Annotated in this window: 54 protein-coding genes and 3 pseudogenes (1 of these 57 only partly in view); 40 read left to right on the top strand and 17 right to left on the bottom strand. The window is 64.3% G+C overall.

The window, feature by feature from the left end:
- The 7 genes from IP89_RS19235 to IP89_RS19205 form a co-directional block, all read left to right on the top strand.
- A protein-coding gene (locus IP89_RS19235; protein WP_043311333.1) for a Bax inhibitor-1/YccA family protein crosses the window boundary here: on the top strand, positions 1 to 356 show its 3' portion. The gene continues 313 nt to the left of window position 1, outside the view; 356 of the gene's 669 nt are visible here — the last part of the coding sequence; its start codon lies beyond the left edge, outside the window; the stop codon is at positions 354 to 356.
- A gap of 90 nt (positions 357 to 446) precedes the next feature.
- The gene (gene tusD / locus IP89_RS19230; RefSeq protein WP_043311332.1) at positions 447 to 842 is read left to right on the top strand and encodes a sulfurtransferase complex subunit TusD; all 396 of its coding nucleotides are present in this window, start codon (positions 447 to 449) and stop codon (positions 840 to 842) included.
- Entirely contained in the window at positions 839 to 1,195 is a 357-nt protein-coding gene (gene tusC, locus IP89_RS19225) for a sulfurtransferase complex subunit TusC (RefSeq protein ID WP_043311331.1), read from the top strand. The genes tusD and tusC overlap by 4 nt, the downstream gene beginning before the upstream one ends.
- Positions 1,195 to 1,494, top strand: a complete 300-nt coding sequence (tusB, locus tag IP89_RS19220; RefSeq protein ID WP_043311330.1) for a sulfurtransferase complex subunit TusB — start codon at positions 1,195 to 1,197, stop codon at positions 1,492 to 1,494. The genes tusC and tusB overlap by 1 nt, the downstream gene beginning before the upstream one ends.
- A complete protein-coding gene (locus IP89_RS19215; RefSeq protein ID WP_043311329.1) occupies positions 1,491 to 1,826 on the top strand; it encodes a TusE/DsrC/DsvC family sulfur relay protein in 336 nt (111 codons plus the stop codon). The genes tusB and IP89_RS19215 overlap by 4 nt, the downstream gene beginning before the upstream one ends.
- The gene (locus tag IP89_RS19210; protein WP_043311328.1) at positions 1,823 to 2,806 is read left to right on the top strand and encodes a glycosyl transferase family protein; all 984 of its coding nucleotides are present in this window, start codon (positions 1,823 to 1,825) and stop codon (positions 2,804 to 2,806) included. The genes IP89_RS19215 and IP89_RS19210 overlap by 4 nt, the downstream gene beginning before the upstream one ends.
- Before the next feature lie 89 nt (positions 2,807 to 2,895).
- Positions 2,896 to 3,900 (top strand): glutathione S-transferase family protein, encoded by a 1,005-nt coding sequence (locus IP89_RS19205; RefSeq protein ID WP_043311327.1) that lies wholly within the window; start codon positions 2,896 to 2,898, stop codon positions 3,898 to 3,900.
- Positions 3,901 to 3,903: 3 nt separating this feature from the next.
- Here IP89_RS19205 and cysG read toward each other — a convergent pair whose 3' ends face one another.
- The 6 genes from cysG to ftsK form a co-directional block, all read right to left on the bottom strand.
- The gene (cysG, locus tag IP89_RS19200; protein ID WP_043311325.1) at positions 3,904 to 5,280 is read right to left on the bottom strand and encodes a siroheme synthase CysG; all 1,377 of its coding nucleotides are present in this window, start codon (positions 5,278 to 5,280) and stop codon (positions 3,904 to 3,906) included.
- A 71-nt stretch (positions 5,281 to 5,351) separates the two neighbouring features.
- Complete coding sequence (gene serS, locus IP89_RS19195; RefSeq protein ID WP_043311324.1) at positions 5,352 to 6,632, bottom strand: serine--tRNA ligase; 1,281 nt, start codon at positions 6,630 to 6,632, stop codon at positions 5,352 to 5,354.
- Between the two features lie 13 nt (positions 6,633 to 6,645).
- Positions 6,646 to 7,020 carry a fluoride efflux transporter CrcB gene (gene crcB / locus IP89_RS19190; RefSeq protein WP_043311323.1) on the bottom strand — a complete coding sequence of 125 codons (375 nt, stop codon included), beginning with the start codon at positions 7,018 to 7,020 and terminating at the stop codon, positions 6,646 to 6,648.
- Positions 7,017 to 8,342, bottom strand: coding sequence for a replication-associated recombination protein A (locus tag IP89_RS19185; protein WP_043311322.1), 1,326 nt, complete (start codon positions 8,340 to 8,342; stop codon positions 7,017 to 7,019). The genes crcB and IP89_RS19185 overlap by 4 nt, the downstream gene beginning before the upstream one ends.
- A 9-nt stretch (positions 8,343 to 8,351) precedes the next feature.
- Entirely contained in the window at positions 8,352 to 8,978 is a 627-nt protein-coding gene (lolA, locus tag IP89_RS19180; RefSeq protein ID WP_043311321.1) for an outer membrane lipoprotein chaperone LolA, read from the bottom strand.
- Positions 8,979 to 8,992: 14 nt separating this feature from the next.
- Entirely contained in the window at positions 8,993 to 11,404 is a 2,412-nt protein-coding gene (gene ftsK, locus IP89_RS19175) for a DNA translocase FtsK (protein ID WP_177326905.1), read from the bottom strand.
- Positions 11,405 to 11,608: 204 nt separating this feature from the next.
- Between ftsK and trxB the strand changes: the two genes are divergently transcribed.
- From trxB to infA, 4 genes are all read left to right on the top strand, one after another.
- Positions 11,609 to 12,556 (top strand): thioredoxin-disulfide reductase, encoded by a 948-nt coding sequence (gene trxB, locus IP89_RS19170; RefSeq protein ID WP_043311320.1) that lies wholly within the window; start codon positions 11,609 to 11,611, stop codon positions 12,554 to 12,556.
- Positions 12,557 to 12,600: 44 nt separating this feature from the next.
- Entirely contained in the window at positions 12,601 to 13,281 is a 681-nt protein-coding gene (aat, locus tag IP89_RS19165; protein WP_043311319.1) for a leucyl/phenylalanyl-tRNA--protein transferase, read from the top strand.
- 64 nt (positions 13,282 to 13,345) lie between these two features.
- Positions 13,346 to 14,053, top strand: a complete 708-nt coding sequence (locus IP89_RS19160) for an arginyltransferase (protein WP_043311318.1) — start codon at positions 13,346 to 13,348, stop codon at positions 14,051 to 14,053.
- Between the two features lie 123 nt (positions 14,054 to 14,176).
- A complete protein-coding gene (gene infA / locus IP89_RS19155) occupies positions 14,177 to 14,395 on the top strand; it encodes a translation initiation factor IF-1 (protein ID WP_002553999.1) in 219 nt (72 codons plus the stop codon).
- 69 nt (positions 14,396 to 14,464) lie between these two features.
- On the opposite strand, the gene clpA is transcribed toward infA, so the two are convergent.
- Together clpA and clpS are read right to left on the bottom strand one after the other, a co-directional pair.
- The gene (gene clpA, locus IP89_RS19150) at positions 14,465 to 16,735 is read right to left on the bottom strand and encodes an ATP-dependent Clp protease ATP-binding subunit ClpA (protein ID WP_043311317.1); all 2,271 of its coding nucleotides are present in this window, start codon (positions 16,733 to 16,735) and stop codon (positions 14,465 to 14,467) included.
- Positions 16,736 to 16,765: 30 nt separating this feature from the next.
- Positions 16,766 to 17,128: an ATP-dependent Clp protease adapter ClpS gene (gene clpS / locus IP89_RS19145; protein ID WP_043311316.1), complete on the bottom strand. Its 363-nt coding sequence runs from the start codon at positions 17,126 to 17,128 to the stop codon at positions 16,766 to 16,768.
- A 229-nt stretch (positions 17,129 to 17,357) separates the two neighbouring features.
- Here clpS and cspD point away from each other — a divergent pair, with 229 nt between their 5' ends.
- A complete protein-coding gene (gene cspD, locus IP89_RS19140; protein WP_043311314.1) occupies positions 17,358 to 17,621 on the top strand; it encodes a cold shock domain-containing protein CspD in 264 nt (87 codons plus the stop codon).
- A 61-nt stretch (positions 17,622 to 17,682) separates the two neighbouring features.
- Here cspD and icd read toward each other — a convergent pair whose 3' ends face one another.
- On the bottom strand, positions 17,683 to 18,939 hold the full coding sequence (gene icd, locus IP89_RS19135) for an NADP-dependent isocitrate dehydrogenase (protein ID WP_043311313.1): 1,257 nt from the start codon (positions 18,937 to 18,939) through the stop codon (positions 17,683 to 17,685).
- A 317-nt stretch (positions 18,940 to 19,256) separates the two neighbouring features.
- On the opposite strand from icd, the gene IP89_RS19130 reads away from it, so the two are divergent.
- The 23 genes from IP89_RS19130 to nuoN all read left to right on the top strand — a co-directional run bounded on the left by IP89_RS19130 (position 19,257) and on the right by nuoN (position 44,365).
- Positions 19,257 to 19,742: an NUDIX hydrolase gene (locus IP89_RS19130; protein ID WP_043311311.1), complete on the top strand. Its 486-nt coding sequence runs from the start codon at positions 19,257 to 19,259 to the stop codon at positions 19,740 to 19,742.
- A gap of 41 nt (positions 19,743 to 19,783) precedes the next feature.
- Positions 19,784 to 20,902 carry a tRNA 2-thiouridine(34) synthase MnmA gene (gene mnmA / locus IP89_RS22835; RefSeq protein WP_052081140.1) on the top strand — a complete coding sequence of 373 codons (1,119 nt, stop codon included), beginning with the start codon at positions 19,784 to 19,786 and terminating at the stop codon, positions 20,900 to 20,902.
- Positions 20,899 to 21,519 carry a high frequency lysogenization protein HflD gene (hflD, locus tag IP89_RS19120; RefSeq protein ID WP_043311310.1) on the top strand — a complete coding sequence of 207 codons (621 nt, stop codon included), beginning with the start codon at positions 20,899 to 20,901 and terminating at the stop codon, positions 21,517 to 21,519. The genes mnmA and hflD overlap by 4 nt, the downstream gene beginning before the upstream one ends.
- A 1-nt stretch (position 21,520) precedes the next feature.
- Positions 21,521 to 22,390: a DMT family transporter gene (locus tag IP89_RS19115; RefSeq protein ID WP_043311308.1), complete on the top strand. Its 870-nt coding sequence runs from the start codon at positions 21,521 to 21,523 to the stop codon at positions 22,388 to 22,390.
- Between the two features lie 75 nt (positions 22,391 to 22,465).
- On the top strand, positions 22,466 to 23,836 hold the full coding sequence (gene purB / locus IP89_RS19110; RefSeq protein WP_043311338.1) for an adenylosuccinate lyase: 1,371 nt from the start codon (positions 22,466 to 22,468) through the stop codon (positions 23,834 to 23,836).
- A 78-nt stretch (positions 23,837 to 23,914) separates the two neighbouring features.
- Positions 23,915 to 25,081, top strand: coding sequence for a cupin domain-containing protein (locus IP89_RS19105; RefSeq protein WP_043311306.1), 1,167 nt, complete (start codon positions 23,915 to 23,917; stop codon positions 25,079 to 25,081).
- The gene (locus IP89_RS19100; protein ID WP_043311305.1) at positions 25,074 to 25,499 is read left to right on the top strand and encodes a GNAT family N-acetyltransferase; all 426 of its coding nucleotides are present in this window, start codon (positions 25,074 to 25,076) and stop codon (positions 25,497 to 25,499) included. Before IP89_RS19105 ends, IP89_RS19100 begins: the two co-directional genes overlap by 8 nt.
- A gap of 9 nt (positions 25,500 to 25,508) precedes the next feature.
- Positions 25,509 to 26,141: a hypothetical protein gene (locus IP89_RS19095; RefSeq protein ID WP_043311303.1), complete on the top strand. Its 633-nt coding sequence runs from the start codon at positions 25,509 to 25,511 to the stop codon at positions 26,139 to 26,141.
- A complete protein-coding gene (locus IP89_RS19090; RefSeq protein ID WP_043311302.1) occupies positions 26,138 to 26,947 on the top strand; it encodes a secretin N-terminal domain-containing protein in 810 nt (269 codons plus the stop codon). Before IP89_RS19095 ends, IP89_RS19090 begins: the two co-directional genes overlap by 4 nt.
- Positions 26,948 to 27,423: 476 nt before the next feature.
- Positions 27,424 to 29,019 carry an isocitrate lyase gene (locus IP89_RS19085; RefSeq protein WP_043311300.1) on the top strand — a complete coding sequence of 532 codons (1,596 nt, stop codon included), beginning with the start codon at positions 27,424 to 27,426 and terminating at the stop codon, positions 29,017 to 29,019.
- A 506-nt stretch (positions 29,020 to 29,525) separates the two neighbouring features.
- The gene (locus IP89_RS19080; protein WP_021700254.1) at positions 29,526 to 29,939 is read left to right on the top strand and encodes an NADH-quinone oxidoreductase subunit A; all 414 of its coding nucleotides are present in this window, start codon (positions 29,526 to 29,528) and stop codon (positions 29,937 to 29,939) included.
- Positions 29,940 to 29,949: 10 nt separating this feature from the next.
- On the top strand, positions 29,950 to 30,627 hold the full coding sequence (locus tag IP89_RS19075) for an NADH-quinone oxidoreductase subunit B family protein (protein WP_043311298.1): 678 nt from the start codon (positions 29,950 to 29,952) through the stop codon (positions 30,625 to 30,627).
- A gap of 54 nt (positions 30,628 to 30,681) precedes the next feature.
- Positions 30,682 to 32,460 carry an NADH-quinone oxidoreductase subunit C/D gene (nuoC, locus tag IP89_RS19070; protein WP_043311297.1) on the top strand — a complete coding sequence of 593 codons (1,779 nt, stop codon included), beginning with the start codon at positions 30,682 to 30,684 and terminating at the stop codon, positions 32,458 to 32,460.
- Between the two features lie 4 nt (positions 32,461 to 32,464).
- Positions 32,465 to 32,965, top strand: coding sequence for an NADH-quinone oxidoreductase subunit NuoE (nuoE, locus tag IP89_RS19065; RefSeq protein WP_043311295.1), 501 nt, complete (start codon positions 32,465 to 32,467; stop codon positions 32,963 to 32,965).
- Positions 32,962 to 34,314, top strand: coding sequence for an NADH-quinone oxidoreductase subunit NuoF (nuoF, locus tag IP89_RS19060; protein WP_043311294.1), 1,353 nt, complete (start codon positions 32,962 to 32,964; stop codon positions 34,312 to 34,314). The genes nuoE and nuoF overlap by 4 nt, the downstream gene beginning before the upstream one ends.
- Before the next feature lie 86 nt (positions 34,315 to 34,400).
- Complete coding sequence (gene nuoG, locus IP89_RS19055) at positions 34,401 to 37,109, top strand: NADH-quinone oxidoreductase subunit NuoG (RefSeq protein WP_043311292.1); 2,709 nt, start codon at positions 34,401 to 34,403, stop codon at positions 37,107 to 37,109.
- Complete coding sequence (gene nuoH / locus IP89_RS19050) at positions 37,106 to 38,098, top strand: NADH-quinone oxidoreductase subunit NuoH (RefSeq protein WP_043311291.1); 993 nt, start codon at positions 37,106 to 37,108, stop codon at positions 38,096 to 38,098. The genes nuoG and nuoH overlap by 4 nt, the downstream gene beginning before the upstream one ends.
- A 13-nt stretch (positions 38,099 to 38,111) precedes the next feature.
- Positions 38,112 to 38,660, top strand: coding sequence for an NADH-quinone oxidoreductase subunit NuoI (gene nuoI / locus IP89_RS19045; RefSeq protein ID WP_043311290.1), 549 nt, complete (start codon positions 38,112 to 38,114; stop codon positions 38,658 to 38,660).
- Positions 38,661 to 38,670: 10 nt separating this feature from the next.
- A complete protein-coding gene (gene nuoJ / locus IP89_RS19040) occupies positions 38,671 to 39,180 on the top strand; it encodes an NADH-quinone oxidoreductase subunit J (protein WP_043311288.1) in 510 nt (169 codons plus the stop codon).
- On the top strand, positions 39,177 to 39,485 hold the full coding sequence (nuoK, locus tag IP89_RS19035; protein ID WP_043311287.1) for an NADH-quinone oxidoreductase subunit NuoK: 309 nt from the start codon (positions 39,177 to 39,179) through the stop codon (positions 39,483 to 39,485). Before nuoJ ends, nuoK begins: the two co-directional genes overlap by 4 nt.
- Positions 39,482 to 41,332 carry an NADH-quinone oxidoreductase subunit L gene (gene nuoL, locus IP89_RS19030; RefSeq protein ID WP_043311285.1) on the top strand — a complete coding sequence of 617 codons (1,851 nt, stop codon included), beginning with the start codon at positions 39,482 to 39,484 and terminating at the stop codon, positions 41,330 to 41,332. The genes nuoK and nuoL overlap by 4 nt, the downstream gene beginning before the upstream one ends.
- 15 nt (positions 41,333 to 41,347) lie before the next feature.
- Positions 41,348 to 42,877, top strand: coding sequence for an NADH-quinone oxidoreductase subunit M (nuoM, locus tag IP89_RS19025; protein WP_043311283.1), 1,530 nt, complete (start codon positions 41,348 to 41,350; stop codon positions 42,875 to 42,877).
- Between the two features lie 9 nt (positions 42,878 to 42,886).
- A complete protein-coding gene (gene nuoN / locus IP89_RS19020; RefSeq protein ID WP_043311281.1) occupies positions 42,887 to 44,365 on the top strand; it encodes an NADH-quinone oxidoreductase subunit NuoN in 1,479 nt (492 codons plus the stop codon).
- Positions 44,366 to 44,440: 75 nt separating this feature from the next.
- Here the strand turns inward: nuoN and IP89_RS19015 are convergent, their stop codons facing one another.
- From IP89_RS19015 to IP89_RS19005, 4 genes and pseudogenes are all read right to left on the bottom strand, one after another.
- Positions 44,441 to 45,502, bottom strand: coding sequence for an AI-2E family transporter (locus tag IP89_RS19015; protein ID WP_043311279.1), 1,062 nt, complete (start codon positions 45,500 to 45,502; stop codon positions 44,441 to 44,443).
- A 115-nt stretch (positions 45,503 to 45,617) separates the two neighbouring features.
- Positions 45,618 to 46,112, bottom strand: a pseudogene (locus IP89_RS23995) (methyl-accepting chemotaxis protein); the annotation flags it as partial.
- 411 nt (positions 46,113 to 46,523) lie between these two features.
- Positions 46,524 to 47,300 (bottom strand): annotated as a pseudogene (locus tag IP89_RS23990) (cache domain-containing protein); the annotation flags it as partial.
- A 90-nt stretch (positions 47,301 to 47,390) separates the two neighbouring features.
- Complete coding sequence (locus tag IP89_RS19005) at positions 47,391 to 48,710, bottom strand: Na+/H+ antiporter family protein (RefSeq protein WP_043311276.1); 1,320 nt, start codon at positions 48,708 to 48,710, stop codon at positions 47,391 to 47,393.
- A 206-nt stretch (positions 48,711 to 48,916) separates the two neighbouring features.
- Between IP89_RS19005 and IP89_RS23985 the strand changes: the two are divergent.
- The 3 genes and pseudogenes from IP89_RS23985 to IP89_RS18995 form a co-directional block, all read left to right on the top strand.
- Positions 48,917 to 50,224, top strand: a pseudogene (locus IP89_RS23985) (HAMP domain-containing protein); the annotation flags it as partial.
- A 102-nt stretch (positions 50,225 to 50,326) separates the two neighbouring features.
- Positions 50,327 to 51,082, top strand: a complete 756-nt coding sequence (locus IP89_RS23980) for a methyl-accepting chemotaxis protein (RefSeq protein WP_371261966.1) — start codon at positions 50,327 to 50,329, stop codon at positions 51,080 to 51,082.
- A 125-nt stretch (positions 51,083 to 51,207) separates the two neighbouring features.
- Entirely contained in the window at positions 51,208 to 51,804 is a 597-nt protein-coding gene (locus tag IP89_RS18995) for an NADPH-dependent FMN reductase (protein WP_043311273.1), read from the top strand.
- On the opposite strand, the gene IP89_RS18990 is transcribed toward IP89_RS18995, so the two are convergent.
- Genes IP89_RS18990 through IP89_RS18975 form a run of 4 tightly spaced genes read right to left on the bottom strand, consistent with a single transcriptional unit; the run spans position 51,805 to position 54,408 of the window.
- Positions 51,805 to 53,121, bottom strand: a complete 1,317-nt coding sequence (locus IP89_RS18990) for a sensor histidine kinase (protein ID WP_043311271.1) — start codon at positions 53,119 to 53,121, stop codon at positions 51,805 to 51,807. It lies immediately after the preceding gene.
- Complete coding sequence (locus tag IP89_RS18985) at positions 53,118 to 53,786, bottom strand: response regulator transcription factor (RefSeq protein ID WP_043311270.1); 669 nt, start codon at positions 53,784 to 53,786, stop codon at positions 53,118 to 53,120. Before IP89_RS18985 ends, IP89_RS18990 begins: the two co-directional genes overlap by 4 nt.
- Positions 53,786 to 54,100, bottom strand: a complete 315-nt coding sequence (locus IP89_RS18980; protein ID WP_043311268.1) for a PepSY domain-containing protein — start codon at positions 54,098 to 54,100, stop codon at positions 53,786 to 53,788. The genes IP89_RS18985 and IP89_RS18980 overlap by 1 nt, the downstream gene beginning before the upstream one ends.
- The gene (locus IP89_RS18975; protein WP_043311266.1) at positions 54,100 to 54,408 is read right to left on the bottom strand and encodes a PepSY domain-containing protein; all 309 of its coding nucleotides are present in this window, start codon (positions 54,406 to 54,408) and stop codon (positions 54,100 to 54,102) included. The genes IP89_RS18980 and IP89_RS18975 overlap by 1 nt, the downstream gene beginning before the upstream one ends.
- 171 nt (positions 54,409 to 54,579) lie before the next feature.
- On the opposite strand from IP89_RS18975, the gene IP89_RS18970 reads away from it, so the two are divergent.
- Together IP89_RS18970 and queD are read left to right on the top strand one after the other, a co-directional pair.
- Entirely contained in the window at positions 54,580 to 55,659 is a 1,080-nt protein-coding gene (locus tag IP89_RS18970) for a patatin-like phospholipase family protein (RefSeq protein ID WP_043311264.1), read from the top strand.
- 99 nt (positions 55,660 to 55,758) lie between these two features.
- Positions 55,759 to 56,115: a 6-carboxytetrahydropterin synthase QueD gene (gene queD / locus IP89_RS18965; RefSeq protein ID WP_081963315.1), complete on the top strand. Its 357-nt coding sequence runs from the start codon at positions 55,759 to 55,761 to the stop codon at positions 56,113 to 56,115.
- Positions 56,116 to 56,316 lie beyond the last annotated feature (201 nt).

Raw genomic sequence — 56,316 nt, 5'->3', positions numbered from 1 at the left:
GCGAGCTGATCGCCAGCGCTCTGGGCATGACCGCACTAGTGTTCTTCGGCCTGTCCGCCTACGTGCTGACTACCCGCAAGGACATGAGCTTCCTCGGCGGCTTCATCACTGCCGGCTTCTTCGTCCTACTGGGCGCCATGATCGCGGGCTTCTTCTTCCAGATCAGCGGCCTGCAACTGGCTATCAGCGCCGGCTTCGTGCTGTTCTCGTCGGCCTGCATCCTGTTCCAGACCAGCGCCATCATCCATGGCGGCGAACGCAACTACGTGATGGCCACCATCAGCCTGTACGTATCGATCTACAACCTGTTCATCAGCCTGCTGCAGATCTTCGGCATCATGGGCAGCGACGACTGATTCGCCGCACCGTTGAACGAGCCCGCTTCGGCGGGCTTTTTCATGCCTCGACGTTTATCATGGCGGCATTGCAACGGCCGCAGACCCGCCATGAAGTTCGCCATCGCCCTGTTCGCTCCCGCCCACGCCCCCTCTTCGCGCCGCGCCCTGCGCTTCGCTCAGGCAGCGCTGGATGGCGGCCACGAAATCGTTCGCCTGTTCTTCTATCAGGACGGTGTGCACAGCGCCTCCAGCAATGCGGTGAGCCCACAGGACGAACTGGACCTGGCCGGCGAATGGCGCGGCTTCGTCCAGCAGCACGGCCTGGATGCCGTGGTCTGTATCGCCGCTGCGCTGCGCCGTGGCGTGCTCAATAGCGAAGAAGCGCAGCGCTACGGCAAACCGGCCGCCAACCTGGATAAACCCTGGGAACTGTCCGGCCTCGGCCAGCTGCATGAGGCAGCGCAGATGGCGGACCGCCTGGTCTGTTTCGGAGGCCAGTCATGAAGTCGATGCTGATCATCAGCCGCCAGGCACCCTGGGCCGGCCCCGGCGCCCGTGAAGCGCTGGATATCGTCCTGGCCGGTGGCGCCTTCGATCTGCCGCTGGGCTTGCTGTTTCTCGACGATGGCGTGTTCCAGCTGGTCGCAGGCCAGCAGGCCAGCGCACTGCAGCAGAAGGACCTGACCGCCAACCTGCAGGCCCTGCCACTGTTCGGTGTGGAGGAGCTGTTCGTCTCTGCCCGCAGCCTGGCCGAGCGCGGCCTGGGCGACTCCCAGCTGGCCCTGCCTGCCGAGAAGCTCGACGATGCCGCCCTCACCCAGCTTCTCGACCGCTTCGATCAGGTGGTAACTATCTGATGGCCACACTGCACCTGCTCTCCCACTCGCCCTTCAGTGACAGCCGTCTGGCCAGCTGCCTGCGCCTGCTCGGTCCCGACGACGGCGTACTGCTGAGCGGCGACGCGGTCTACGCCCTGCAGCCCGGCACCGCCCAGCTGCAGGCCCTGGAGCTGATGCCCGCCGGCATCGCCCTGTATGCCCTCGACGAGGACCTACAGGCCCGCGCCCTGAACGCACCAGCCCGCGCCCAGACCATCGACTATCCAGCCTTCGTTGAGCTCTGCGGCCGCTACGCCAAGGTCAACAGCTGGCTATGAGTACGCTGTCGATCGACGGGCGCGAGATCGCCCTGGACAAGGACGGCTTCCTCGTCGAGCTGAGCGATTGGTCGCCAGCCACCGCCGAAGCCCTGGCCGCCCGCGAGAAGCTGCAGCTGTCCGCCGAACACTGGGAAATCCTCGAGCTGCTACGCGCCTTCTACGCCGAATTCCAGCTGTCGCCGGCCACCCGCCCGCTGATCAAGTACATGGCCCTCAAGCTGGGCCCGGACAAAGGCAACAGCCTGCACCTCAACCGCCTGTTCAAGGGCACCCCCGCCAAACTCGCCGCCAAGCTGGCCGGCCTGCCCAAGCCTACGAATTGCCTATGAACCTCGTCGCCCCACCGGAACACCCCTTCGCCCAGTTCGTGCGCATCCTCGGCAAGGGCAAGCGCGGCGCGCGCAGCATGACCCGCGAGGAGGCGCGTGAGGCCATGGGCATGCTGCTCGACGGCAAGGTCGAAGACACCCAGCTGGGTGCCTTCCTCATGCTGCTACGGCACAAGGAAGAGAGCGCCGAGGAGCTGGCCGGCTTCACCGAGGCCATCCGCGCATGCCTGGATGCACCGCAGATCGCCGTGGACATCGACTGGCCGACCTACGCCGGCAAGAAGCGCCACCTACCCTGGTTCCTGCTGGCGATCAAGGCGCTGGCCAACAGTGGCCTGCGCATCCTGATCCACGGCGGCGGCGCTCATACCGCCGGGCGCCTGTACAGCGAACAGCTGCTGCAGACACTGGAGATCCCGCTGTGCGCCGACTGGAACGAAGTCGGCGCAGCGCTGGATCGCCACAACCTGGCCTTCACCCCGCTGGGCGCCTGGGCGCCGCAGCTGCAACGGATGATCGACCTGCGCAACACCCTGGGCCTGCGCTCGCCGATCCACTCGCTGGCGCGCATCCTCAACCCGCTGGGCGCACGAGTCGGCCTGCAGAGCATCTTCCACCCCGGCTACCAGGCGGTGCACCGCGAGGCCAGCCAGCTGCTCGGCGACCACGCCATCGTGGTCAAGGGCGAAGGCGGCGAGATCGAGGTCAACCCGGACGGCACCTGCCACCTGTACGGCACCGAGAATGGAGAGAACTGGGACGAAGAGTGGCCCGCCCTCTCCGCCCAACGCCACGTCAAGCCGGAGAGACTGGAACCGCAACAGCTGCTGGCCTTCTGGCGCGGTGAACATAGCGAGAGCTACGGCGAGCTCGCGGTGCTCAGCAGCATGGCCCTGGCCCTGCGTGGGCTGGGTCTGAACCGCGAGACAGCCTTCGCCGAGGCCCGTCAACGCTGGGATGCGCGCCACCAATCGATCTGATCGATAGTTGCAACCCTGATTTTGCGCTTTTTCATCGAACACAAATCCATAGACTGGGCTCCAACAGTTATCTGCAAAGGGAGCCCGCCATGGGACAGCTCATCGAAGGCCGCTGGCACGACCAGTGGTACGACACCAGCAAGGACGGCCGCTTCCAGCGTGAGAACGCCCAGCGCCGCAACTGGATCACCGCCGACGGCAGCCCAGGCCCGAGCGGCGAAGGCGGCTTCCGCGCCAAAGCCGGCCGTTACCACCTCTACGTTTCCCTGGCCTGCCCCTGGGCCCACCGCACGCTGATCTACCGCCAGCTCAAGGGCCTGGACGGGCTGATCGACGTCTCGGTGGTCAGCTGGCTGATGCGCGAACAGGGCTGGACCTTCGATGCCGAGACCGGCTCCAGCGGCGATGCCCTGGACGGCCTGCACTTCCTGCACCAGCGCTACACTCTCGACGATCCACGTTACACCGGCCGGGTTACCGTGCCGCTGCTGTGGGACAAGCAGCAACAGCGCATCGTCAGCAACGAGTCGGCGGAGATCATCCGCATGTTCAACTCGGCCTTCGACGGCATCACCGGCAACGATCTGGACCTCTATCCAGAAGCGCTGCGCGGCGAGATCGACGCACTCAACGCACGCATCTACCCGGCGGTGAACAACGGCGTGTACCGCGCCGGCTTCGCCACCACCCAGGAAGCCTATGCAGAGGCCTTCGGCACGCTGTTCGATGAGCTGGATCAGCTGGAGCAGCTACTGAGTAAGCGACGCTACCTGGCCGGCGAGCACCTGACCGAAGCCGATATCCGCCTGTTCACCACGCTGATTCGCTTCGACGCGGTCTACCACGGGCACTTCAAGTGCAACCTGCGGCGCCTGGCGGACTACCCCAACCTGAGCGGCTGGCTGCGCGAGCTGTACCAACTGCCGGGCGTGGCGCAGACCGTGGACTTCCAGCACATCAAGCACCACTACTACGCCAGCCACCGCACAATCAACCCGACCGGTGTCGTACCGCTGGGCCCGCAGCAGAGCTTCGCCGGCGCCCACGACCGCGAACACCTGAGCGGCCAGGGCATCGCCCGAAAAGCGCGCTGAGACTCAGACCTGGTCGAACCAGGCCAGCTTCTCGCGCAGGGTGACCACTTCGCCGACGATCACCAGGGTCGGCGCGTGCACCTCGTGCTCCGCCACCAGCTGCGGCAGATTGGCCAGGGTGCCAGTGAACACCCGCTGGTTCTGCGTGGTGCCTTGCTGCACCAGGGCCGCCGGCGTGTCGGCGGACCGGCCATGGGCGATCAGCTCCTGGCAGATGCTCGGCAGGCCCACCAGGCCCATGTAGAACACCAGGGTCTGGCCCGGCGCTACCAGATCGGTCCAGGGCAGATCGGTGCTGCCATCCTTGAGGTGGCCGGTGACGAAGCGCACTGACTGGGCATGGTCGCGGTGGGTCAACGGGATACCGGCATAGGCCGCGCAACCCGAAGCCGCGGTGATGCCCGGCACCACCTGGAACTGGATACCCTCGGCCGCCAGTTGCTCGATCTCCTCGCCGCCACGACCGAAGATGAACGGGTCACCGCCTTTCAGGCGCAGCACACGCTTGCCCTGCTTGGCCAGGTCGACCAGTAGCTGGTTGATCTCGTCCTGCGGCACCGCGTGCTCCGAGCGGCGCTTGCCGACGTAAACGCGCTCGGCGTCGCGACGGCACAGCTCGATGATCGCCGGCGCCACCAGGCGGTCATAGAGCACCACATCGGCCTGCTGCATCAGGCGCAGGGCGCGGAAGGTCAGCAGGTCGGGATCACCCGGACCGGCACCGACCAGGTAGACCTCGCCCAGGGCGCGCGGTGCAGCGCCGGCGACCTTCTCTTCCAGCAGGCGATCGGCCTCGGCCAGCTTGCCGGCGAACACGCTCTCGGCGATCTGCCCCTGGAATACGTCTTCCCAGAACACTCGGCGTTGCTGCACATCGGGGAACAGCTGCTTGACCCGATCGCGGAATTTCTTCGCCAGGCTGGCCAGTTGGCCGTAGGTGGCGGGAATCCAGGTCTCGATCTTGGCGCGGATCAGCCGCGCCAGCACCGGCGCATCGCCACCGCTGGTCACCGCCACGATCAGCGGCGAACGGTCGACGATGGCCGGGAAGATCACGCTGCACAGCGCCGGGGCGTCCACCACGTTGACTGGAATGCCCAGCGCCTGGGCCTCGGCCGAGATGCGCGCATTGAGAGGCTCGTCGTCGGTGGCGGCGATTACCAGGACCACGCCCTGCAGGTCCGCCGACGCGTAGCCGCGCAGGAACACGCCCTCCTCGCCAGCCAGCTCACGCAGCTCGCCACGCACCTCCGGCGCCACCACGCGCAGCCGCCCACCGGCATCGCTGAGCAGGCGTGCCTTGCGCAGCGCCACCTCGCCGCCGCCGACGACCAGCACGGTGCGACCCTGAAGTTTGTGGAACAGCGGAAGGAAATCCATGACTCAATCTCACCAGAGGTAAAAAAACGGGGTGGCCATCGCCACCCCGCTATTGTGCGCTTGCTATCGACTCAGCCGATAACTTCGATGCCGCCCATGTAGGGTTTCAGCACTTCCGGCACGCGGATGCTGCCATCGGCCTGCTGGTAGTTCTCCAGTACCGCCACCAGGGTGCGACCTACCGCCAGGCCGGAGCCGTTGAGGGTGTGCACCAGCTCCGGCTTGCCGGTTTCCGGGTTGCGGAAACGCGCCTGCATGCGGCGGGCCTGGAAGTCGCCGCAGTTGGAGCAGGAGGAAATCTCGCGATACTTGTCCTGGCTCGGCACCCAGACTTCCAGGTCGTAGGTCTTCACGGCGCTGAAGCCCATGTCGCCGGTGCACAGGGCCAGCTTGCGGTACGGCAGTTCGAGCAGCTGCAACACGCGCTCGGCGTTGCCGGTCATGCCTTCCAGAGCCTCGAAGGAGGTGGCCGGATCGACGATCTGCACCATCTCGACCTTGTCGAACTGGTGCTGGCGGATCATGCCGCGGGTGTCGCGACCGGAGGCGCCGGCTTCGCTGCGGAAGCACGGGGTGTGGGCGACGAACTTCAGCGGCAACTGCTTGGCGTCGAGGATCTCGCCGGAGACGATGTTGGTCAGGGAGACCTCGGCGGTCGGGATCAGGTAGAAGTCCGCCTCGCCTTCGCGGGTGATCTTGAACAGGTCGTCCTCGAACTTCGGCAGCTGACCAGTGCCCTGCAGGGCCGGGGCCTGCACCAGATACGGGGTGTAGGCCTCCTCGTAGCCGTGCTCGCCGGTGTGCAGGTTGATCATGAACTGGGCCAGGGCGCGGTGCAGGCGGGCGATGGGGCCGCGCAGCAGAGCGAAACGCGCACCGGACAGCTTGGCGGCAGTCTCGAAGTCCAGCCAGCCGTGCTGTTCGCCGAGGGCGACGTGGTCCTTGATCTCGAAATCGAAGCTACGCGGGGTGCCCCAGCGCGCTACCTCGACGTTGCCGTCTTCGTCGGCACCGACCGGCACGGACTCGTGCGGCAGGTTGGGGATGTTCAGCAGCAGGTTGTCCAGCTCGGTCTGGATGGTGTCCAGCTCGCGCTTGCCCTCTTCCAGGTCGCTGCCCATCTTGTCGACTTCCGCCAGCAGCGGCGCGATGTCCTCGCCACGCGCCTTGGCCTGGCCGATGGACTTGGAACGGGCATTACGCTCGGCCTGCAGCTGTTCAGTGCGGGTCTGCACCGACTTGCGCTGGGACTCGAGCGCTTCGAAGCGCGCCACGTCCAGTTGGAAGCCACGGGTTGCCAGGCGATCCGCAATTTCCTGCAGTTGGGTACGGACCAGTTTGGAGTCGAGCATGGGAGGTTCTCGTTCAGAGCTTGGTTAATGTCAGGCCGGCCCAGGTGGCGAGCAGGCCGCCCAATACGCTGGCGGCTGCATAGCCGATGGCCATGGGTGCCTGGCCGTTTTCCAGCAGGCGCAGCGTGTCGAGCGAAAAGGATGAAAAGGTGGTCAGGCCGCCGAGGAAGCCGACCATCAACCCGGCGCGCAGCGCTTCCGGCACTTCCGGGCGCATCACGAACAGGCCATACAGATAGCCGATCAGCAGGCAACCGACCAGATTGACCGCCAGGGTAGCGCCGTAGAAATGCTGGGGAAAGTGGCTGGTGACCCAGTTGCCAGTGGCATAGCGCACCAGGGTACCGATCATGCCGCCCAGGGCGACGGCGAATACCACACCGATCATGGCTTGCGTCTCCGTCGCGGGCTGGCGGCATCCAGGCTGGCCAGATGGGCCAGCTTGTCGCGAATCTTCAACTCGAGGCCACGCGGCACCGGCTCGTAGTAACGGCGCGGCTCCAGTTCCTCGGGGAAATAGTCCTCGCCAGCGGCGTAGGCATCCGGCTCATCGTGGGCGTAGCGGTATTCCTCGCCATAGCCCAGCTGCTTCATCAGCTTGGTCGGCGCGTTGCGCAGGTGCAGCGGCACCTCCAGCGAACCGAACTCGGCTGCCTCGCGCAGGGCTGCCTTGAAGCCCATGTACACCGCGTTGCTCTTCGGCGCGCAGGCCAGGTAAACGATGGCCTGGGCCACCGCCAACTCACCCTCGGGGCTGCCGAGACGCTCCTGCACATCCCAGGCGTTGAGGCACAGGGTCAGGGCGCGCGGGTCGGCGTTGCCGATGTCCTCGCTGGCCATGCGCACCACGCGCCGCGCCAGGTACAGCGGGTCGCAACCGCCATCGATCATGCGTGCATACCAGTACAGCGCAGCGTCCGGGTTGGAGCCACGCACCGACTTGTGCAGCGCGGAAATCTGGTCGTAGAAGGCCTCGCCACCCTTGTCGAAGCGGCGACGGCTATCACCCAGCAGGTTGTGCAGCAGCTCCGGGCCCATCTCGCCACCGTCCTCGGCTAGGTCAGCGGCGTTCTCCAGCAGGTTGAGCAGGCGCCGGCCATCACCGTCGGCAGCGGCCAGCAGGATCTGGAAGCTCTCCTCGGGCAGCGACAGGTTGCGCTTGCCAAGGCCCTTGTCCTCACCCAGCGCGCGCTCCACCAGCTTGCGCATGGCCGCCTCGTCCAGGCTCTTCAGCACATAGACGCGGGCGCGCGACAGCAGCGCGTTGTTCAGCTCGAAAGAAGGATTTTCCGTCGTCGCGCCGATAAAAATCAGCGTGCCGTCTTCGACATAGGGCAGGAAGGCGTCCTGCTGACTCTTGTTGAAGCGGTGCACCTCGTCGACGAAGAGGATGGTGCGACGGCCGTATTGGGCGGCCTGCTGCTTGGCCACCTCCACCGACTGGCGGATTTCCTTCACGCCGGAGAGCACAGCGGAAATCGTCTCGAAGTGCGCCTCGGAGACCTGGGCCAGCAGCTTGGCCAGGGTGGTCTTGCCGACCCCGGGCGGCCCCCAGAAGATCATTGAGTGCAGTGCACCCTGCTCCAGCGCCTCGCGCAGCGGTTTGCCCTGCCCCAGTACGTGCTCCTGGCCGACGTATTCGTCCAGGCTGGTGGCGCGCAGACGCGCAGCCAGAGGCTGGGCGACGGGCACGGCACGGAACAGGTCCACCGAAACTCCTTATTCCTGGATGACGTCGGCGCCTTCCGGCACCTGGAAGTCGAACTGCGCGGCATCCAGCTTCTCGTTCAGCTTCACGCCGAGGAACAGGATGTTGGTGCGCTGGCCGATGCTGTCGATCAGCTGCATGTCGTTGATCACGCCCTTGCGGAACGACAGACGCAGGTTGTCGAACAGACTGTCCTTGGCCTTCGGCTTGAGGATGAAGTCGACCACGTCGCCGCCTTCCTTGTAGGTGATCTCGAAGTTCTCGCGGATCTTCGACACGTCACCGGACAGCAGCAGCGCCGGGGTGTGAGTCAGGCGCTGGTCGAGGGTCTGGATGGTCACCTGCATCAGGTCCGGGTCGTACAGCCAGACCTTCTGGCCGTTGGACACCAGCAGCTGCTCCTGCGGCGCATCGGTGTGCCAGCGGAACAGGCCCGGGCGCTTGAGCGCCATCTGCCCGGAGGTTTCCTGCAGCTGGGTACCGGAACCATCGAGGGTCAGCTGGGAGAAGCGCCCGGTCAGGGTCTGGGCCTGGTCGAGCAGGCCGGTCAGGCGCTTGACCGCGGCCTCGTCGTCGGCATGGGCAAGAACGGAACTGCAGGCCAGCGCGGCCAGCAGCAACATGCGAATCAGGCGCATGGAAATCCTCTTTGTCAGTCTCGGGACGGCCCCGGCGCTATGACCTCGCGCGAGCCGTTGGTGTTCATCGGGGTCACGACACCGGCCATTTCCATGGCCTCGATCATGCGCGCGGCGCGGTTGTAGCCGATCTTCAGCTTGCGCTGCACCGCGGAGATGGAGGCGCGGCGGCTTTCCAGGACGAAGTTGACAGCCTCGTCGTACAGAGGATCTTCCTCGCTGCCCTCGCCGCCTTCGCCACCGCCACTGCTGCCGTCGAAGCCGCTGCCAGCTTCTTCGACGCCGGCCAGAATGTCTTCGATGTAGTCCGGCGCGCCGCGCTGTTTCCAGGCCTCGACCACGCGGTGCACCTCGTCGTCGGAGACGAAAGCGCCATGCACGCGAATCGGCAGGCCAGTACCCGGCGGCAGGTAGAGCATGTCACCGTGGCCCAGCAGCTGTTCGGCGCCGCCCTGATCAAGGATGGTGCGCGAGTCGATCTTGCTCGATACCTGGAAGGCCATACGGGTCGGGATGTTGGCCTTGATCAGGCCGGTGATCACGTCCACCGACGGACGCTGGGTGGCGAGGATCAGGTGGATACCGGCGGCCCGCGCCTTCTGCGCGATACGCGCGATCAGTTCTTCGACCTTCTTGCCGACGATCATCATCATGTCGGCGAATTCGTCGACCACCACCACGATGGTCGGCAGGGTCTTCAGCAGCGGCGCCTCGTCTTCCATCGACTGGCGCTTGTACAGCGGGTCGGACAGCGGCGTACCAGCTTCCTCGGCGTCCTTCACCTTGCGGTTGAAGCCAGCCAGGTTACGCACGCCCATGGCCGCCATGAGCTTGTAGCGACGCTCCATCTCGGCCACCGACCAGCGCAGGGCGTTGGCGGCCTCCTTCATGTCGGTCACCACCGGGCACAGCAGGTGCGGGATGCCTTCGTAGATCGACAGTTCGAGCATTTTCGGGTCGATCATGATCATCCGCGCGTCTTCCGGGCCGGACTTGAACAGGATCGACAGGATCATGGCGTTGACGCCCACCGACTTACCGGAGCCGGTGGTACCGGCCACCAGCAGGTGCGGCATCTTGGCCAGGTCGGTGATCACCGGCTTGCCGCCGATATCGTGGCCCAGTGCCAGGGTGACAGGCGACTTGGCGTCGTCGTATTCCGGCGAGGACAGCACCTCGGAGAAGCGCACGATCTGGCGGTCCTCGTTGGGAATCTCGATACCGACGGTGGTCTTGCCCGGAATGACCTCGACCACCCGCACGCTGATCACTGCCAGCGAGCGCGCCAGGTCCTTGGCCAGGTTGGAGATGCGGCTGACCTTGACGCCGATGCCCGGCTGGATCTCGAAACGGGTGATCACCGGGCCCGGATGCACGGACTCCACCACCACTTCGACGCCGAACTCCTTGAGCTTGATCTCCAGCAGGCGCGACATGGCCTCCAGGGATTCGGGCGAGAAGCTCTTCTGCTTCTTCTCGGCTACGTCGAGGATGGAAATCGGTGGCAGGGTGCCGGCGACGGCGGCGCCATCCTCGAACAGCGATACCTGCTTCTCCTTGAGCACGCGCTTGCTCGGCTCGGCGGCCTTCGGTGGCGGCGGCGGAGCAATGACCGGAGCGACGCGGGTCTCGCGCTCGACCATGTGCTTGGCCAGAGTTTCCTCGCGCTCGATCAGGCGTTCCTTGACCTTGGCCTGCTCACGGCGATCCGGCACTACCGGCGCAGCAACTTCGGCGACACGCTCGTCCACTTCGCGCAGCTGAGCGACCAGCTGCTTGCGCTGCAGGCGCGCCTCCCACCAGCGGGTGATCAGGCTGTGCACCAGCTCGATCAGGTCGAGGGTGATCTTGCCGGTCAGGTCCATCAGCTTGAACCAGGACAGGTCGGTGAATACGGTCAGGCCGAACAGGAACAGGGCCAGGAACAGCAAGGTGCTGCCCTGCACGTTGAGCGCATCCTTGGCCAGGTGGCCGAGGCTTTCGCCCAGTGCGCCGCCTGCCGAGGCCGGCAGGCCGGGAGCGGACTGGAACTGGATATGCGCCAGGCCAGCACCGGCCAGGACCAGGAACACCAGGCCGATCATGCGCCAGGAGAACAGCCAGCCGCTCCACTGCCACGGCTCGTGGCGGTTACGGAATACCTGCCAGGTCTTCACTGCCAGCAGCAGCGGGAACACGTAGGCGAAATAGCCCAGCGCCATGAACAGGACGTCGGCGAACCAGGCACCGGCGCGGCCGGCGGCGTTCTGCACCTGCTGTGCGCTGCTGGTATGGCTCCAGCCCGGATCGTTCTGGTCGTAGGTCAGCAGAGCCATCCACAGGATCAGGCACAGTGCGCCGAGCGCGATCAATGCACCTTCCTTGAGGCGGTAATGCAATTGCTGACGCCAGACCGGAGCCTGGGCTGCTGAGCTGGAATTCTTCAAAAGGCTGTCATTCCTGCGCTTATGGCGCGATCGGTGGAACGCGCAAGGACGCGACTATTGTACAAATTTACAGGTGTCATGCCAGGCTACAGTGCCGTTTTGCCGGCCAATCCTGCTTCGGTGTAGGATACCCGGCTATCCCTTGCGTGCGGCCCAATTGGAGCATGCATTCTCTTTTGTGACAAAGGCTTATGGGGTCTTTTTATGAGCGAAGTCAAGCATTCCCGCCTGATCATCCTGGGCTCCGGCCCCGCCGGCTACACCGCCGCCGTGTACGCTGCCCGCGCCAACCTCAAGCCTGTCGTCATCACCGGCATCCAGCCCGGCGGCCAGCTGACCACCACCACCGAAGTCGACAACTGGCCCGGTGACGTTCACGGCCTGACCGGCCCGGCACTGATGCAGCGCATGCAGGAACACGCCGAGCGCTTCGACACCGAGATCGTCTACGACCATATCCATACCGCTGAGTTGCAGAGCAAGCCCTTCACCCTCAAGGGCGACAGTGGCACCTACACCTGCGACGCACTGATCATCGCCACCGGCGCCAGCGCCCAGTACCTGGGCCTGCCGTCCGAGGAAGCCTTCGCCGGCAAGGGCGTCTCCGCCTGCGCCACCTGCGATGGCTTCTTCTATCGCAACCAGGTGGTCTGCGTGATCGGCGGCGGCAACACCGCCGTCGAAGAAGCACTGTACCTGTCCAACATCGCCAAAGAAGTGCACCTGATCCACCGCCGCGACAAGCTGCGCTCGGAGAAGATCCTGCAGGACAAGCTGTTCGACAAGGCCGCCAACGGCAACGTGCGCCTGCACTGGAACCACACTCTGGACGAAGTGCTGGGCGACAACACCGGCGTTACCGGCGTGCGCCTGACCAACACCGTCGACGGCAGCAGCAAGGAGCTGCAGCTGGCTGGCGTATTCATCGCCATCGGCCACAAGCCCAACACCGACCTGTTCAAGGGCCAGCTGGAAATGCGCGACGGCTATCTGGTCGTCCAGAGCGGCAGCGAAGGCAATGCCACCGCGACCAGCACCGAGGGCGTGTTCGCCGCCGGCGACGTGGCCGACCACGTTTACCGCCAGGCCATCACCTCGGCCGGCGCCGGCTGCATGGCCGCGCTGGATGCCGAGAAGTATCTCGACGCCTGAGCCCGGAAGGCGGGTGCACTAGCGCCCGCCCTACCCTCCTCCGCATGCTGACCTGGCTGCAACGCGACTCGCTGGATTTCCCACCACTGGATCGCGCCCTGCACGAGCCCAACGGCTTGCTGGCTGCCGGCGGCGATCTATCCGCCGAACGCCTGATCGCCGCCTACCGTCATGGCTGCTTCCCCTGGTTCAACGAAGGCCAGCCACTGCTGTGGTGGTCGCCTGACCCGCGCACAGTTCTCTTTCCTGACGAATTCCATCTGTCCCGCAGCCTAGCCAAGCTGCTGCGCCAGCAACGCTATCGGGTGACCTTCGATCAGGATTTCGCCGCCGTCATCCACGGTTGCGCCGGACCGCGCGACTACGCCGACGGCACCTGGATCACCGACAGCATGCGCACCGCCTATCTGGAACTGCACCGCCGCGGCCTCGCCCACTCAGTGGAGGTCTGGCAGGACGACGAGTTAGTCGGCGGGCTCTACGGCCTGGCCATGGGCCGGCTGTTCTTCGGCGAATCCATGTTCAGCCGCGCCGACAACGTATCCAAGGTGGGTTTCGCCACGCTGGTGAGCAAACTGCGCGAATGGGACTTCGCCCTGATCGATTGCCAGATGCCGACCCAACACCTGCACAGCTTTGGCGCCCGCGCCATCGCACGCAGAGAGTTCGCCAGCTATCTGCAGCGCTATCTGGACCAGCCCAGCGGCGCCGACTGGCACGCATGACAGCGGGTGGTAGCACCCTCGGCCCTGGCATACACTTGCCCAAGAGGTTTTCCGAGGATCAGCCATGACCGAGCTGGCTCGACTCAAGTTCTACGCCACTCAGCCTCATCCATGCAGCTACCTGCCCGAGGAACAGGCCACCACCCTGTTCCTCGATCCCAGCCAGCCAATGGATGTGGAGGTCTATGCCGAGCTTTCGGAAATGGGTTTTCGCCGCAGCGGCGATCACCTCTATCGCCCGCACTGCCAGCGCTGCACAGCCTGCGTTCCGGCACGCATACCCGCTGACCAATTCATCCCCAGCCGCCAGCAGAAGCGCATCCTCAAGCGCAACGCAGATATCCAGGTACGCGCCGTGCGCCCGGCGTTCAACGAGGAGTATTACGCCCTCTACGTGCGTTATATCGAGCAGCGCCACGCCGACGGCGACATGTATCCGCCGAGCCGCGACCAGTTCAGCACCTTCCTGGTTCGCGACCTGCCCTTCGCTCGCTTCTACGAGTTCCGCCTGGCCGGCCGTCTGGTCGCAGTAGCCGTCACCGACGCACTGCCCAACGGCCTGTCGGCCGTCTACACCTTCTACGACCCCGCCGAGGAGCGCCGCAGCCTGGGCCGCTTTGCCATTCTCTGGCAGATCGGCGAGACCGCACGTCTGGGCCTGCAAGCTGTCTATCTCGGTTACTGGATCAAGAATTGCCGGAAGATGAGCTACAAGACCCAGTACCGCCCCATCGAGCTGTTCGTCAATCAGCGCTGGGTCGTTCTGACCTGAGCCGGCCATTTCCCGACCTTCCAGCCACTTGGCGGCCCTTACCCTTTTCGGGCACAATGCACGCCGCTTTTGCTCGGGCGCCGTTGCACCGAGCCAATCTTTGAATACCGAGGGCTTTACTGCATGTCGAAAGAAGACAGCTTCGAAATGGAAGGTACTGTCGTCGACACCCTGCCTAACACCATGTTCCGTGTGGAGTTGGAAAACGGGCACGTCGTTACCGCGCACATCTCCGGCAAGATGCGCAAGAACTACATCCGCATTCTGACTGGCGACAAGGTCCGCGTTGAACTGACGCCGTACGACCTGAGCAAGGGCCGCATCACCTATCGCGCCCGCTGATTCCCGCAACGCGGAATCCGAATGCAAAAACGCCCGGCAATGCCGGGCGTTTTCGTTTGCCTGCCACTATCAGGCCGGCTCAGCTGTGGTCTCGAACTCGAAGTGCAACTCGCCATTCTCGAGATCGACATGCACCAGGCCGCCATGCTCCGCCAGCTCGCCGAACAGGATCTCTTCGGCCAACGGCCGCTTGATCCGATCCTGAATCAGCCGCGCCATCGGACGCGCGCCCATCTGCACGTCGTAGCCGCGTTCCGCCAGCCAGCTGCGCGCCGCATCGCTGACATCCAGCTGCACTCGCTTGTCCTCCAGCTGCGCCTGCAGCTCGGTGAGGAACTTGTCGACGATGCTCTTGATGGTCTCGTGACTCAGGCGACCGAACTGGATGATGGTATCCAGGCGGTTGCGGAACTCCGGAGTGAAGCTCTTCTTGATCACTTCCATGGCGTCGGACGAATGGTCCTGTAGAGTGAAACCGATCGAGGCCCGCGACGCCGTTTCGGCACCCGCGTTGGTGGTCATGATCAGAATCACATTGCGGAAGTCGGCCTTGCGCCCGTTGTTGTCGGTCAGAGTGCCATGGTCCATCACCTGCAGCAGCAGGTTGAAGACCTCCGGATGCGCCTTCTCGATCTCGTCGAGCAGCAGCACGCAATGCGGCTGCTTGGTGACGGCCTCGGTCAGCAGACCACCCTGATCGAAGCCAACGTAGCCGGGCGGCGCACCGATCAGGCGCGATACGGTATGACGCTCCATGTACTCGGACATGTCAAAGCGCACCAGCTCGATGCCCATGGCCTTGGCCAGCTGACGAGCCGCCTCGGTCTTGCCGACACCGGTTGGGCCGGCAAACAGGAAGGAACCGACCGGCTTATCCGGCGCCTTGAGACCGGCACGGGAAAGCTTGATGGCGGTCGACAACGAATCGATCGCCGCATCCTGCCCGAACACGGTGAGCTTGAGATCGCGCTCCAGGTTACGCAGCAGCTCCTTGTCCGAACTGCTGACATGCTTCGGCGGAATCCGCGCGATCTTGGCGACGATATCTTCGACCTGAGCCACTTCGATGCGCTTGGCGCGCTTCTCTTCCGGCTGCAGGCGCTGATAGGCACCTGCCTCGTCGATCACATCGATGGCCTTGTCCGGCATGTGCCGATCATTGATGTAACGCGCAGCCAGCTCGGCCGCCGCACGCAGGGCCTCGTCGCTGTATTCGATATGGTGATGCTGCTCGAAACGCGCCTTGAGCCCTTTGAGGATGCCCACGGTATCCTCCACGGACGGCTCGGTGACATCGACTTTCTGGAAACGACGCGCCAGAGCGCGGTCCTTCTCGAAGATGCCGCGGAACTCCTGGAAAGTGGTGGAGCCGATGCAGCGGATCTCGCCAGAGGACAGCAGCGGCTTGAGCAGGTTGGAGGCATCCATCACGCCGCCAGACGCAGCCCCCGCACCGATGATGGTGTGGATCTCGTCAATGAACAGAATGGCGTGTGGGCGCTTGCGCAGCTCGTTGAGCAACGCCTTGAAGCGCTTCTCGAAGTCGCCACGGTATTTTGTACCGGCCAGCAGCGCACCGAGGTCGAGGGAATAGACCACGCTCTCGGACAGCAGGTCCGGCACCTGACCATCGACAATGCGCTTGGCCAGGCCTTCAGCGATGGCGGTTTTGCCGACACCAGCCTCACCCACCAGCAGCGGATTGTTCTTGCGGCGACGCGCGAGAATCTGCGCCACGCGCTCGACCTCATGCTCGCGACCGACCAGCGGGTCGATGCGACCGAGACGAGACAGCTCATTCAGGTTGCTCGCATAAGCATCCAGCGGGTTGCCAGAGGACGAGGACTCACCGCCTTCGTCGTCCTGCATCTCCTGCTCACTCTCGTGCTGATCGGTATGACCCGGCACCTTGGAGATGCCGTGGGCGATGTAATTGACCACGTCGATGCGGGCCACGCTCTGCTGCTTGAGCAGAAACACCGCCTGACTCTCCTGCTCGCTGAAGATAGCGACCAGCACGTTGGCGCCAGTCACTTCGCGCTTGCCGGAGCTCTGTACATGGAACACGGCGCGCTGCAGCACACGCTGGAAGCCCAGGGTTGGCTGGGTTTCGCGCTCTTCGTCGTGCTGAGGAATCAACGGCGTAGTGGAGTCGATGAACTCCTGCAGATCATGCCGGAGCTTGTCCAGGTTGGCGCCACAGGCGCGCAGTACGGCCGCTGCAGCCTCGTTATCCAGCAACGCAAGGAGCAGATGCTCGACCGTCATGAACTCATGGCGCTTGGCGCGTGCCTCCTTGAAGGCCAGATTGAGGGTGACTTCCAGCTCTCGATTCAACATAGCTTCACCTCTTGCCCAAGCTAGACGGCGTCAGCCGTCCTTCTCTATCTCACAGAGTAGCGGATGCTGGCTATCCCGAGCGTACTGGTTTACCTGCATCGCTTTCGTCTCTGCGATGTCGCGGGTAAACAACCCGCAAACCGCTTTTCCTTCCGTATGAACAGTAAGCATGACCTTGGTGGCCGCCTCTCGGTTCATACCAAAAAAGAGCTCTAACACTTCGACCACAAAATCCATCGGAGTGTAATCGTCGTTGAACATCAGCACCTTATACATGGGCGGAGCCTGCAGCGCGGGCTTCGCCTCCTGCACGGCCAGGCCACCTGAGTCGTCATCGTGCTCGACAGGGCGATCCTGATTGAATGTTAGTCGAATCTGGCTGCGTGAATGCATGCTGAACTAAAGCTGTAGTGACCGGTCGGAGGGTGATGCCAGTAGAGTTTGAACCACCTCTCGGGCGGTCGTCCTGGCACCTTGACTAAAGGCAAAACGGTGTTACAAACAGTGAATACCCTACTCGGGTATCGGGGTTCCGCGGCTAGCGCCCAAAGGGCCGAAGTCGGACGTGGAGCTGAAGTGGATGATACTCCAGTGATGGAGTCCTTTGCAGAGGGATGTCAGCATGCTTAGCGGTAAGGTCAAGTGGTTCAACAACGCCAAGGGCTACGGCTTCATCGTGGCCGATGGCCGAGATGAGGACCTGTTCGCCCACTACTCAGCTATCCAGATGGACGGCTATAAGACTCTCAAGGCCGGCCAAGCGGTCAAGTTCGATATTCTGCAAGGCCCCAAGGGCCTGCATGCTGTGAATATCAGCGCGGCTCTGGCACCTAGTGAAACCCCGGCGATTGCTAGCACGCCGCAAAGCACTCCAGTAGAAGCCTGAATAGAGTTCAAATGAAAAAGGCCGGTCAAGTGACCGGCCTTTTTGTTTACCACTCGTCGCCTTACATCTTGGAGATGATGGCATCACCGAACTGCGAGCAGGACAGCAGCTTGGCGCCGTCCATCAGACGCTCGAAGTCATAGGTCACGGTCTTGGCAGCGATAGCGCCGTTAGTGCCCTTGATGATCAGGTCAGCAGCTTCCAGCCAGCCCATGTGGCGCAGCATCATCTCAGCGGAGAGGATGACCGAACCCGGGTTGACCTTGTCCTGACCAGCGTACTTCGGCGCGGTGCCGTGAGTCGCTTCGAACATGGCAACGTTGTCGGACAGGTTGGCACCCGGAGCAATACCGATACCACCCACCTCGGCCGCCAGGGCGTCGGACAGGTAGTCACCGTTCAGGTTCAGGGTGGCGATCACGTCGTACTCGGCCGGACGCAGCAGGATCTGCTGCAGCATGGCGTCGGCGATAGCGTCCTTGACCACGATGTTCTTGCCGGTAACCGGGTTCTTGAACTGCATCCACGGGCCGCCATCCAGCAGCTCGGCGCCGAACTCGTCACGCGCAACTTCGTAGCCCCAATCTTTGAAGGCACCTTCGGTGAACTTCATGATGTTGCCTTTGTGCACGATGGTCAGCGACTCGCGGTCGTTGTCCACGGTGTACTGCAGGGCCTTGCGCACTAGGCGCTTGGTGCCTTCTTTGGAAACCGGCTTGACGCCGATACCGCAGTCCTGGTCGAAACGGATCTTGGTGACGCCCATTTCTTCTTTCAGGAACTTGATGACCTTGGTGGCTTCCGGCGAACCGGCCTTCCACTCGATACCGGCATAAATGTCTTCCGAGTTTTCGCGGAAGATAGTCATGTCGACGTCACCAGGACGCTTGACCGGGCTCGGTACGCCTTCGAACCAGCGCACAGGGCGTAGGCAGACGTACAGATCCAGCTCCTGACGCAGAGCCACGTTCAGGGAACGGATGCCGCCACCGACCGGAGTGGTCAGCGGGCCTTTGATGGACACGACGTAGTCGCGCACGGCCTCCAGGGTTTCTTTCGGCAGCCAGGTGTCCTGGTCGTAGACCTGGGTGGCTTTCTCGCCGGCGTAGACTTCCATCCAGGCGATCTTGCGCTCGCCGCCGTAGGCTTTTTCGACGGCAGCGTCGACGACCTTGATCATCACCGGGCTGATATCGACACCGATACCGTCACCCTCGATGAAGGGGATGATCGGATTGTTCGGTACGTTCAGGGACATGTCGGCGTTGACGGTGATCTTTTCGCCGTTCGCAGGCACCTGGATCTTCTGGTATCCCATGCTGGACTCCGTTTGTTTTCGTGGTCTGACAATCCGCCGTACTGGTGGCACGACGAACGATACTTCTGGGTCTCGGAAAGGTGCAGCATTCTTGTAGTTTTTCTACAGAAAGTCACGCACTTTTCGACATTTACTGACAGCCCAATGGCGGTCTAGACTGCTTGAATCCTGGCCCCGAGCCAAACATGTAGTCAAACTACAGATACGCTACAGAATGCTCATAAAGGGCGCTCTCAAGCCTAGCAGCTCGGCTCCAGATTGCTCTTGGACTACGGCTCCGGCCAACAGTTTGCCGCCCGCCCGCAGAGGTTTTCGCAATGCGCTTTACCCCCCATGTAACCGTCGCCACCGTGGTCGAAGACCAGGGGCGCTTCCTGCTGGTCGAAGAGCTGGCCGGCGGCCAGGCGGTATTTAACCAGCCTGCCGGCCATCTGGAAGCCGACGAAAGTCTCATCGCCGCCGCCCTGCGCGAGACGCTAGAGGAGACCGGCTGGGAGGTCGAACTGACCGCCGTCACCGGCATCTACCTCTACACCGCCCCCAGCAATGGCGTGACCTACCAGCGCGTGTGCTTCGCCGCCAAGCCGTTGCGCCACCTGCCGGATGCGCCACTGGACGACGGCATCATCGGCCCGCGCTGGTTGACCCGCGAGGAACTGGCCGCACAACCGGAACGCTGGCGCAGCGAGTTGGTGCTGCGCTGCATCGACGACTACCTGGCCGGCGAGCGCCACAGCCTCAGCCTGATCCGCGATCCGGCCGATCGCGGCCCGGCCTATTCGCCGCGCGACGCCCGGTCCTGATAGAATCGCCAACTTTCTGCAGTCACCCTTCTCGATATCTCATGCGCGAACCAGCCAATACCCGAGTGATCGTCGGCATGTCCGGCGGCGTCGACTCCTCCGTTTCCGCCCTTCTGCTGCTCGAGCAGGGCTATCAGGTGGAAGGCCTGTTCATGAAGAACTGGGAGGAGGACGACGGCACCGAATACTGCACCGCCATGGCCGACCTGGCCGACGCCCAGGCCGTGTGCGACCGCATCGGCATCAAGCTGCATACCGCCAATTTCGCCGCTGAATACTGGGACAACGTGTTCGAGCACTTCCTCGCCGAATACAAGGCCGGGCGCACGCCGAATCCGGACATCCTGTGCAACCGCGAGATCAAGTTCAAAGCCTTCCTCGACTACGCACTGAGCCTCGGCGCCGACCTGATCGCCACTGGCCACTACGTGCGCCGCCGCGATGTCGACGGCCGCAGCGAGCTGCTCAAGGGCCTCGACCCGAACAAGGACCAGAGCTACTTCCTGCACGCCGTAGGCGGCGAACAGATCGGTCGCACCCTGTTCCCGGTCGGCGAACTGGAGAAGCCGCAGGTGCGCGCCATTGCCGAGAAATACGACCTGGCCACGGCCAAGAAGAAGGACTCGACCGGCATCTGCTTTATCGGCGAGCGCCGCTTCAGCGACTTCCTCAAGCAGTATCTGCCGGCCCAGCCGGGCGATATCGAGACCACCGAAGGCGAGGTGATCGGCCGCCATGTCGGCCTGATGTACCACACCATCGGCCAGCGCCAGGGCCTGGGCATCGGCGGCATGAAGAATGCCGGTGATGAGCCCTGGTATGTGCTGCACAAGGATCTGAAGCGCAACGTGCTGATCGTCGGCCAGGGCAACGACCACCCCTGGCTGTTCTCCCGCGCCCTGCTCGCCTCGGACATCTACTGGGTCAACCCCATCGACCTGTCCAGCCCTCGCCGCCTCACCGCCAAGGTGCGCTACCGCCAGGCCGACCAGGCCTGCACCCTGGAGAAGACCGAGCACGGCTACCGCGCCGTATTCGACGAGCCGCAGCGCGCCGTCACCCCCGGCCAGTCCGTGGTGTTCTACGACGGCGAAATCTGCCTCGGCGGCGGCGCGATCGAAGTAGCCGAGCCCTGCGCAGAAGGAGCCCCGAGCGCATGAGCCCGAACCAGGAACAGCTGATCGCCCTCTCCGCCGTATTCCAGGCCGCCAGCCTGGTCGACAAACTGGCCCGCACCGGCCAGATCAGCGATGCCCAGCTCGGCTGCCTGCTCGGCAGCCTGCTGGTACGCGACCCGAAGAACACGCTGGAAGTCTACGGCGGTGACGACCTCAACCTGCGCGAGGGCTACAAGGCCCTGGTCAGCACCCTGGAGCGTAACCCGACCAGCCTGCAGCGCGAGCCGCTGCGCTACGCCCTGGCCCTGCTCGGCCTGGAGCGCCAACTGGCCAAGCGCGACGACATGCTGCAAGTGATCGGCACTCGCCTGGACCAGATCCAGAACCAGGTCGAACACTTCGGCCCGACCCATGACAACGTGATCGCCGCCTGCGGTGGCCTGTATCAGGACACCATCAGCACCTTCCGCCAGCGCATTCAGGTGCATGGCGACATGCGTTTCCTGCAGCAGCCGGCCGTCGCCTCCAAAGTGCGCGCCCTGCTGCTCACCGGCATCCGCTCGGCGCGCCTGTGGCGCCAGCTCGGCGGCCATCGCTGGCAGCTGGTGTTCAGCCGCGGCAAGCTGCTCAAGGAACTCTATCCGCTGCTGCGGAGCTGAGGTGAGCATCCCCAGCCGCAGCGTGAAGCCGGTACAGGGCGCCCTCCTCCTGGCGCTCTCCGCCCTGCTCTTCTCGCTGATGGCCGCAGGTATTCGCGAGGTCTCCGGCGGCGTCAACAACGAGTCGGTGGTGTTCTTCCGCAGCCTGGTCGGCGTGCTGTTCTTCCTCCCCCTGTTTCTGCTCAAGGGCATCCGCCCACTCAAGACCGGGCGCCTGAAGGCCCACCTGTGGCGCACCACCTATGGCCTGCTGGCCATGTACTGCTTCTTCTACGCCATCGCCCATCTGCCGCTGGCCGACGCCATGCTCTTCACCTATTCAGCGCCGGTCTTCACCCCCGTGCTGGCCTGGTGGCTGCTCAAGGAGCCGCTGACCAAGCGCATGCTGATCACCACCATCATCGGTCTGATCGGCGTGCTGATGGTGGCCAAGCCCAGCGAGGCCCTGCTCGACACCCAGGCCCTGATCGGCCTGGCGGCCAGCATCCTGGCCGCCTTCGCCTTCGTCTCCATTCGCGAGATGAGCGATACCGAGCCGGCCTTCCGCATCGTCTTCTACTTCTCGCTGTTCAGCACGCTGTTCGCCGCCGTGCCGCTGAGCTGGGCCTGGCAGCCACTGAGCCAGCATCAGCTCGGCCTGCTGCTGGTGATCGGCCTGCTCGCCACCGTCAGCCAGATCGTCATGTCCAAGGCCTACAGCCTGGCGCCACCTGGGCTGATCGGCCCCTTCGCCTATCTGGCCATCGTCTTTGCCGGGATCATCGCCTGGCTGCGCTGGGGCGAAGTGCCGGACACGCCGTCGCTGATCGGCGCCGCGCTGATCTTCGCCTCCAGCCTGCTGGCCATCGCCCGCCGACCAAGCGCGCGCTAGCCGAGCGGGCGACCAGGGCGATTTCGTGTATGATGTGCGCCCTTTTCGTTGACCGACCTGTCCGAGAACGCCTCCATGCAGCTCTCCTCGCTCACCGCGGTTTCCCCCGTCGATGGCCGCTACGCCGGCAAAACCAGCTCCCTGCGCCCGATCTTCAGCGAATACGGCCTGATCCGTTTCCGCGTGATGGTCGAAGTCCGCTGGCTGCAACGCCTGGCCGCCCATGAAGGCGTCGCCGAAGTGGCGCCCTTCTCCGCCGAAGCCAACGCCCTGCTCGACGAGCTGGCCGAGAACTTCGCCATCGAACACGCCGAGCGCGTGAAAGAGATCGAGCGCACCACCAACCACGACGTCAAAGCCGTGGAGTACCTGCTCAAGGAGCAGGCCGCCAAGCTGCCGGAACTGGCCGCGGTCAGCGAATTCATTCACTTCGCCTGCACCAGCGAGGACATCAACAACCTGTCCCACGCCCTGATGCTGCGTGAAGGCCGCGACACCGTGCTGCTGCCGCTGATGAAGCAGATCGCTAGCGCCATCCGCGAGCTGGCCGTCAAGTTCGCCGGCGTGCCGATGCTGTCGCGCACCCATGGCCAGCCGGCTTCGCCGACCACCCTCGGCAAGGAACTGGCCAACGTCGTCTACCGCCTGGAGCGCCAGATCGCCCAGGTAGCCGCCGTACCGCTGCTGGGCAAGATCAACGGCGCCGTAGGCAACTACAACGCCCACCTGTCCGCCTACCCGCAGATCGACTGGGAGGCCAACGCCAAGCAGTTCATCGAGGGCGATCTGGGCCTGCAGTTCAACCCCTACACCACCCAGATTGAGCCGCACGACTATATCGCCGAGCTGTTCGACGCCATCGCCCGCTTCAACACCATCCTCATCGACTTCGACCGCGACGTCTGGGGCTACATCTCCCTCGGCTACTTCAAACAGAAGACCGTGGCCGGCGAAATCGGCTCCTCGACCATGCCGCACAAGGTCAACCCGATCGACTTCGAGAACTCCGAAGGCAACCTGGGCATCGCCAACGCGATCTTCCAGCACCTGGCCAGCAAGCTGCCGATCTCCCGCTGGCAGCGCGACCTGACCGACTCCACCGTGCTGCGTAACCTCGGTGTCGGCTTCGCCCACAGCGTCATCGCCTACGAAGCCAGCCTCAAGGGCATCGGCAAGCTGGAGCTGAACGAAGCGCGTATCGCCGCCGACCTGGACGCCTGCTGGGAAGTCCTCGCCGAGCCGATCCAGACCGTGATGCGCCGCTACGCCATCGAGAACCCCTACGAGAAGCTCAAGGAGCTGACCCGCGGCAAGGGCATCACCCCGGAGGCGCTGCTCGCCTTCATCGATGGCCTGGACATGCCGGCCGCCGCCAAGGAGGAGCTCAAGCAGCTCACCCCGGCGAGCTACATCGGCAACGCCGTCGCCCAGGCCAAGCGCATCTGAGCGCCACCAGCCTCCTCAACGCCCGGCTGAGCCGGGCGTTTTTGTTTTAGCCATTTCATCTCTTTCAAGGGCTTAGCCATGAATCCTGATACTCCTCTGCAGCTGCTGGGCGGCCTCACCCCTCGCGAGTTCCTGCGCGACTACTGGCAACAGAAGCCCCTGCTGGTCCGTCAGGCCATCCCCGGCTTCGAAAGCCCGATCAGCGCCGACGAACTGGCCGGCCTGGCCCTGGAAGAGGAAGTCGAGTCGCGCCTGGTGCTGGAGCACGGCGCGCACCCGTGGGAGCTGCGCCGCGGTCCGTTCGCCGAGGACGCCTTCAGCCAGCTGCCGGAGCGCGACTGGACCCTGCTGGTGCAGGCCGTCGACCAGTTCGTGCCGGAAGTGGCCGAAGTGCTCAAGGACTTCGGTTTCCTGCCCAGCTGGCGTATCGATGACCTGATGATCAGCTTCGCCGCACCTGGCGGCAGCGTCGGCCCGCACTTCGACAACTACGACGTGTTCCTGCTGCAGGCCGAAGGCCAGCGCCGCTGGAAGATCGGCCAGATGTGCGATGCCGACAGCAAGCTGCTGCAGCACGCCGACCTGCGCATCCTGGCTGACTTCGAGCAGACCGACGAGTGGGTGCTGGAGCCGGGCGACATGCTCTACCTGCCGCCGCGCCTGGCCCACTACGGCATCGCCGAAGACGACTGCATGACCTACTCGGTCGGCTTCCGCGCGCCGAGCGCCGCCGAAGTGCTGACCCACTTCACCGACTTCCTCGCCCAGTTCCTGCCGGACGAAGAGCGCTACAGCGACGCCGGCATGGCGCCGGTCAGCGACCCGCACCAGATCCAGCAGGAAGCCCTCGACCGCCTCAAGGCGCTGCTGACCGAGCACATGAGCGACGAACGCCTGCTGCTCACTTGGTTCGGCCAGTTCATGACCGAGCCGCGCTACCCCGAGCTGGTCAATGGCCCGGAGATCGACGAGGAAGACTTCCTCGCCGCCCTGCAGGACGGCGCCGTACTGGTGCGCAACCCCAGCGCCCGCCTGGCCTGGAGCGAAGTGGATGTCGGCCTGGTGCTGTTCGCCAGCGGCCAGAGCCGCCTGCTGCCGGCGCACCTCAAGGAGCTGCTGCGCCTGGTCTGCGCCGCCGAAGCCCTGCACAGCGACAACCTGGCGCCTTGGTTGGCCGACGAGGACGGGCGTACACTGGTGAAAGAACTGGTCCAGCAAGGAAGTTTGGAGTTTGCTGATGAGTGATATCCACGTCCGTCTCGCCCACTGGCAGAAGGACAACGCCGACCTGCGGCGCATCCGCGAGGCGGTGTTCATCGCCGAACAGGCCGTGCCGGCCGAGCTCGAGTGGGATGACGAGGACAGCGAGGCCGTGCACTTCCTCGCCTGCGAGGGTGACTACCCGATCGGCACCGCCCGCCTGCTGGCGGACGGCCAGATCGGTCGCGTTTCGGTACTCAAGGACTGGCGCGGCCTCAAGGTTGGTGACGCACTGATGCGCGCCGCCATCGAAGCCGCCGAGCAGCGTGGCCAGCGCGAGCAGAAGCTCAGCGCCCAGGTCCACGCCGCTGCCTTCTACGAGCGCCTGGGCTTCAGCATCGAAGGTGACGAATATCTCGAAGCTGGCATCCCCCACGTGATGATGGTGCGCCATAGCGACTAGGATCCAAGCATGAGCGAAGAAAACGCCCCGATCGACGAGAACGAGCCAGAGCTTCCGGCTATCGATTTCCAGTCGCCGGGGCGTTTTTCCGTGCACAACCCGGACACCTTTCCGGCGCTGACCACGGAGGCACGCGAGCCCGCGCCCTTCCTGCTCGGCCAGCACCCGCACCTCGAACGCTTCAGCCGCCCGGAACAGGCCCAGGCTCACGCCCTGGCCCTGCTGTTGCAGGCACGCCAGAGCCTGAGCCTGTACAGCCCGGACCTGGAAGCCTGGCTCTACAGCCACAGCAGCGTGCAGGAGGCGTGCACACGCTTCCTGTTGGCCAGCCCGAAGAATCACCTGCGCATCCTCGTGCGCGATGTCGGCAAGCCGGTGCGCCAGGGCCATCGCCTGCTCAACCTGGCGCAGCGCATCACCAGCAACCTGCATATCCGCAGGATCAACCCCGATCACCCCAGCGACGAAAGCGCCTACCTGCTGGTCGACGACCGTGGCCTACTGCTGCGCGAGGCGCCGGAGCAGTACGCCGGCGATGCGCTGTACAACGATCCCGGCCGCGTGCGCCAGCGCCAGGCGCAGTTCGACCAGGCCTGGAACATCAGTATTTCCGACCCCGATCTGCGGAGCTTCCTGCTATGAACCTGCGTGCCTGCCTGCTCGCCCTGTTGTTCGGCTTCAGCCTGCCGCTGCAGGCCGCCACCGAGCTGATCCAGCTCAACTACCGGATGGCCGACGAGGTCTTGCCTCTGGTGCAGACCGCGCTCGATGGCCAAGGCAAGGCCAGCGCCTATGGCAATCAGCTGATGATCAACGCCTCGCCCGACAAGATCGCCGAGATCCGCGACCTGCTCGGCCAGCTCGACCAGGCGCCACGCCGCCTGTTGATCAGCGTCGACACCAGCGAGCAGAGCCTGGACAGCGGCAGCGGCTACCGGGTTGACGGCAGCATCAGCGCTGGCGACGCCGAAGTGATTGCCGGCCGCGGCGAGGTCAACGGGCGTGACCAAGTGCGCATCATCCGCCGCTCCACCAACAGCCGCGGCGGCGGCACCCAGCAGGTACAGGCGACCGAGGGCTATCCGGCACTGATCCAGGTCGGCCAGAGCGTGCCGGTGACCAGCACCAGTGTCGGCCCCTATGGCCAGGTCTACCAGAACACCCAGTACCGCGATGTGAACCAGGGCTTCTACGTCACCGCCACCCTCAGCGGCGATGTCGTCCACCTCAACATCAGCAGCAACAACGACAGGGTCAACCGCTCCCGCCCTGACGTGATCGACACCCAGAGCACCGATACCCGTGTCAGCGGCCGGATCGGCGAATGGATCCCCCTGGGCGGCGTCAGCCAGCAAAACCAGAGCAACGACTCCGGCTTCGCTCGCCGCTATTCCACCCAGGGCGCGAACGACATGAGCCTGCGCATCAAGGTCGACGCGCTCGACTAAGGTCTAGCCCGCGACCATGTAGTCAAAGAAAAAAAGCACTACAAAATCGTTGACGAACGCCCGTTTGAAAGCGCATGATGGCGCCGCTCCCGCTAGCCAGAGGTCCTGTTTCAGGGCCTCCAGATCGACTCCGTAACACCATTCGGATCGATCCGTGTTCTAACAGCCCACAAGGCGTTTCAACGAGGTTGCGACTGGAACGAAAGTTGTCCTGAGGGACGGGGAAGCCTTAGCGTTATTAGCCAGACCGCCAGACCAGATCCGTATAGCCCAACGGCATCCACGAGCCGGCAAGCTGCGAACCTGCCTCTTCGGACTGACTCGTTTCGTCCTCTCCTCCTCTCCGCAACACTCTCGTCCTCGTCAATATCTCGAAGTCCGCCCTGTGTCGCCCGCAACACTGCAAGCTTTGTTTGCACGTTGGTTTTGGGTGGGAAGTCGGTGCTCAACCAAACTCATACTTTGAAGGATTGACCATGTCAGCTTATCAAAACGACATCAAAGCCGTTGCCGCCCTGAAAGAAGCCGCAGGCAGCAGCTGGAGCGCGATCAACCCGGAATACGTTGCTCGTATGCGCGCCCAGAACCGCTTCAAGACCGGTCTGGAAATCGCTCAGTTCACCGCTGACATCATGCGCAAAGACATGGCCGAGTACGACGCCGACTCGTCCGTCTACACCCAGTCCCTGGGCTGCTGGCACGGCTTCATCGGTCAGCAGAAGCTGATCTCGATCAAGAAGCACCTGAAGACCACCAACAAGCGCTACCTGTACCTGTCCGGCTGGATGGTTGCTGCCCTGCGCTCCGACTTCGGCCCGCTGCCGGACCAGTCCATGCACGAGAAAACCTCGGTTGCTGGCCTGATCGAAGAGCTGTACACCTTCCTGCGCCAGGCTGACGCCCGCGAACTGGACCTGCTGTTCACCGCTCTGGACGCCGCCCGCGCTGCTGGCGACAACGCCAAAGCCGCTGAAATCCAGGCTCAGATCGACAACCACGAAACTCACGTTGTCCCGATCATCGCCGACATCGACGCTGGTTTCGGTAACGCCGAAGCTACCTACCTGCTGGCCAAGAAAATGATCGAAGCTGGTGCTTGCTGCATCCAGATCGAGAACCAGGTTTCCGACGAGAAGCAGTGCGGCCACCAAGACGGTAAAGTGACCGTTCCGCACATCGACTTCCTGGCCAAGATCAATGCCGTTCGCTACGCGTTCCTGGAGCTGGGCATCGACAACGGCGTGATCGTTGCTCGTACCGACTCCCTGGGCGCCGGTCTGACCAAGCAGATCGCCGTGACCAACGAGCCGGGCGACCTGGGCGACCAGTACAACTCCTTCCTGGATTGCGAAGAAGTTTCCGCTGCCGACCTGGGCAACGGCGACGTCGTGATCAACCGTGGCGGCAAGCTGCTGCGTCCGAAGCGCCTGGCTTCCAACCTGTTCCAGTTCCGCGCTGGCACCGGCGAAGCTCGTTGCGTACTGGACAGCATCACCTCGCTGCAGAACGGCGCTGACATGCTGTGGATCGAAACCGAGAAACCGCACGTTGGTCAGATCAAAGGCATGGTTGACGAGATCCGCAAGGTCATCCCGAACGCCAAGCTGGTCTACAACAACAGCCCGTCCTTCAACTGGACCCTGAACTTCCGTCAGCAAGCGTTCGACGCTTTCGCTGCCGAAGGCAAAGACGTTTCCGCCTACGACCGCGCCAAACTGATGAGCGCCGAGTACGACGAAACCGAACTGGCCCAGGTTGCCGACGAGAAGATCCGTACCTTCCAGCGCGACGCCTCCGCTCAGGCTGGTATCTTCCACCACCTGATCACCCTGCCGACCTACCACACCGCCGCCCTGTCCACCGACAACCTGGCCAAAGGTTACTTCGCAGACCAAGGCATGCTGGCCTACGTGAAAGGCGTTCAGCGTCAGGAGATCCGTCAAGGCATCGCCTGCGTTAAGCACCAGAACATGTCCGGCTCCGACATCGGCGACGCTCACAAAGAGTACTTCGCTGGTGACGCCGCTCTGAAAGCTGGCGGTAAAGACAACACCATGAACCAGTTCCACTAATAGGAACCGGCTCCGCGGCCTAGGCCGTAGGTGTTATCACGGGAAGCCCCGGCAGAAATGCCGGGGCTTCTTCGTTTCTGCTCCGAAAACAGGCGAGATCCTCACGGAAGCGCCGTGAATCCAAATAAAAACCAGCCTTACTGCGACACTCTTTTCACCCGCCAGAACAGAACTTTCGAGTCACAAATAAGAACATGGTGCATTTCGAGCGCCATCTGCCGGAAATGTTGTAAATAATCCCCGACAGGCACTTTCGAAAAGGCGTCATTTTCGGCGCAAATAGCCATGCGACCAAAGCCGTAGATAATCGCGCAGCCCACGCGGCTAGCGGGCTCCCAGCATCTGTCCACAAAACTGCGCGCATTCTGCGTGCATTTTTTTATTCGGAAAAATTTACTTAGGGAGCTATGCGAGCATAAAATTGCCGCCACTACTCTGCAGGGCAACCCCACCAGGTTGCTCTACCATTATTAAAAAGCCGCCCCCTTTCCCCAAGGAGCACCGGCATGCCTGATGCGGTAACGACCATGTCCCATAACTGGGCTTTTGCTGTATTCCTGCTCGGAGTGTTCGGGCTCATCGCCTTTATGCTTGGCCTGTCCAGCCTGCTCGGCAGCAAGGCCTGGGGCCGCAGTAAGAACGATCCCTTCGAGTCGGGCATGCTACCGGTCGGCAGCGCGCGCCTGCGTCTGTCTGCGAAGTTCTATCTGGTCGCGATGCTCTTCGTGATCTTCGACGTTGAAGCCCTCTTTCTCTTCGCTTGGGCAGTCTCGGTACGCGAAAGCGGCTGGGCCGGCCTGATCGAAGCTACAGTTTTCATAGCAATTCTGTTGGCTGGTCTTGTCTATCTTTGGCGTATAGGCGCGCTCGACTGGGCGCCCGAAGGCCGTCGTAATCGGCAGGCGAAGCTAAAACAATGAGGCTTTGGCGATGCAATACAAACTTACACGGATCGATCCGGACGCTCCCAACGAGCAGTACCCGATCGGCTCGCGGGAGACCGTAGCCGATCCACTGCTTGAGGATGAGGTCCACAAGAACATCTTCATGGGCAAACTCGAAGATGTTCTCAACGGTGCGGTGAACTGGGGTCGCAAGAACTCCCTGTGGCCGTACAACTTCGGCCTGTCCTGCTGCTATGTGGAAATGACCACGGCCTTCACCGCGCCGCACGACATTGCTCGTTTCGGCGCTGAAGTCATTCGTGCGTCACCGCGTCAGGCTGACTTCATGGTCATCGCCGGCACCTGCTTCATCAAGATGGCGCCGGTCATTCAGCGCCTCTACGAGCAGATGCTGGAACCCAAGTGGGTGATCTCCATGGGGTCGTGTGCCAACTCCGGCGGCATGTACGACATCTATTCGGTGGTTCAGGGGGTCGACAAGTTCCTCCCCGTGGACGTCTACATTCCTGGCTGCCCGCCCCGTCCCGAGGCATTCCTGCAAGGCCTGATGCTGTTGCAGGAGTCCATCGGACAGGAGCGCCGCCCGCTTTCCTGGGTCGTCGGCGATCAAGGCATCTACCGTGCCGAAATGCCGTCGCAGAAGGAACAGCGCCGCGAGCAGCGTATCGCTGTTACCAACCTGCGCAGCCCCGACGAAGTGTGAGCCGACCCCTGGCCCGCTCACTGACGCCGAATACCGCCGATAGCGACTAAAGACATGACTGACAGCATTCTGTCCGTTCCACCGTACAAGGCCGACGACCAGGACGTGGTGGTTGAGCTGAACTCCCGTTTTGGTGCCGAGACCTTCACGGTCCAGAGCACCCGTACCGGCATGCCGGTGCTGTGGGTCGCCCGTGATCGACTGATCAACGTGCTGACCTTCCTGCGCAACCTGCCGCGCCCCTACGTCATGCTGTACGACCTGCATGGCGTCGACGAGCGCCTGCGCACCCAGCGCCGCGGCCTGCCGGGCGCCGACTTCACAGTGTTCTACCACCTGATGTCGGTCGAGCGTAACAGCGACATCATGATCAAGGTCGCCCTCAAAGAAGGCGATCTCAACGTCCCCACCGTCACCGGTATCTGGCCCAACGCCAACTGGTACGAGCGTGAGGTCTGGGACCTGTACGGCATCACCTTCCAGGGCCACCCGCACCTGACCCGCATCATGATGCCGCCGACCTGGGAAGGTCACCCACTGCGCAAGGACTATCCGGCGCGCGCCACCGAATTCGATCCGTTCAGCCTGACCCTGGCCAAGCAGCAGCTGGAAGAAGAAGCCGCGCGCTTCAAGCCGGAAGACTGGGGCATGAAGCGCCACGGCGAGCACGAGGACTACATGTTCCTCAACCTCGGCCCGAACCACCCGTCTGCACACGGTGCGTTCCGCATCATCCTGCAGCTGGACGGTGAAGAGATCATCGACTGCGTCCCGGACATCGGCTACCACCACCGTGGCGCCGAGAAAATGGCCGAGCGCCAGTCCTGGCACAGCTTCATTCCCTACACCGACCGTATCGACTACCTCGGCGGGGTGATGAACAACCTGCCCTACGTGCTGTCGGTCGAGAAGCTCGCCGGGATCAAGGTGCCGGACCGCGTCGACTTCATTCGCGTGATGCTCGCCGAGTTCTTCCGCATCACCAGCCACCTGCTGTTCCTGGGTACCTATATCCAGGACGTCGGCGCCATGACCCCGGTGTTCTTCACCTTCACCGACCGCCAGCGCGCCTACAAGGTGATCGAGGCCATCACCGGCTTCCGCCTGCACCCGGCCTGGTACCGCATCGGCGGCGTCGCCCACGACCTGCCGCGCGGCTGGGACAAACTGGTCAAGGAATTCGTCGACTGGCTGCCCAAGCGCCTCGACGAGTACACCAAGGCCGCGCTGAAGAACAGCATCCTGATCGGTCGTACCAAGGGCGTGGCCCAGTACAACACCAAGGAAGCCCTGGAATGGGGTGTCACCGGCGCCGGCCTGCGTTCCACCGGCCTCGACTTCGACCTGCGTAAAGCGCGCCCGTACTCCGGCTACGAGAACTTCGAGTTCGAAGTGCCGCTGGCCCATAACGGCGACGCCTACGACCGCTGCATGGTCCGCGTCGAGGAGATGCGCCAGAGCATCCGCATCATCGACCAGTGCCTGCGCAACATGCCGGAAGGCCCGTACAAGGCGGATCACCCGCTGACCACGCCGCCGCCGAAAGAGCGCACCCTGCAGCACATCGAGACCCTGATTACCCACTTCCTGCAAGTCTCGTGGGGCCCGGTCATGCCGGCCAACGAAAGCTTCCAGATGATCGAGGCGACCAAGGGCATCAACAGCTATTACCTGACGAGCGACGGCAGCACCATGAGCTACCGCACGCGCATCCGGACGCCCAGCTTCCCGCACCTGCAGCAGATCCCTTCGGTGATCCGCGGCAGCATGATCGCGGACCTGATCGCCTACCTGGGTAGCATCGACTTCGTTATGGCCGACGTGGACCGTTAATCACATGAGCCAGACTGACCTGATCCAAACCGACCGCTTCGAACTCAGCCAGGCCGAGTACGATGCCATCGAACATGAAATGCACCACTACGAGGACCCGCGCGCGGCGTCCATCGAAGCCCTGAAGATCGTGCAGAAGCAGCGCGGCTGGGTGCCGGACGGCGCCATCTACGCCATCGCCGACATCCTCGGCATCCCTGCCAGCGACGTCGAGGGTGTGGCCACCTTCTACAGCCAGATCTTCCGCGTGCCGGTCGGCCGCCACGTGATCCGCGTGTGCGACAGCATGACCTGCTTCATCGGCGGCCACGAGAACCTGCTCGGCAGCCTCAAGGACAAGCTCGGCATCGTCCCCGGCCAGACCACCGCCGACGGCCGCTTCACCCTGCTGCCAGTGTGCTGCCTGGGGAACTGCGACAAGGCCCCGGCCGTGATGATCGACGACGACACCTACGGCAACCTCGATGCCAACGGCATCGCCCAGTTGCTGGAGTCCTACGCATGAAGACTCTCACCTCCATCGGCCCGATAAACAGCATCGCCCGCACCGAGGAAACCCATCCGCTGACCTGGCGCCTGCGCGACGACGCCCAGCCGGTATGGCTGGAGGAATACCAGGCGAAGAACGGCTACGCCGCCGCGCGCAAGGCCCTGAGCGAAATGGCTCAGGCCGACATCGTGCAGACGGTCAAGGACTCCGGCCTCAAGGGCCGCGGCGGTGCGGGCTTCCCCACTGGCGTGAAGTGGGGCCTGATGCCGGCCGACGAATCCATGAACATCCGCTACCTGCTGTGCAACGCGGACGAAATGGAGCCGAACACCTGGAAGGACCGCATGCTCATGGAGCAGCTGCCGCACCTGCTGGTGGAAGGCATGCTGATCTCCGCGCGCGCGCTCAAGGCCTACCGCGGCTACATCTTCCTGCGTGGCGAGTACGTCGACGCGGCAGCCAATCTGAATCGCGCCATCGATGAAGCCAAGGCCGCCGGCCTGCTGGGCAAGAACATCCTCGGCAGCGGCTTCGACTTCGAGCTGTTCGTCCACACCGGCGCCGGCCGCTACATCTGCGGTGAAGAAACCGCGCTGATCAACTCCCTGGAAGGTCGCCGCGCCAACCCGCGTTCCAAGCCGCCCTTCCCCGCCGCTGTCGGCGTGTGGGGCAAGCCGACCTGCGTGAACAACGTCGAGACCCTGTGCAACGTGCCGGCGATCGTCGCCAACGGCGTGGACTGGTACAAGACCCTGGCCCGTCCGGGCAGCGAAGACATGGGCACCAAGCTCATGGGCTTCTCCGGCAAGGTGAAGAACCCCGGTCTGTGGGAGCTGCCGTTCGGCATCCCGGCCCGCGAGCTTTTCGAGGACTACGCCGGCGGCATGCGTGACGGCTACAAGCTGAAATGCTGGCAGCCCGGCGGTGCCGGCACCGGTTTCCTGCTGCCCGAGCACCTGGACGCGGCCATGTTCGCCGGCGGCATTGCCAAGGTCGGCACCCGTATGGGGACCGGTCTGGCCCTGGCCGTGGACGACTCGGTCAACATGGTCTCGCTGCTGCGCAACATGGAAGAGTTCTTCGCCCGCGAATCGTGCGGCTGGTGTACTCCGTGCCGCGACGGCCTGCCGTGGAGCGTGAAGATCCTCCGCGCCCTGGAACGCAAGCAAGGCACCCAGCAGGACATCGATACCCTGCTCGGCCTGGTCAACTTCCTCGGCCCCGGCAAGACCTTCTGCGCCCATGCACCGGGCGCCGTCGAACCGCTGGGTAGTGCGATCAAGTATTTCCGTCCGGAGTTCGAGGCTGGCGTATCCAGCTCGGCCATTCCGGCACCGGCCGCCGCGCAGTTCGCGCCGGCCTGACGTATTCGCCTCGCGGCCAAGGCCGCGAAGCAACCGTGATTCCATTAGCCAAGCCTGCTTCGGCGGGTAAAGAAGAAACCTGAACCATGGCCACTATCCACGTAGACGGCAAAGATTTCGAAGTCGATGGGGCGGACAACCTGCTGCAGGCCTGTCTCTCCCTCGGGCTCGACATCCCCTACTTCTGCTGGCACCCGGCGCTCGGTAGCGTCGGCGCCTGCCGCCAATGCGCGGTGAAGCAGTACACCGATGAAAACGACAAGCGCGGCCGCATCGTCATGTCCTGCATGACGCCAGCGACCGACAACACCTGGATCAGCATCGACGACGAAGAGTCCAAGGCGTTCCGCGCCAGCGTCGTCGAGTGGCTGATGACCAACCACCCGCACGACTGCCCGGTGTGCGAGGAAGGCGGTCACTGCCACCTGCAGGACATGACGGTGATGACCGGCCACAACCAGCGCCGGTACCGCTTCACCAAGCGCACCCACCAGAACCAGCAGCTCGGCCCGTTCATCTCCCACGAGATGAACCGCTGCATCGCCTGCTATCGCTGCGTGCGCTACTACAAGGACTATGCCGGCGGCACCGACCTGGGCGTCTACGGCGCGCACGACAACGTGTACTTCGGCCGCGTCGAAGACGGCGTGCTGGAGAGCGAGTTCTCCGGCAACCTCACCGAGGTCTGCCCGACTGGTGTGTTCACCGACAAGACCCACTCCGAGCGCTATAACCGCAAGTGGGACATGCAGTTCGCCCCGAGCATCTGCCATGGTTGCTCCAGCGGCTGCAACATCAGCCCCGGTGAGCGCTACGGCGAGATCCGCCGCATCGAGAACCGCTTCAACGGCTCGGTGAACCACTACTTCCTGTGCGACCGCGGCCGCTTCGGCTACGGCTACACCAACCGCGAAGACCGCCCGCGCCAGCCGCTGTTCGGCGAGGCCAAACTGGGCATCGACGCTGCGCTGGACAAGGCCGCCGAGCTGCTCAAGGGCAAGCGCGTGATCGGCATCGGTTCGCCACGCGCCAGCCTGGAAGGCAACTACGCCCTGCGCGAGCTGGTCGGCGAAGCCAACTTCTACAGCGGCATCGGCGCTACCGAACTGGCCAACATCCGCCTGATCCGCGACGTGCTGCAAAACGGCCCGCTGCCGGTGCCGTCGCTGCGCGAGATCGAAGACCACGACGCCGTGTTCGTCCTCGGTGAAGACCTGACCCAGACCGCCGCGCGCGTCGCCCTGGCCCTGCGCCAGTCGGTCAAGGGCAAGGCCACCGAAATCGCCGCCTCGATGAAGATCCAGGACTGGCACATGGCCGCCGTACAGAACGTGGCCCAGGACGCCCTGCATCCGCTGTTCATCGCCAGCGTCGACGCCACTCGCCTCGACGACGTTGCCGAAGCCTGCGTGCATGCCGCTCCGGCTGACCTGGCGCGCATCGGCTTCGCCGTGGCCCACGCCATCGACCCGAGCGCCCCGGCCGTCACCGGCCTGGACGACGAGGCCGCCGAGCTGGTGCAACTGATCGCCGACGCCCTGCTGGCCGGCAAGCGCCCGCTGATCGTCAGTGGCGCCTCGCTGGGTGAGAAGAGCATCGTCGAGGCCGCGGCGAACATCGCCCAGGCCCTGAAGAACCGCGAGAAGAACGCCTCCATCAGCCTGGTAGTGCCGGAAGCCAACAGCATGGGCCTGGCCCTGTTTGGTGGTGAATCGGTAGACGCCGCGCTGGAAGCGCTGACCGCAGGCCAAGCCGACGCCGTGATCGTGCTGGAAAACGACCTGTACCGCCGCGCCGACGCTGCCAAGGTCGATGCCGCCCTGGCCGCCGCCAAGGCGGTGATCGTCGCCGACCACCAGCAAACCGCTACCACCGCCAAGGCCAATCTGGTGCTGTCCGCCGCCAGCTTCGCCGAAGGCGATGGCACCCTGGTCAGCCAGGAAGGCCGCGCCCAGCGCTTCTTCCAGGTATTCGAGCCGAGCTACTACGACAGCAACATCCTGGTCCGCGAAGGCTGGCGCTGGATGCATGCGCTGCACAGCACCCTGCAGGGCAAGGCCGTGGACTGGACCCAACTGGACCAGGTCACCGCAGCCGTCGCCGCCAGCAGCTCCGTACTGGCCGCGATCACGGACGCCGCGCCAAGCGCCTCATTCCGCATCAAGGGTATGAAGCTTGCGCGTGAACCGCTGCGTTACAGCGGCCGCACAGCCATGCGCGCCAACATCAGCGTGCACGAGCCGCGTCAGCCGCAGGACCAGGACTCCGCCTTCGCCTTCTCCATGGAAGGTTATTCGGGCAGCAAGGAAGACCGTCAGCAGATTCCGTTCGCCTGGTCGCCGGGCTGGAACTCGCCGCAGGCCTGGAACAAGTTCCAGGACGAAGTCGGTGGCCATCTGCGCGCCGGTGACCCGGGCGTGCGTCTGATCGAGTCGCAGGGCAAGACCCTGGCCTGGTTCGCCGTGCCGGGCGCCTTCGCTCCGGCCCAGGGCACCTGGCAGGTCGTGCCATTCCACCACCTGTTCGGCAGCGAGGAGAACTCCTCCCGCGCCGCGCCGGTGCAGGAGCGCATCCAGCCCGCCTACGTCGCCCTGGCCAAGGCCGAGGCCGATCGTCTGGGCGTCAACGACGGCGCGCTGATCAGCCTGACCGTCGCCGGCCAGGCCCTGCGCCTGCCGGTGAAAGTCAGCGAAGACCTGGCCCTGGGCCTGGTCGGCCTGCCGGCCGGCTTCGCCGGCATTCCGGCGGCCATCGCCGGCGCCATTGCAACCGGACTGCAGGAGGCCGCGCAATGAGCTGGCTGACGCCCGAACTGCTCGACGTCTTCATCGCCGTCCTCAAGGCCATCGTCATCCTGCTGGTGGTGGTGGTCTGTGGCGCGCTGCTGAGCTTCGTCGAACGCCGTCTGCTGGGCTGGTGGCAGGACCGTTACGGTCCGAACCGCGTAGGCCCGTTCGGCATGTTCCAGATCGCTGCGGACATGCTGAAGATGTTCTTCAAGGAAGACTGGACGCCGCCGTTCGCCGACAAGTTCATCTTCATGATCGCGCCGATGATCGCCTTCGCCGCCATGCTGATGGCCTTCGCCATCATCCCGGTCACCCCGACCTGGGGTGTGGCGGACCTCAACATCGGCATCCTGTTCTTCTTCGCCATGGCCGGTCTGTCGGTGTACGCCGTACTGTTCGCCGGCTGGTCGAGCAACAACAAGTTCGCCCTGCTCGGCAGCCTGCGTGCCTCGGCCCAGACCATCTCCTACGAGGTGTTCCTGGCCCTGGCGCTGATGGGCATCGTCGCCCAGGTCGGCTCGTTCAACATGCGCGACATCGTCGACTACCAGGCCGAAAACCTGTGGTTCATCATTCCGCAGTTCTTCGGCTTCTGTACCTTCTTCATCGCCGGCGTCGCCGTGACCCACCGTCACCCGTTCGACCAACCGGAAGCGGAGCAGGAGCTGGCCGACGGTTACCACATCGAATATGCCGGCATGAAATGGGGCATGTTCTTCGTCGGCGAATACATCGGCATCGTGACCATCTCAGCCCTGCTGGTGACCCTGTTCTTCGGCGGCTGGCACGGGCCGTTCGGCATCCTGCCGCAGATCCCGTTCATCTGGTTCGCCCTGAAGACCTGCTTCTTCATCATGATCTTCATTCTGCTGCGCGCGTCGATTCCGCGCCCGCGGTATGACCAGGTCATGGCGTTCAGCTGGAAGTTCTGCCTGCCGCTGACTCTGATCAACCTGCTGGTGACCGGCGCGCTCGTGCTGGCCTCGGCCCAGTAAGGAGAAACACGCAATGCTCAAGTACATATGGGATGTGGTGCACGGCACCTGGACCCAGCTGCGCAGCCTGGTGATGGTCTTCGGCCATGGCTTCCGCAAGCGCGACACCCTGCAATACCCGGAAGAACCGGTTTACCTGCCGCCGCGCTACCGTGGCCGCATCGTCCTGACCCGCGACCCCGACGGCGAGGAGCGCTGTGTAGCGTGCAACCTGTGCGCCGTGGCCTGCCCGGTCGGCTGCATCTCGCTGCAGAAGGCCGAGACCGACGACGGTCGCTGGTACCCGGAGTTCTTCCGCATCAACTTCTCCCGCTGCATCTTCTGCGGCCTGTGCGAGGAAGCCTGCCCGACCACCGCGATCCAGCTCACCCCGGATTTCGAGATGGGCGAGTACAAGCGCCAGGACCTGGTGTACGAGAAGGAAGACCTGCTGATCAGCGGCCCCGGCAAGAACCCGGACTACAACTTCTACCGCGTCGCCGGCATGGCCATCGCCGGCAAGCCGAAAGGCGCCGCGCAGAACGAGGCCGAACCGATCAACGTCAAAGGCCTGCTGCCCTAAGGAGGGGATGATGGAATTTGCTTTCTACCTCGCCGCGGGCGTTGCCGTGGCTTCTACAGTGATGGTCATCACCGGGACCAACCCGGTGCATGCCCTGCTCAACCTGATCGTCTCGCTGCTGGCCGTGGCCTCGACCTTCTTCGCTCTGGGTGCGCCGTTCGCCGGCGCCCTGGAGATCATCGTCTACGCCGGCGCCATCATGGTGCTGTTCGTCTTCGTGGTGATGATGCTCAACCTCGGCCCGGCTGCCGCCGAGCAGGAGAAACAATGGCTGAAACCCGGCATCTGGACCGGTCCGGCCATTCTCTCCCTGCTGCTGCTGGGCCAGCTGTTGTATGCCCTGTTCGCCAGCCCGAGCGGCGCCGCCATCGGTCTTGAGACCGTGGACGCCAAGGCCGTTGGCATCAGCCTGTTCGGCCCCTACCTGCTGGTAGTCGAGCTTGCCTCCATGCTGCTGCTCGCCGCCCTGGTCGCCGCCTACCACCTGGGCCGCCACGAAGCCAAGGAGCCGACCGTATGAATGCCGTTCCTCTGGAACACGGCCTGGCCCTCGCCGCCGTGCTGTTCAGCCTGGGCCTGATCGGCCTGATGGTGCGCCGTAACATCCTCTTCGTGCTGATGAGCCTGGAAGTGATGATGAACGCCACCGCCCTCGCCTTCGTCGTCGCCGGCAGCCGCTGGGTACAAGCCGACGGCCAGGTGATGTTCATTCTGGTGATCACCCTGGCAGCCGCCGAGGCCAGTATCGGCCTGGCGATCCTGCTGCAGCTGTATCGCCGCTTCAACACCCTCGATGTCGACGCTGCCAGCGAGATGCGCGGATGAACCTTCTATTCCTCACCCTTCTCTTCCCGCTGCTCGGCTGGTTCCTGCTGGCCTTCTCACGCGGACGACTCTCGGAAAACACCGCTGCCGTGATCGGCGTCGGCTCGGTCGGCCTGGCCGCACTGAGCGCCGCCTGGGTCGTATTCCAGTTCCTCGGCAACACACCGGCGGGCGGTGTATACACCCAGACGCTGTGGCAATGGATGAACGTTGAAGGCCTGGCGCCGAGCTTCACCCTGCACCTGGATGGCCTGTCGGCCACCATGCTCGGCGTGGTCACCGGTGTCGGCTTCCTGATCCACCTGTTCGCCAGCTGGTATATGCGCGGTGAAGAGGGCTACTCGCGCTTCTTCGCCTACACTAACCTGTTCATCTTCAGCATGTTGCTGCTGGTTCTCGGCGACAACCTGCTGGTGCTGTTCTTCGGCTGGGAAGGCGTGGGCCTGTGCTCGTACCTGCTGATCGGCTTCTACTACAAGCACGTGCCCAACGGTAACGCGGCGCTGAAAGCGTTCATCGTCACCCGTATCGGTGACGTGTTCCTGATGATCGGTCTGTTCCTGCTGTTCCTCAACCTCGGCACCCTGAATATCCAGGAGCTGATGGTGCTGGCACCGCAGAAGTACGTGGCCGGTGATACCTGGCTGTGGGTCGCCACCCTGATGCTGCTCGGCGGCGCCGTGGGCAAATCCGCCCAGCTGCCGCTGCAGACCTGGCTGGCCGACGCGATGGCGGGCCCGACTCCGGTTTCCGCACTGATCCACGCCGCCACCATGGTGACCGCGGGCGTGTACCTGATCGCCCGTACCCACGGCCTGTTCCTGCTGACCCCGGAGATTCTCGAGCTGGTCGGCATCGTCGGCGCCGTGACCCTGGTGCTGGCCGGCTTCGCCGCCCTGGTGCAGACCGACATCAAGCGTATCCTCGCCTACTCGACCATGAGCCAGATCGGCTACATGTTCCTCGCCCTCGGCGTGCAGGCCTGGGACGCGGCGATCTTCCACCTGATGACCCACGCCTTCTTCAAGGCCCTGCTGTTCCTCGCTTCCGGTGCGGTGATCCACGCCTGCCACCACGAGCAGAACATCTTCAAGATGGGCGGTCTGTGGAAGAAGCTGCCGCTGGCCTACGCCAGCTTCATCGTCGGCGGCGCGGCCCTGGCGGCGCTGCCGCTGGTCACCGCGGGCTTCTACTCGAAGGACGAGATTCTCTGGGAAGCCTTCGCCAGCGGTCACAGTGAGCTGCTGTACGCAGGTCTGGCCGGTGCCTTCCTGACCTCGATCTACACCTTCCGCCTGATCTTCATCGCCTTCCACGGCGAGCAGAAGACCGAGGCCCATGCCGGTCACGGCATCGCCCACAACCTGCCGCTGGCCACCCTGATCGTGCTGTCGACCTTCGTCGGCGCGCTGATCACCCCGCCGCTGCACGGTGTGCTGCCGCAGAGCATCGGCCATGCCGGTGGTGAGGCCAAGCACGGTCTGGAGATCGCCTCGGGCGCCATCGCCCTGGCCGGTATCCTCCTCGCCGCCCTGCTGTTCCTCGGCCAGCGCCGCTTCGCCAGCGCCGTTGCCGCCAGCGCGCCGGGCCGCTTCCTGTCGGCCTGGTGGTTCGCCGCCTGGGGCTTCGACTGGCTCTACGACAAGGTTTTCGTGCAGCCCTACCTGCTGATCTGCCGTCTGCTCGGGCGTGACCCGATAGACCAGAGCATCGGCCTGGTGCCGCGTCTGGCCCGTGGCGGCAACGCCGTGCTGGCCCGCGCCCAGACCGGCCAGGTGCGCTGGTACGCCGCCTCCATCGCCGGGGGCGCGGTGTTCGTGCTCGCCGTCCTCCTGTTTCTGAATTAAGGAAAATAGCCCGTCATGATCCTGCCCTGGCTAATCCTGATCCCCTTCATCGGCGGCCTGCTGTGCTGGCAAGGTGAGCGCTTCGGCAACACCCTGCCGCGCTGGATCGCCCTGCTGACCATGGGTCTGCTGTTCGGCCTCGGCCTGTGGCTGTGGGCCACTGCCGACTTCAGCCTGGCTCCGGCACCTGGTGCCGATCCGGTCTGGGCCGCTGAGTTCAAGGTCCAGTGGATCGAGCGTCTCGGCATCAGCATCCACCTCGGCCTCGACGGCCTGTCGGTGCTGATGATCGCCCTCACCGGTCTGCTCGGCGTGTTGTCCGTGCTGTGCTCGTGGAACGAGATCCAGAACCGCGTCGGCTTCTTCCACCTCAACCTGATGTGGATTCTCGGCGGCGTGGTCGGCGTGTTCCTCGCCATCGACCTGTTCCTGTTCTTCTTCTTCTGGGAAATGATGCTGGTGCCGATGTACTTCCTCATCGCGCTCTGGGGTCATAGCGGCAGCAAGGGTCATTCGCGGATCAACGCTGCCACCAAGTTCTTCATCTACACCCAGGCCAGCGGCCTGATCATGCTGGTGGCGATCCTCGCCCTGGTGCTGATCAACTACAACAGCACCGGCGTGCTGACCTTCAACTACGCCGACCTGCTGAAGACCCAGCTGCCCGCCGGTACCGAGTACCTGCTGATGCTCGGTTTCTTCGCCGCCTTCGCCGTGAAGTTCCCGGTAGTGCCAGTGCACTCCTGGCTGCCGGATGCCCACGCCCAGGCGCCGACCGCCGGCTCCGTGGACCTCGCCGGTATCCTGCTGAAGACCGCGGCCTACGGCCTGATGCGCTTCGCCATTCCGCTGTTCCCCACCGCCTCGGCCGAGTTCGCGCCGATCGCCATGTGGCTCGGCGTGTTCGCCATCGCCTACGGTGCCTTCCTGTCGTTCGCCCAGACCGACATCAAGCGCCTGGTGGCCTACTCCAGCGTCTCGCACATGGGCTTCGTGCTGATCGCCATCTACTCCGGCAGCCAGATCGCCCTGCAGGGCGCGGTGGTGCAGATGATGGCCCACGGCCTGTCCGCAGCCGCGCTGTTCATCCTCTGCGGCCAGCTCTACGAGCGCCTGCACACTCGTGACATGCGCGAGATGGGCGGCATCTGGGCACGCCTGCCGTGGCTGCCTGCGGTGAGCCTGTTCTTCGCTGCTGCCGCTCTCGGCCTGCCGGGCACCGGCAACTTCGTCGGCGAGTTCCTGATCCTGATCGGCAGCTTCCCGGCCGCTCCGTGGGTCGTGGTCCTGGCCGCCTGCGGCCTGGTGCTGGGTTCGGTCTACTCGCTGGCGATGATCCACCGCGCCTACTTCGGCCCGGCCAAGTCCGATGCGCCGCTGCAGGCCATGAAGGCCCGCGAGCTGTATATGGTGCTGGGCCTGGCGGTGCTGCTGATCCTGCTCGGCGTCTACCCGCAACCGGTGCTCGACACCTCCGCTGCCAGCATGCACGGCGTGCAGCAGTGGTTCAGCGGTGCCCTCACTCAACTCGCCTCGGTCCGGTAATCAAGCGCTATGGAACTGACGACTCAACACTTCATCGCGCTGCTGCCGCTGCTGGTCACCTGCACCACCATTGTCGTGGTGATGCTGGCCATCGCCTGGAAGCGCAACCATGCCATGGCCTTCATCCTCTCGGTGCTGGGCCTCAACCTGGCCCTGCTGTCGGTGATCCCGGCCGTGGGCGTGACGCCGATCCAGGTCACCCCGCTGCTGCTGATCGACAAGTTCGCCTGCTACTACATGGCGCTGGTCCTAGCCGCGACGCTGGCCTGCACCACCCTGGTCCACGCCTACCTGGGCGGCGAATCGGGCAAGCAGGGCTATCCGGGCAACCGTGAAGAGCTGTACCTGCTGATTCTGCTGTCCGCCGCTGGCGGCCTGGTGCTGGTCAGCGCGCAGCATCTGGCCGGCCTGTTCATCGGACTGGAACTGCTGTCGGTACCGACCTACGGCATGATCGCCTACGCCTTCTTCAACAAGCGTTCGCTGGAAGCCGGCATCAAGTACATGGTGCTGTCTGCCGCCGGTTCGGCCTTCCTGCTGTTCGGCATGGCCCTGCTCTACGCCGAATCCGGCAGCCTGAGCTTCGCCGGCATCGGCGCCAAGCTGGCCGCCGACGGCCTGCCGAGCCTGATCGCCCAGGTCGGCTTCGGCATGATGCTGATCGGCCTGGCCTTCAAGCTATCGCTGGTCCCCTTCCACCTGTGGACCCCGGACGTCTACGAGGGCGCCCCGGCACCGGTCGCCGCCTTCCTGGCCACCGCCAGCAAGGTCGCCGTGTTCGCCGTGCTGCTGCGCCTGTACCAGATCTCGCCGGTAACCACTGGCGGCTGGCTGAACGATCTGCTGACCGTGCTGGCCATCGCCTCGATCCTGTTCGGTAACCTGCTGGCCCTGCTGCAGAACAACCTCAAGCGCCTGCTCGGCTACTCGTCGATCGCCCACTTCGGCTACCTGCTGATCGCCCTGATCGCCAGCAAGGGCCTGGCCGTGGAAGCCATCGGCGTGTACCTGGCTACCTACGTGCTGACCAGCCTGGGCGCGTTCGGCGTGATCACCCTGATGTCCACGCCGTACAGCGGCCGCGACGCCGACGCCCTGTACGAGTACCGCGGCCTGTTCTGGCGCCGTCCGTACCTGACCGCCGTACTGACCGTGATGATGCTGTCGCTGGCCGGCATCCCGCTGACCGCCGGCTTCATCGGCAAGTTCTACGTGGTCGCCGCCGGCGTCGAGTCGCAGCAATGGCTGCTGCTGGGCGCCCTGGTCCTGGGTAGCGCCATCGGCGTGTTCTACTACCTGCGCGTGATGGTCACCCTGTTCCTGCAGGAGCCGAACCTCAAGCGCCACGACGCGCCGTTCAACTGGGGCCAACGTGCCGGCGGCATCATGCTGGTACTGGTCGCCCTGCTCGCCTTCTTCCTCGGCGTCTACCCGCAGCCGCTGCTGGAACTGGTGCAGCATGCTGGCCTGGTGGCAGTCGCCCACTAAGCCGCAAGTGCGCAGAAAAAACCCGGCCAAGGCTGGGTTTTTTTTTGCCTGTTCCAGCCGCCAACCGGTGATCCTTTACGGCAGGCGCACCCGCTGCCGGCCGCTGCGGTACAGGTCCCAGCTCGCAATGAACAACGCCGCGATCAGCGGGCCGATGACGAAGCCATTGAGGCCGAACAGAGTCAGGCCGCCAAGGGTGGAAATCAGCACCAGGTAGTCCGGCATGCGCGTGTCTTTGCCGACCAGGATCGGGCGCAGAATATTGTCCACTAGGCCGATCACCAGTACGCCGAAGGCTACCAGCACGCTGCCCTTGAGCACCTCCCCCTGGGCCAGCATGTACAGCGCCACCGGCCCCCAGACCAGCCCGCAACCGACCGCCGGCAGCAGCGATAGCAGCGCCATCAGCACGCCCCACAGCAGTGGGCTGCTGATGCCCAGCATCCAGAAGATCAGCCCGCCGAGCAGGCCCTGCACCGCGGCCACCACCAGGTTGCCCTTGACCGTCGCACGCACCACGCGGGTGACCTTGATCTGCAGGCGGCGCTTGAGCGACTCCTCCAGCGGCACCGCCGTGCGCACCGTGCGCGCCAGCTCAGGGCCATCGCGCAGGAAGAAGTACAGCAGGTAGAGCATGACGAAGAAGCCGACCAGGAACTGGAAGGTGTTCTGGCCGATATCGAAGGCCTTGGTCGCCAGGAACTCGCTGCCCTGCATGGCGCCCTTGGCCAGGCGGTCGCGCAGAGCGTCGAAATCGCCCAGCCCGATGCGCTCCAGCAGGCGCTGCACCGCCTCCGGCAAAACCTCCTTGAAGCGCTCGACGTAGGCGCCAATGTCCAGCTCGCCCTTCTCGATGCGCTGGTAGATGGCCGAACCCTCGTTCACCAGGGCCAGGCTGGTGAGGATCATCGGCAGGATCGCCACCAGCAGGCAGATCAGCAGCGTGAGCAACGCCGAGAGATTGCCGCGCCCGCCAAAGCGCAACGCCAGGCGGCGCTGCAACGGCGCGAACAGCACCGACAGCACCACCGCCCAGAACACCGCCCCCCAGAACGGCAGGAGGATGCCGGCGAACACCAGGGTCACCACCACCAGCAGAACGAGGAAGGCTTTTTGTTCGACACGTGGCGAATACATGGGCGGACGCCTTGCAGAGCTGTTCCTGCTTAGTCCGCCAGCGCTCCGGCAAAGTGCGGGCTATTTCTGCGCCCATGAAAAAGGGCGCCGCAGCGCCCTTTTCTCTTCACACCTCTCAGATGCGGAACTGATGCACCAGGCTGCCCAGGCGCTCGCCGAGTACCGACAGGCTGCGCGCGGTATCGGCGCCCAGGCGTGTCTCGTCGGCCACGCTGTCCACCGCCACGGCGATCTGGTGCACGCTGCGGTTGATCTCCTCGGCCACCGCGGTCTGCTCCTCGGCGGCGCTGGCGATCTGCGCGTTCATCGCATTGATGGTGCCGATCAGGCCGGCGATGGCATCCAGCGAGGCGCCGGCCTGGTTGGCCTGCTCGCTGGTGGTTTCACCGGCATCGCTGGAGCGGCGCATGGCGGTGACCGAAGCCTGCGTACCCTGCTGCAGGCGGTCGATCATGCCCTGGATCTCCTGGGTGCTCTGCTGGGTGCGGCTGGCCAGGGCGCGCACCTCGTCGGCCACCACGGCGAAGCCACGCCCGGCCTCGCCGGCACGGGCGGCCTCGATGGCGGCGTTGAGCGCCAGTAGGTTGGTCTGCTCGGCGATGGAACGGATCACATCGAGCACGCTGACGATGGACTGCACGTCCTGCTGCAGGCTATCCAGCGACTGGCCGCTGGAGCGGATATCGCCGACCAGAGCATGGATACGGGTGATGCTGCCGTCGACCACCTGTTTGGCGGCCTGACCCTCGCGGTCGGTCTGCTGGGCCGCCTCGGCGGCGCCCTGGGCACTCTTGGCCACCTCGTGGGCGGCGGCGGACATCTCGTTGATCGCCGTGGCCACCTGATCGGTCTCGTGGCGCTGGCGCTCCATGGCCTGCTCGGAGCGCTGCGCCTGAGCGGCCACCTGGCCGACCAGGCCGGTCAGCTGCTCGGTCATCTCGGCGATCTGCCGCACCAGGCCGTGAATCTTCTCGACGAAGCGGTTGAACGAGCCGGCCAATTGGCCCAGCTCATCGCCGCTGGTCACGGGCAGGCGGCGGGTCAGGTCGCCCTCGCCAGCGGCGATGTCATCGAGGTTCTCGCGGATCTGCTGCAGCGGACGCAGGAAGGCGTTGCTCAGGGCTAGGCCGCCGATGCCGAACACCAGCAGCATTACCATGGCGATCACCAGGATGCTGGTCAGGATGGTGTTGACCCGCTCGTCGATGGCCGCCTCGACCTCAGCCACCTGGGCCGCGACGCCGTCCAGGTTGACCGCCGTACCCAGCGCCATGTCCCACTTGGGCAGGTAGTAGCTGTAGGCCAGTTTGGGGACCAACACGCTCTCGTCGGTGGGCAGCGGCGAGCTGTACTCCACGTAGTTGCTGCTGTCCTTGGCCACGCGAACCAGCTCGCGGTTGACGTAGACGCCGTTGGGGTCCTTGCGGTCGGCGAGGCTCTTGCCCACGTCTACCGGGCTGTCGCCACGGAACAGGCGCACCACGTTGGAGTCGTGGCCGAAGAAGTAGCCGTCCTTGCCGTACTTGATCTTGGCGAGGATGGCGATGGCCTGCTCGCGGCTGCTCATGTCGCCCTGGGCAGCGCCGTCGTACAGGCTCTGCACCGAGCCTAAGGCGATCTGCATGTAGTTCTTCAGCTCCAGGCGGCTCTCCGCCACCAGGCGCTCGCGGGTCTGGGCCACCTCGTCGGCGGCCAGGTCGGTGAGAATCTTCGCCGCGGCGCCGCTCAGCACCAAGGCGAACAGGATGACTGGCAGCAGTGCGAGCAGCAGCACTTTGGTTTTCAACGTGAGGCGCATGTTCCCTTCCTTCTTATTGTGGAACTGCATAAAGCAGAACGGGGTTGCCGTGTTATCGGCAACCCCGTTTCAGCCTGAAGCCTGCACTGATTACAGCACCATTGCGGCGACCCAGCCAAACGCCAACAGCGGCAGGTTGTAGTGCAGGAAAGTCGGCACCACGGTGTCCCAGATATGGTTGTGCTGGCCGTCGACATTCAGGCCCGCGGTCGGCCCCAGCGTCGAGTCGGAGGCTGGCGAGCCAGCATCGCCCAGGGCTCCGGCGGTGCCGATGATGCTGACGATGGCCAGCGGGCTGAAGCCCAGTTGCAGACACAGCGGCACGAAGATCGCGGCGATGATCGGCACGGTGGAGAAGGACGAGCCGATGCCCATGGTCACCAGCAGGCCGACCAGCAGCATCAGCAGCGCACCCAGCGCCTTGCTGTTGCCGATCCAGGCGGCGGACGCATCCACCAGACTCTTCACCTGGCCGGTCGCGTTCATCACTTCGGCGAAGCCCTGGGCGGCGATCATGATGAAGCCGATCATGGCCATCATCTTCATACCCTCGGTGAACAGGTCGTCGGCCTCGCGCCAGCGCACAACCCCGGAGACCGAGAACACCACGAAGCCCAGCAGAGCGCCGATGATCATCGAGTCCAGCCACAGCTGGGTAGCGAACGCCACCACCACCGCCACGCCGGCCACCAGCAGGCTCTTGCGGTCATAGGCGATGCTCACCTGCTCGGCGTCGACGATCTTTTCCAGATCGTAGCTGCGGCGTTTGCGATAGCTGAACAACACCGCCACCAGCAGGCCCGCCGCCATGCCCAACGCAGGAATCAGCATGGCCTCGGTGACATTCACGCCCTGTACGTCGACCCCGCCCTTGACCACGTTGGCCAGCAGAATGTCGTTGAGGAAGATGTTGCCGAAGCCGACCGGCAGGAACATGTAGGGGGTGATCAGGCCGAAGGTGATCACGCAGGCGATCAGCCGGCGGTCGATCTGCAGGCGAGTCAGTACATACAGCAGCGGCGGGACCAGCAGCGGAATGAAGGCGATGTGGATCGGCAGGATGTTCTGCGAGGAGATCGAGACGGCCAGCAACAGGCCGATCATCAGCCATTTCAGCGAACCACCGCCACTGGCATCCTGACGACCGACCAGCGCCAGCGCCCGATCAGCCAGGGCATGCGCCAGTCCGGACCTGGCAATGGCCACGGCGAAAGCGCCCAGCAGCGCATAGGAAAGCGCCACCGTGGCCCCGGCACCGAGGCCCTTGTTGAAGGCCGCCAGCGAACCCTCTATGCCCAAGCCCCCCAGCATCCCGCCGGCCAGCGCGCCGACGATCAGCGCGACCACCACGTGCACCCGGCACAAGCTGAGGACCAACATGATGCCGACGGCGGCAACTACTGCATTCATCTATAAACCCCGCGGCGCCAGGCGCCTGCAAAAAAGCGCAGCACTCTGCCCGATGCCCCCGGCCCTGTCAAAGCGGCAGATGCTCAATATTTCGAGCACTTCGTGCATAATTCGCAGCGGCTTTCCGGTCATCGTCAAGAAAAGGCTCTACTTCGCCTGTTGCCAGTAAAGACTGCGCTCAGCTGACCGATAAAGATTTCAGCCGTATGAATGTTCAAAGGACCCGCTCTATGCTGTCGCGCCTGTCCATCCAGTTGAAAATCACCCTCCTCGCCGGTCTCTGCCTCCTGGCAATCGTGACCTTGCTGCTGGGAGCCTCGCTCTACCAATCCAGCCACAGCGCCGCCCTGGTCAGGAGCTCTAGCTCCGCCATGCTGGAAGAGTCCGCGCGTTCGCGCATGGCCTCGCGCGGGGAGCTGCAGGGCATCCGCATCCAGCGCTACTTCATGGATGCCTACCAGTACGGCAAGGGCTTCTCGCGCCAGGTGCTGTTCCTCAAGGATCAGGCCGAGAAACGCTTCCTCGATGCCTTCGATCTGCGCGAAGACATGACTCGCCAGGTGCGCTCGGCCCTGGAAGCCAGCCCCGGCCTGCTCGGCCTCTATGTGGTGTTCGAGCCCAATGCGCTGGATGGCAAGGACGAGCTGTTCGCCGGGCAAGGCGAGCTGGGCAGCAACGACAAGGGCCGCTTCTCCCTCTACTGGTCCCAGGCTGTACCCGGGCAACTGGAAGCCGAGGCGATGAACGAGGAGCAGCTCAACGACACCACCGCCGGCCCCAGCGGCGCCCCCTACAACGCCTGGTACACCTGCCCGCGCAACAGCCGCACAGCCTGCGTACTGGACCCCTACTTCGACGATATCAACGGCAAGCAGGTGCTGATGACCAGCATCGCCTTCCCGCTGGAACAGAACGGCAAGGTGATCGGCGTGATGGGCGTCGATATCAGCCTGGAGAGCCTGCAGCAGCTCAGCAGCAAGGCCAGCAGCGAGCTTTACGACGGTCAGGCCAGCGTCAGCATCATCAGCGCCGCCGGCCTGCTGGCCGGACACAGCCGCGATGCCGGCCTGCTCGGCAAGCCACTGACCACCGCCTTCCCCAAGCAGGGCAGCCAGATCGCCCAACTGCTTGGCACCGGCACGCCGCAGTTCCTCGAGAATGAGGGCAAGCTGCGAGTACTCGAGCCGCTGCTGCCGATCCCCGAGGCCAAGTCCTGGGGCGTGCTGCTGGAGGTGCCCAAGGAGGTGCTGCTCGGCCCGGCCCTCAAGCTGGAACAGCAGCTGGATGAGCGCCGCACCGCCGACACCCTGTTCTCCATCGGCGTTTCGCTGGCGGCCATCCTGCTCGGCGTGGTGCTGATGTGGCTGACTGCCCGCGGCGTGACCCAGCCGATTCTCGGCGTCGCCGCCATGCTGAAGAACATCGCCAGCGGCGAAGGCGACCTGACCCGTCGCCTCGAGTACGCCAAGCAGGACGAACTGGGCGAGCTGGCCGGCTGGTTCAACCGCTTCCTCGACAAGCTGCAGCCGATCATCGCCGACGTGAAACGCTCGGTGCAGGACGCCCGCAGCACCGCAGACCAGTCCTCTGCCATCGCCACCCAGACCAGCGCCGGCATGCAGCAGCAGTTCCGCGAGATCGACCAGGTCGCCACCGCGTCCCAGGAGATGAGCGCTACCGCTCATGACGTGGCCAACAACGCTGCCCAGGCCGCCGATGCAGCGCGCGGCGCGGACTCCGCCGCCCGCGAGGGTCTGGCGGTGATCGACCGCACCACGCTGTCCATCGAGCAGTTGGCCAGCGAGCTCAGCTCGGCCATGAGCGAGGTGGAAAACCTGGCCAGCAGCAGCGACCAGATCGGCTCGGTGCTGGAGGTGATCCGCGCCATCGCCGAACAGACCAACCTGCTCGCCCTCAACGCCGCCATCGAGGCTGCTCGCGCCGGTGAGGCCGGTCGCGGTTTCGCGGTGGTCGCCGATGAGGTGCGCAACCTGGCCAAACGCACCCAGGATTCGGTGGAGGAAATCCGCCAGGTGATCGAGAACCTGCAGAGCGGCACCCGCGATGTGGTCGGCTCCATGCACAGCAGCCACAAGCAGGCCCAGGGCAGCGTCGAGCAGGTCGAACAGGCGGTGGCCGCCCTGCGCCGTATCGGCGATGCCGTCACCGTGATCAACGACATGAACCTGCAGATCGCCTCGGCCGCCGAGGAACAGAGCGCGGTGGCCGAAGAGGTCAACCGCAACGTCGCCACCATCCGTGACGTCACCGAGACCCTGTCCGGCCAGGCCGATGAGTCCGCGCGGGTCAGCCAGAGCCTGAACAACCTGGCCAACCACCAGCAGGGGCTGATGGACCAGTTCCGCGTCTGAGTGCCTCACGCCAGCGCCCGCCATGGGCGCTGGCGTCATCCGTCCACATCCCTGTCGCCCGCCACTTGCCCCGTGCCAGAGCGGCCGGTAGCCTGCGCGCAGTCATTCGCAAGAGATCCCGAAAGATGCTCAATATCGCCCTGATCGCCGGCTCCAGCCGTAACGGCAGCCAGTCCGCCAAAGTCGCTCGTTATCTGCGTCAACGCCTGGTCGAGCTGGGCCTGACCAGCGCCGAGCAGAGCAGCCTGATCGACCTGGGCGCAGGTCCCCTGCCACTGTGGCCAGCCGACGACAAAGGCCCCTGGGCCGAGTACCAGCAGCAGCTGGCCGCCGCCGATGCGCTGGTGGTGATCGCACCGGAGTGGAACGGCATGGCCTGCCCGGCAGTGAAGAACTTCTTCCTCTACGCGAGCAAGGCCGAGCTGGCGCACAAGCCGGCGCTGCTGGTGGGCGTGTCGTCGGGCATTGGCGGCGCCTACCCGATCAGCGAGCTGCGCGCCTCAGGCTACAAGAACTGCCGCATCGCCTACCTGCCGGAGCACCTGATCGTGCGCCACGTGGAGGCGGTCCTGAACCCAGGCGAGGCCGCTGGCGAGGACGACCTGCGCATCCGCAGCCGCGCCGACTATGCCCTGGACATCCTCGGCAAGTACGCCGAGGCGCTGAAACCGGTGCGCGCCGCCATCGACCTGGGCAATCCGGCATTCACCAACGGCATGTGATCAGGGCCGTTCCGGCAGGCTGATCGCCACCCGTAGCCCACCCAGTGGGCTGTCTTCCAGGTTCAGGCTGCCGCCCCAGGCCTCGACGATATCGCGCACGATGCCGAGTCCGAGGCCATGGCCCGCCACCTGCTCATCCAGGCGAGTACCGCGCCCCAGTACCGCCTCACGGCGCTCCTGGGCGATGCCCGGGCCATCGTCGTCGACCCAGATCCAGTAGCGACCACTCTCCCGCCCCAGACTCAGGCGCACTTGCGCATCGGCCCACTTGCAGGCGTTGTCCAGCAAGTTGCCTAGCAGTTCCAGCAGGTCCTCCCGATCCCAGGGCAGGCACAGCCCCGGCTCGGTCTGCCATTCCAGCTTCAGGCCATGGCTGTGGATCATCTCCAGCATGGAAAGCAGCCCCGGCAGCTCCTGCGCGCAGTCGAAGTGCGCGCCGGGTAGCACGTCGCCGGCGAGACGGGCGCGACCCAGCTCGCGCTCCAGACGCTGCTGGATCTGTGCCAACTGTTCACGCAGCGTGGCCTGCAGCTCCGGCTGGCTGCGCATCTCCTCGCGCTCGCTCAGGCTGACCAGCACCGCCAGCGGCGTCTTCAGCGCATGGCCGAGGTTGCCCAGGGCGTTACGGGAGCGCTTGAGGGTATCTTCGGTGTGGCTGAGCAGGCGGTTGACCTGGTTGACCAGCGGCTCGAGCTCCTGCGGCACCCGTGCATCCAGCTCACTACGCCTTCCCTGCTGCAGCTGGGCGATCTGCTCGCGTACCCGCTCCAGCGGGCGCAGCGCCGAACGCACCGTGTAACGCTGAGCCAGCAAAATCAGCAGTAGCGCCGCCGCCCCCAGGCCAAGGCCCAGCCACTGCAGACGGCGGAAGCTCTGCAGGATAGGCGTGTAGTCCTGCGCCACGCTGATCGAGAATTGCTGGCCGAAACGCTTGTAGTCGGCGCGGTAAACCAGCAGAAGCTGGCCTCGTGGGCCATCGCCGAGCGCATCCTGCAAGCCTTCACCAGCCGGCGCCTGCAGGTCACGATCCCACAACGAGCGCGAGCGCCAGGTCTGATCGGAGAAGTCGATACGGAAATAGTGACCGGAAAAGGGCCGATGAAAATTCGGGTCTAAGCGTCGCTCATCCAACTGCACGCCCGTCGAACCACGCACCAGGGCGGCGAGCAGGGTCTGCGTCTCGTCCTTGAGGTCTTCCTGCAGATACCGGCGCAGGCTGTGATCGAAGAGCAGCAGGCTGGCCTGCGCCAGAGCCAGCCCCATGACCACCAGAACACCGGCCAGCCCGAGGCTCAGGCGGCGCTGGATCGACCTCAAGCCCCCACCCCGGCGTAGCGATAGCCCTGCCCGCGCCGGGTTTCGATGACCTCGCGGCCGAGCTTTCCGCGCAGGCGGTTCACGTGAACCTCCAGCACATTGGAGTCACGCTCGCTTTCGCCGTCGTACAGATGCTCGGCCAGATGCCCCTTGGACAGGATCTGCCCCGGGTGCAGCATGAAGTAGCGCAGCAGGCGGAATTCGGCCGAGGTCAGCTCGATCTGCTCGCCATCACGGGTCACGCACTGGCGGCTCTCGTCCAGCTGCAGGCCCGCGGCCTCCAACTGCGGCTGATTGGCCAGGCCATGGGCACGACGCAGCAATGCCTGGATGCGCAGGGCCAGTTCTTCAGGATGGAAAGGCTTGGTCAGGTAGTCGTCGGCGCCAGCCTTGAGGCCGTCGATACGCTCGGCCCAGGAGCCGCGGGCGGTAAGGATCAGCACAGGCGTGGCCAGGCCGCCGGCCCGCCACTCGCGCAGTACCTCCAGGCCAGGTTTGCCGGGCAGGCCGAGATCGAGAATGATCAGGTCGTAAGGCTCGGTCGCGCCCTGGTAGGCGGCGTCGCGGCCATCGGCGAGCCAGTCCACCGCATAGCCCTGCCCCTTCAGGCTGGCCATCAGCTCATCGGCCAGGGACACATGATCCTCCACCAGCAACAGGCGCATCAGTCCTCCACTTCGTCCTTGAGGATGCGGCCGTCGCGGGCATCCAGCTCAAGTTCACGCACGGTGCCATCGGCGGTCAGCAGCTCCACTTCATAGACCAGCACGTCATCCTCTTCTTCCAGCTCCGCCTCCAACAGCTCCGCCCCGGGGTAAAGCCCCAGGGCCGGTGCCATCAGTTCTTCCAGCGGGCGGATCACGCCCTCTTGGCGCAGGCGCAATACCTCGTCCTGATCCAGGTCGCGGGCTTGCGCATCGAGCGCCAACACCGCGAGAACCAGGGCCAGGATACCGCTATAGCGAAACACGAACTTCATCAGTCATCCCGGTGCTCTTGCAGGATCTGGCCGTTAGTGGCGTCCAGCTCCACGTCCCATTGCACGCCCTGAGCGTCGCGCACTTCGACCTGGTAGACGTAGCGACCGTGCTCTTGCTCAAGCTCGGTGTCTTCGATCTTGCCACCCGGGTGCTTGGCCAGCGCGGCCTCGTTGAGTTTCTCGAAGCTCTGGATGGTACCGGCATCGCGCAGTTTCAGCGCTTCGTCCGGACCCAAGTCACGAGCTTGAGCGATACCGGCGGTGGCGGCCAGGGCAGTAATGGCGAAAAGGCTGGTCAGCTTGTTCATGGTGTTCTCCTCGGGGGTATCTGTTGTCTACGGTGCCCAAGATACTGGTGCCGACTTAATTCAAGCTGAATCCAGCAGCGCCTCACAACTGACAGGACATTCACCGGCTGAAGCCGCTTGGCCTGCCGGAGCACGCCACTATAATCGCTGGCTTGCAATACGGAGCCGAGCATGACCGCGATCCACATCAAATTCCCTGCCCTTAGCCTGCGCGCCGGCAAACGCGCCATCGCCCGCATTCGTGAACGTGGCCTGCAGCCGGCCGACGTCGGCATTCTGCCTGGCGCCGCAGGCGGCCCCAAGGGGCTCGGCATTCAGGGACTGGACCTCGCGCTGTTCGGCGACTGGCTGCCGCGAGCCCCGCGCGAGCGCACACTGATTGGTGCCTCGATCGGCTCCTGGCGCTTCGCTAGCGCCTGCCTGCCAGATGCCTGCGCCGGGCTTCTGCGCCTGGGCGAGCTGTATACCAGCCAGCGCTTCGCCAAGGGCGTGAGCATGGCCGAGGTCTCGCGCAGCTGCGTACAGCTGCTCGACGATCTACTGGAAGGACAAGACGCCGCGGTCCTGAACAACCCGCTGTATCGCCTGAATATCGTGGTGGTGCGCAGCCATGGCCTGCTACAACACGACCATCGTGGCAAGTTGGGCCTGGGGCTGTCTTCGGTCATCGGCAACAACCTGCTCAGCCGCAGCCGCCTGTCCCGCCACTTTGATCGAGTGATCCTGCACGACAACCGGCAAACACCGCCACTGGCGACGCTGCAGGACTTTCCTTCGGACTTCCATACCCTGGCCGAAAGCAACCTGCGCCAGGCTCTGCTGGCTTCCGGCTCCATTCCCATGGTGATGGAGGCGATCCGCGAAATCCCTGGCCTGGAACCCGCCACCTACCGCGATGGCGGCCTGCTCGACTATCACCTGGACCTGCCTTATCTGGGCGACGATGTGGTGCTCTATCCGCACTTCACCGACAAAGTCATCCCAGGCTGGTTCGACAAAGGGCTGCCTTGGCGCCGTGGCGACGCCACACGCCTGCAGGACGTGCTCCTGCTTGCTCCGTCGCGTGAGTACCTCGCGAGCTTGCCCCACGGCAAGCTGCCAGACCGTAGTGACTTCAAGCGCTACCTGGGCGACGACGAAGGGCGCGAACGCTATTGGCGCAAAGCCATGGCCGAAAGCAGACGCCTCGGTGACGAATTCCTCGAGCTCGCCGATAGCGGCCGTCTGGCTGAGCGGCTACAAGCGCTCTGACATATACGGCCCTCTGTTGCGGCCGCTCCAAGCCCCGCTGCTGGTAAACTGCGCGACTAGCTTCACGCCGTCCGCGGCCTATTCAGCAGAGCGTTTATCTTGGAACTGTTCAAAGAATTCACCTTCGAGTCCGCCCACCTCCTTCCCCATGTACCGGCCGGCCACAAGTGTGGCCGCCTGCACGGCCATTCCTTCCGTGCCGCCATCTATATCGAGGGTGAGGTTGATCCCCATACCGGCTGGATTCGTGACTTCGCCGAGATCAAGGCCATCTTCAAGCCGATCTATGAGCGTCTCGACCACAACTATCTGAACGACATCCCCGGCCTGGAAAACCCCACTAGCGAGAACCTGGCGAAGTGGATCTGGCTGGAGCTCAAGCCGCTGCTTCCAGAACTGTCCCGCATTCGAGTACACGAGACCTGCACCAGTGGCTGCGAGTATCGCGGCGACTGATCTCTCTTCTTCCGAAAGCAAAAAGCCACCTATCGAGGTGGCTTTTGTATGGGCGCAATCCGAGAACAGTAACTAAGCGCATGGCGCCGGTAGACGCATGAAGATCGACTCGCGCCTGCGGGCGCTTCCCTGTTTAGGATTTTCTTACGCGCAAAAGCCAAACCCCCACCCGATTTCTCGGATGGGGGTTTGGGGATAGGA

This window comes from Pseudomonas sp. ML96, from assembly GCF_000761545.1.
In the GTDB taxonomy this organism is placed as follows: domain Bacteria; phylum Pseudomonadota; class Gammaproteobacteria; order Pseudomonadales; family Pseudomonadaceae; genus Aquipseudomonas.
The sequence above is the reverse complement of the archived record's forward strand: the minus strand, read 5'-3'. Positions and strand labels throughout refer to the sequence as shown.

Bases quoted from the DNA above. Each gene is read 5' to 3' on its own strand.
- tusD (WP_043311332.1), top strand. From the start codon at position 447: ATGAAGTTCGCCATCGCCCTGTTCGCTCCCGCCCACGCCCCCTCTTCG.
- tusC (WP_043311331.1), top strand. From the start codon at position 839: ATGAAGTCGATGCTGATCATCAGCCGCCAGGCACCCTGGGCCGGCCCC.
- tusB (WP_043311330.1), top strand. From the start codon at position 1,195: ATGGCCACACTGCACCTGCTCTCCCACTCGCCCTTCAGTGACAGCCGT.
- IP89_RS19215 (WP_043311329.1), top strand. From the start codon at position 1,491: ATGAGTACGCTGTCGATCGACGGGCGCGAGATCGCCCTGGACAAGGAC.
- IP89_RS19210 (WP_043311328.1), top strand. From the start codon at position 1,823: ATGAACCTCGTCGCCCCACCGGAACACCCCTTCGCCCAGTTCGTGCGC.
- IP89_RS19205 (WP_043311327.1), top strand. From the start codon at position 2,896: ATGGGACAGCTCATCGAAGGCCGCTGGCACGACCAGTGGTACGACACC.
- cysG (WP_043311325.1), bottom strand. From the start codon at position 5,280: ATGGATTTCCTTCCGCTGTTCCACAAACTTCAGGGTCGCACCGTGCTG.
- serS (WP_043311324.1), bottom strand. From the start codon at position 6,632: ATGCTCGACTCCAAACTGGTCCGTACCCAACTGCAGGAAATTGCGGAT.
- crcB (WP_043311323.1), bottom strand. From the start codon at position 7,020: ATGATCGGTGTGGTATTCGCCGTCGCCCTGGGCGGCATGATCGGTACC.
- lolA (WP_043311321.1), bottom strand. From the start codon at position 8,978: ATGCGCCTGATTCGCATGTTGCTGCTGGCCGCGCTGGCCTGCAGTTCC.
- trxB (WP_043311320.1), top strand. From the start codon at position 11,609: ATGAGCGAAGTCAAGCATTCCCGCCTGATCATCCTGGGCTCCGGCCCC.
- aat (WP_043311319.1), top strand. From the start codon at position 12,601: ATGCTGACCTGGCTGCAACGCGACTCGCTGGATTTCCCACCACTGGAT.
- IP89_RS19160 (WP_043311318.1), top strand. From the start codon at position 13,346: ATGACCGAGCTGGCTCGACTCAAGTTCTACGCCACTCAGCCTCATCCA.
- infA (WP_002553999.1), top strand. From the start codon at position 14,177: ATGTCGAAAGAAGACAGCTTCGAAATGGAAGGTACTGTCGTCGACACC.
- clpA (WP_043311317.1), bottom strand. From the start codon at position 16,735: ATGTTGAATCGAGAGCTGGAAGTCACCCTCAATCTGGCCTTCAAGGAG.
- clpS (WP_043311316.1), bottom strand. From the start codon at position 17,128: ATGCATTCACGCAGCCAGATTCGACTAACATTCAATCAGGATCGCCCT.
- cspD (WP_043311314.1), top strand. From the start codon at position 17,358: ATGCTTAGCGGTAAGGTCAAGTGGTTCAACAACGCCAAGGGCTACGGC.
- icd (WP_043311313.1), bottom strand. From the start codon at position 18,939: ATGGGATACCAGAAGATCCAGGTGCCTGCGAACGGCGAAAAGATCACC.
- IP89_RS19130 (WP_043311311.1), top strand. From the start codon at position 19,257: ATGCGCTTTACCCCCCATGTAACCGTCGCCACCGTGGTCGAAGACCAG.
- mnmA (WP_052081140.1), top strand. From the start codon at position 19,784: ATGCGCGAACCAGCCAATACCCGAGTGATCGTCGGCATGTCCGGCGGC.
- hflD (WP_043311310.1), top strand. From the start codon at position 20,899: ATGAGCCCGAACCAGGAACAGCTGATCGCCCTCTCCGCCGTATTCCAG.
- purB (WP_043311338.1), top strand. From the start codon at position 22,466: ATGCAGCTCTCCTCGCTCACCGCGGTTTCCCCCGTCGATGGCCGCTAC.
- IP89_RS19105 (WP_043311306.1), top strand. From the start codon at position 23,915: ATGAATCCTGATACTCCTCTGCAGCTGCTGGGCGGCCTCACCCCTCGC.
- IP89_RS19100 (WP_043311305.1), top strand. From the start codon at position 25,074: ATGAGTGATATCCACGTCCGTCTCGCCCACTGGCAGAAGGACAACGCC.
- IP89_RS19095 (WP_043311303.1), top strand. From the start codon at position 25,509: ATGAGCGAAGAAAACGCCCCGATCGACGAGAACGAGCCAGAGCTTCCG.
- IP89_RS19090 (WP_043311302.1), top strand. From the start codon at position 26,138: ATGAACCTGCGTGCCTGCCTGCTCGCCCTGTTGTTCGGCTTCAGCCTG.
- IP89_RS19085 (WP_043311300.1), top strand. From the start codon at position 27,424: ATGTCAGCTTATCAAAACGACATCAAAGCCGTTGCCGCCCTGAAAGAA.
- IP89_RS19080 (WP_021700254.1), top strand. From the start codon at position 29,526: ATGCCTGATGCGGTAACGACCATGTCCCATAACTGGGCTTTTGCTGTA.
- IP89_RS19075 (WP_043311298.1), top strand. From the start codon at position 29,950: ATGCAATACAAACTTACACGGATCGATCCGGACGCTCCCAACGAGCAG.
- nuoC (WP_043311297.1), top strand. From the start codon at position 30,682: ATGACTGACAGCATTCTGTCCGTTCCACCGTACAAGGCCGACGACCAG.
- nuoE (WP_043311295.1), top strand. From the start codon at position 32,465: ATGAGCCAGACTGACCTGATCCAAACCGACCGCTTCGAACTCAGCCAG.
- nuoF (WP_043311294.1), top strand. From the start codon at position 32,962: ATGAAGACTCTCACCTCCATCGGCCCGATAAACAGCATCGCCCGCACC.
- nuoG (WP_043311292.1), top strand. From the start codon at position 34,401: ATGGCCACTATCCACGTAGACGGCAAAGATTTCGAAGTCGATGGGGCG.
- nuoH (WP_043311291.1), top strand. From the start codon at position 37,106: ATGAGCTGGCTGACGCCCGAACTGCTCGACGTCTTCATCGCCGTCCTC.
- nuoI (WP_043311290.1), top strand. From the start codon at position 38,112: ATGCTCAAGTACATATGGGATGTGGTGCACGGCACCTGGACCCAGCTG.
- nuoJ (WP_043311288.1), top strand. From the start codon at position 38,671: ATGGAATTTGCTTTCTACCTCGCCGCGGGCGTTGCCGTGGCTTCTACA.
- nuoK (WP_043311287.1), top strand. From the start codon at position 39,177: ATGAATGCCGTTCCTCTGGAACACGGCCTGGCCCTCGCCGCCGTGCTG.
- nuoL (WP_043311285.1), top strand. From the start codon at position 39,482: ATGAACCTTCTATTCCTCACCCTTCTCTTCCCGCTGCTCGGCTGGTTC.
- nuoM (WP_043311283.1), top strand. From the start codon at position 41,348: ATGATCCTGCCCTGGCTAATCCTGATCCCCTTCATCGGCGGCCTGCTG.
- nuoN (WP_043311281.1), top strand. From the start codon at position 42,887: ATGGAACTGACGACTCAACACTTCATCGCGCTGCTGCCGCTGCTGGTC.
- IP89_RS19015 (WP_043311279.1), bottom strand. From the start codon at position 45,502: ATGTATTCGCCACGTGTCGAACAAAAAGCCTTCCTCGTTCTGCTGGTG.
- IP89_RS19005 (WP_043311276.1), bottom strand. From the start codon at position 48,710: ATGAATGCAGTAGTTGCCGCCGTCGGCATCATGTTGGTCCTCAGCTTG.
- IP89_RS23980 (WP_371261966.1), top strand. From the start codon at position 50,327: ATGCAGCAGCAGTTCCGCGAGATCGACCAGGTCGCCACCGCGTCCCAG.
- IP89_RS18995 (WP_043311273.1), top strand. From the start codon at position 51,208: ATGCTCAATATCGCCCTGATCGCCGGCTCCAGCCGTAACGGCAGCCAG.
- IP89_RS18985 (WP_043311270.1), bottom strand. From the start codon at position 53,786: ATGCGCCTGTTGCTGGTGGAGGATCATGTGTCCCTGGCCGATGAGCTG.
- IP89_RS18980 (WP_043311268.1), bottom strand. From the start codon at position 54,100: ATGAAGTTCGTGTTTCGCTATAGCGGTATCCTGGCCCTGGTTCTCGCG.
- IP89_RS18975 (WP_043311266.1), bottom strand. From the start codon at position 54,408: ATGAACAAGCTGACCAGCCTTTTCGCCATTACTGCCCTGGCCGCCACC.
- IP89_RS18970 (WP_043311264.1), top strand. From the start codon at position 54,580: ATGACCGCGATCCACATCAAATTCCCTGCCCTTAGCCTGCGCGCCGGC.